The sequence below is a fragment of the Kitasatospora sp. GP30 genome, assembly GCF_029892145.1.
In the GTDB taxonomy this organism is placed as follows: Bacteria; Actinomycetota; Actinomycetes; order Streptomycetales; family Streptomycetaceae; genus Kitasatospora; species Kitasatospora acidiphila.
Map to the genome: position 1 here is coordinate 57,672 of NZ_JARZAH010000021.1, position 57,671 is coordinate 115,342.

The following is a 57,671-nucleotide window of genomic DNA, read 5'->3' on the forward strand; positions in this document are numbered from 1 at the left end:
CCGAGCTGTTCGACATCACGCGCAGCCCGAACCGGCACCTGTCGTTCGGCCACGGTCCGCATGTCTGCCCCGGCTCGCCGCTGGCCCGGCTGGAGGCGCAGGTGGCGCTGCCCGCGCTCTTCGAGCGGTTCCCCGGGCTGGCGCCGGCGGTGCCGGACGGCGAACTGCGGCCGGCTGCCTCGATGGTGGTGAACAGCCTTCGGGAGCTGCCGGTCCGGCTGTTCTGACTGCCGGCTGTTCCGGCCGTCGGCTGTTTTGACCGCCAGCCGTTCTGGCCGTCCTGCTTCGCCGGCGGGTTTCGAGCCGTTCTGCTTCGCCGGTGGCTCCGGCAGGTCTGATGTTTCGTCAGTCTGCTGGTGGGACAGGATGCCCGGCGCGCGAAGTCGATCATTCGTCGACTCCGCGCGCCGGCGTCGTCCTGTCGTTCTGCTGTTCTGTCATTTGACTCGAGCCGGGCCGGCGTCGTTTTGGGCTCCGGCCTGGGCGGGCAAGCAACCATGGTCCGATCCCTTGGTGCGATCCCTTGGCGCCGGATGATCAATACGTTACCGTCGTCGGATCAGTTGCCGAGGACCCAGCGCCAACTACCCGTCACCGTCGACTCGTTCAGCGCCGCGCTCGCACGTGATCCTCGTGCGTCCCGTTCGTCGGCTCGTGCTCTTCGTGCGTGCCGTTCGTCCGCTCGTGCTCTTCGTTCGTCCCGTTCGTCCGCTCGTCGTCCGTTCCAGGCCGCAGGAGAACGCAGTGAACAGCATCGTGAGTGTCCGGCTTCGTAGGAATCTGATCATCGCCCCCGCGGTACTCGGCCTGGCCCTGGTGTCGGCCTGCTCCAACAGCTCGGGCGGCGGAGGCGGCGGCGGTCCCACCACGCTCGCCGGGGACTGTGCCAAGTTCCAGCCCTACGCGGGGCATTCGGGCACCAAGGTGACGATGTTCGCGTCGATCACCAGTCCGGAGTCGGACTCGCTGGAGAAGTCCTGGACGGACTTCAGCAAGTGCACCGGGATCCAGATCTCCTACGAGGGCTCCAACGACTTCGAGTCCCAGTTGCCAGTGCGGGTCGACGGCGGCAACGCGCCCGACCTGGCGGTCATCCCGCAGCCCGGCCTGCTGGCGCAGATGGTCAAGACCGGCAAGGTGGTCAAGCCGTCGGCCCGCACCGAGGCCAATGAGAACCAGTGGAGCCCGATCTGGAAGACCTACGGCTCCGTCAACGGGACCTTCTACGCGGCTCCGATGAGCGCCAACATGAAGTCCCTGGTCTGGTACTCGCCCAAGGCCTTCAAGCAGGCCGGCTATGACGTTCCGAAGACCTGGGCCGATCTGATGGCGCTCAGCGACAAGATGGCCAAGGCCGGCACCAACGGAAGCAAGCCGTGGTGCGGCGGCATCAGTTCGGGCACTGCGACCGGCTGGCCGGCCACCGACTGGCTGGAGGAGGTGGTGCTCGGCGGCCAGGGCGGCGACGTCTACGACCAGTGGGTCAGCCACAAGATCAAGTTCAGCGACCCGCAGATCCAGCAGTCCATGCAGACCGTGGCGAACTGGATGCAGAACCCGGCCTGGGTCAACGGGGGCATCGGCGACGTGAAGTCGATCGCCACCACCACCTTCCAGGACGCCGGCACCCCGGTCCTCACCGGCAAGTGCTGGATGCTGCAGCAGGCTTCGTTCTACGAGGCGCAGTGGCCCAAGACCACCAAGGTCGGGCCGGACGGCGACGTCTTCGCCTTCCAACTGCCCGCGGTGAACCCGGCGACCGCCAACCCGGTCGAGGGCGGCGGCGAGTTCGTGAGCGCCTTCTCCAACCGGCCCGAGGTGCAGGCCGTTCAGGACTACCTGTCGACCGCGGACTGGGCCGACTCCCGGATCAAGGTCGCGCCCGGTTGGGTCTCGGCCAACCAGAGCGTCGACAAGAGCCTCTACACCGACCCGATCGACCAGCTCTCCGCCAACGCGCTGACCAACCCCGCGTCCACCTTCCGCTTCGACGCCTCGGACATGATGCCGGCCGCGATCGGGTCCGGGCAGGAGTGGAAGTCGCTGACCGCCTGGTTCGCCGAGGGGCAGTCCATCCAGAAGGTGGCCGCCGACATCGACGGCGCCTGGCCGCAGTAGAGCGGTAGGAGAGTCGAATGGTGGTCACGGATGCCCGGGCCGCGCACGGCGGCGTGATGCATGTCGCTGTCGGGCACGGCCCCGGAGGGTATGGCGCCGTCGGGCACGGCGGCGTCGGGTATGGCGGCGTGGTGCATGGCGGTGTCGGGTATGGCGGCGTGGTGCATGGCGGCGTCGGGCTGCGGGCGGTCGAGCTCGCCGGCTCGTGGAACGACGCGATGATCAAGTTCGGTAACACCGCGGGCGCGATCGCCGGCTTCCTCGCCGTGCTGCTGCTGGTGTTCTTCGCCGCCGGGCGGGCCACCGGCCGGTTCGCCCGGCCGCTGGCGGTGCTGATCTTCCTCGGGCCGGCGTTGCTGCTGGTCCTGGTGGGGCTGGTGGTGCCACTGGTCCGGACGATCGTCCTGAGCTTCCACAACGACGACAGCAACCGGTTCGTCGGAGCCGCCAACTACAACTGGGCGCTCGGCAACGACTCGATCCACCAGGTGCTGCTCACCACCCTGCTGTGGTTGCTGATCGTCCCGGTGGCGGCCACCGGACTCGGCCTGGCACTGGCGCTGCTGGTGGACCGGATGCGCGGGCAGTCCATCTACAAGTCGCTGATCTTCATGCCGATGGCGATCTCGCTGGTCGGGGCCAGCATCATCTGGAAGTTCGTCTATGACTGGCGCGACACCTCACAGTCGCAGATCGGCCTGCTCAGCCAACTGGCCATCTGGCTCGGCTGGCGGCACCCGCCGAACTGGATCCTCTCCCAACCGCTCAACACCTTCCTGCTGATGGTGGTGATGGTCTGGGTGCAGACCGGGTTCGCCATGGTGGTGCTCTCCGCCGCGATCAAGGCGATACCGGACGAGATCACCGAGGCGGCCCGGCTCGACGGGGCCAAGGGCCTGCGGCTCTTCTGGTACGTCACCGTGCCGATGATCCGCACCACGCTGGTGGTGGTGCTCACCACCGTGCTGCTCATCACGCTCAAGGCCTTCGACATCGTCCGCACCATGACCGGCGGCAACTTCGGCACCCAGGTGCTGGCCAACGAGATGTACTCGCAGTCCTTCACCCAGTTCAACGTCGGGCGGGGGAGCGCGCTCGCGGTCCTGCTCTTCATGGCGGTGCTGCCGCTGGTCGCGTACAACATCGTCCAGTTGCGGAAGGAGCGGGCCACCCGATGAGCGGACAGCACGGTAAGTCCGGCAAGGTCGGTGAGTCCGGCAGGTCTGGCAGGTCTGGCAGGTCCGGTGGGTCCGGTGGGTCCGGTGGGTCCGGTGAGTCCGGCACGTCCGGCAAGTTCGCTGAACCGGTTCGGGAGCGCCCGCTGCCCGCCGCCAAGGCGGTGCGCAGATCCTTCAGCAGCCCGCTCGCCTCGCTCTTCGTGGTGGTGATGACGGCGCTGTGGACCATCCCCACCCTGGGGCTGCTGGCCACCTCGCTGCGGCCCAAGCAGGATGTGGCGGACACCGGGTGGTGGACCGTCTTCACCAACCCGCATCTGGGGCTGTCCAACTACCACGCGGTGCTCTTCGAGGGCGGGTTCGGGGTCAGCGGCGGGATGATGCCGTACCTGGTCAACTCGCTGGCGATCAGCATCCCGGCCACCGTCTTTCCGCTGGTGCTGGCCTCGATGGCCGCCTACGCGCTGGCCTGGGTGCGGTTCCGGGGCAGCGACACGCTCTTCTTCGTGATCTTCGCGCTGCAGGTGGTGCCGCTGCAGATGGCGCTGATCCCGCTGCTCCAACTCTTCTCCCACGGCTTCCACCTGGGCGCGGTGACGGTGATCCCGCCGCTCGGCACCGGGAACAGCTACGCCCCGGTCTGGCTCGCGCACACCATGTTCGCGATGCCGCTGGCCACCTTCCTACTGCACAACTTCATCTCCCAGCTGCCGCAGGACCTGATGGAGGCGGCGGTGGTGGACGGCGCCTCGCACTTCAGGATCTTCCGGTCCATCGTGCTGCCGCTCTGCGCGCCGGCGCTGGCCTCGTTCGCGATCTTCCAGTTCCTCTGGGTCTGGAACGACCTGCTGGTGGCCCTGACCTTCGCGGGCGGCACACCCGACGTGGCGCCGATGACGGTGCGCCTGGCCCAGCTCTCCGGTTCCTTCGGCGGGCACTGGGAGCTGCTCACCGCCGGGGCGTTCCTGACGATGATCGTGCCGCTGATCGTCTTCTTCGCGCTGCAGCGCTACTTCGTGCGGGGCCTGCTGGCGGGCTCGGTCAAGGGGTGAGGCCGGCTGCCAACGGCTGAGGTCTGCTTCGGCGGACCGACGGGTCCTGCGGTGGTCGTAAGGTGGAGGGCGCGGGGTTGGGTGCCGGCTCTGCGCCCGCCGACCACCCGCGATACCTGAAAAGGACCCGCCGCCATGCCCTTTGAGCCGCCGACCCACAGCGTGGAGCGCTCGCTGCGCCGGACCGGCGCACGCGTGGTGGTGGGGCTGGACGAGGTCGGGCGCGGGGCCTGGGCCGGGCCGGTGACGGTGGGCGCGGCGGTGACCGGGATGCGTAAGCCGCCGGAGGGCCTGACCGACTCCAAGCTGCTCACCCCGCGCCGGCGGGAGCAACTCGCCCCCGTACTGGCGACATGGGTCACCGCCTCCGCGATCGGGCAGGCTTCGGCGCTGGAGTGCGACGAACTCGGCATGACGGCGGCGCTGCGGCTCGCCGCGGTCCGGGCACTGGAGGCACTGCCGATCGAGCCGGACGCGGTGATCCTCGACGGCAAGCACAACTACCTCGGCGGTCCTTGGCGGGTGCGTACCGTGATCAAGGGCGACCAGAGCTGCGTCTGCGTCGCCGCCGCCTCGGTGCTGGCCAAGGTGCACCGGGACGCGCTGATGGCCGAATTGGCACCGCAGTACCCGGCTTACGGCTTTGAGGACAATGCCGGATATCCCTCACCGGTGCATCGCGCGGCGCTGGAGGAATTCGGGCCGACCGATCTGCACCGGCTCTCCTGGGCCTATCTGGACGCGCTCCCGAAGTGGAGCCATCTGAAGCGGACTCGGGAAGCGGACGGCGACGAACAGCTCACGCTCAGTTTCTGACTGATCATCAAGAGTGGCCGCGACAGCACGTTCCGCTGATCGAGTCGGTGGTTTGATGCCCAATGGGTGGGGCGCCCGTGCGCATCCGACCGGCATTTGATAGATATCCGGGTATGCCTGTCTTCCCCGAGGAGCCGGAGATTCACGAGAGTATCCCGGGCCCCGGCGTTCCCTTCCCCCGCGAGTCGGACGCAGAAGCCCTCAATTTGCCTGCCACCGGTCAGGTGTCCCCTGCCACATCGGCCGCCGATGCCGGACCGACGGCGCAAGCGGCTCATTCCGCCGCCGCCCCGGTTCCCGGACCTCGGCCCGGTCCGCGTCCGGGGCCGCGCCCAGGTCCGCGTTCGGCCCCGCCGCGTCATGCGGTGCCCACGCCCGGTCCGGCGAAGGCCGCGCCGGCGGAGGGTGCGGCCGCAAAGGGCGCGTCAGCGACGGGCGCGGCGGCTGCTCCGATGGCGGCGGCCCGAGTGCGGATCCCCAAGCCGGGCACGCGGCCGGATGCCGCACCCGCCGCCAAGCCCGTGGTCCAGCTGGTTCCCGCAGCGCCGGGAGCGGCGTTGGAGCGCGCCGATGAGACGGTCGACCTGCTGCTGGAGTCGGGCCGCAACCCCGGCGACATCCTGGTGCTGACCGCCGACGAGCCCCACCCGTGGCAGCAGCACGAGCTCTCCTTCGGCGCGGACCGCTACTGGGCCCAGCTGGCCGAGGGCACCGATGTCTTCTACGCCGACCTGGAGTTGACCCGTCCGGCCAGCCGCGACGTGGTGGTTCTGGTGCTGAACGCAGCGGCCGACCCTGGGCGTGCCGTGCTCGCTGTGGAGAAGGCGCGCAACTCGGCGGGCTCGTTGCTCGTGGTCTGCGGTGCGACCGCGCAGCTGAGCGAGACCCCGGAGCTCGCGGGGCAACCGGTTCCGGCCTGACGGGACACCGGATGCCGGGTGTCGGGCGCCGACGAGACGAACTGTCGGAGCCCGACGCCTTGTTCCGCGTTCCGCTGCGAGGCCGTGCGTACTGCACGGCCTCGCCTGCCGAGCGGCCTGTTGCCAGCGCACCGGGCGTCGGGCTTCGCTCGGCGCAGGACTCCGAGCGGGGCCAGCCGCTGGCAGGGGAGAGTCCCCGTCAGGCGCTTGAGAGCTCCTGCCCGGGGTGAGCTGGGTGCCCGGGGTGGGCTGCGTGCTTGGGGTGGCTTTGGCGTCCAGGGTGATCGGCCACGGGGACGCGACGGGGCAGTTCGGAGACGGTGTGCAGCGGACGCTCTGTCCAGGACCCCGCGTGCGGGGTACGCCCAGATCGGCCCTCACCGAAGACGTGCCAGCCAGCCGGCGTCAGCGTGACGTAGGCGCCGCACCGCAGACCATGCAGGGTGGCGGCGTCCCGCAGAGCCCACATCCAGGCGCCGTCCTGCTCGGACCAACCGGCTTGCCCGTCACGGCAGCGAAGCAGTATGGCGGTCCGTCGCGGAGCGGGAAGTCTGAGGTCGTGGTGCGTGATCTGGCGCAGCTGGGTGAGCAGCACGTTCCGGTGCTGCCAGCCGTCCGTCACGTGTGGGCGAGCGCTGGCCGAGGCCGATGCGACCACTCGGTGGTCGCGATCCAGCACGGCTATCACGGTGGTCCCGGGCTGCGGCAGATGGCGCTGATGCAACTCGGTGACCAGGTCACGCGGGGCGCGCAGTAGCGGCACCCCCGCAATGGCCCAGCTCTCCAGACCGATGCTCCGACTCGTGGCGGAGGAAAGCTGACCGCGGTCAAGGCCGTGGATCATGGTCCTCCTTCCCGACCCGCGTACCGCGCGGGCCCGTGGGTACGCCGAACTCAGGTCCCGGGGACCGACTTCTGGGTACGCTGCAATTCTCGCGGCAGATGCAGCAGGCGGCAACGATGAACTGATAAAAGCCGCCCGAAAACCGGTGATTCGCCGGATTTATTCACCAAATGGCACAGACTTCCTCCAGGTACGTCGTCACCACCTGACCCCAGCCGCCTGCGAAATGACTCGAGCCGGCCGAGCTCCGACTGACCCCGAGTCCACCGACCGTTTGGTCCCTGAGCTCCCCGGACCATTGGCCTCCGGGGCCCGCCAGCGCATCTGCCCCCCAGGCACGGCGGACCATCGGACTCGGGGCCACCCACCAGGTCACCCGCCCTTGGGCTTGCCCGACCTCCCCGCACTGGCCACTGCGGGCCGTGTGGCCCGGGGCCCGCCGGGTCACCACACCCCGGGCGCACCCGACTTTCCGCCCCTGGGCGCTGCGGGCCGTGTGGCCCAGAACTCACCAGGTCACCCTGCCTTGGGCTTGCCTCACCTGTAACGGGGCCGTGTGGCCCATGCTCACCGGGGCAGCCCGCCTCGGGTTCGCCCGGATTTCCGCCCCTGGGCGGGTGCGGGCCGTGCGGCCCGGGGGTCACCGGGTACCGCGTCCCGGGCTTGCCCGACTCACCGCCCCTGGGCGCTGCGGGCCCTGCGGCCTGGGCCGTTCACCGCATCACCGGGCCCTGAGTTCACCTGGCCGTTCAGCTCGGGGCGCGGCTGACCCTGCGGCTCTGAGGCACCGGACCGCCGCGTCCCGGGCTTGGCCGGCAGTCGGGCTCTGGGCGCTGCGGGCCGCGCGGCCTGGTGCGCACCGGGTCACCTCGCCCCGGGCTCGCCGGGTACTGACCTCAGGCGCAGCGGACCAACGACCCCTGCCGCGGCTCGCGGAGGCCGTCGGCCCCCGCGAGCCGCTCAACCAGGGACGGCTCAGGCCTGCACCGCCAGGACCAGCGGTAGCACGGCCTGGGCACCGGCTTGGCGGAGCAGTCGGGCAGCGACCGTGACCGTCCAACCGCTGTCGACCAGATCGTCCACGAGCAGTACCGGACCCTGGACTTCGCTCAGCGCGGCGGCCAGTTCCGCCGGGACCACCAGTGCCCCGGAGAGCGATTTCAGTCGCTGAGCACTGTTGCTGCGCGCACCCGTTGGCGGCTCGCCATGCCGGTATTCGACCCGCCCGAGCAGTGGCAGCCGCCCGATCTCCGCGATCCGACCGGCGAGTGACGAGACCAGCTCTGGGTGGGAGGCGGAGGCCATCGCCACCACCCCGACCGGCCGGGCGGTATCCGGGTCGCCACTTGCCCAACCGCCCGGGCTGCGGGCCCAGTCGGCCAACACCGTGACCAGGGCGTCCAGGACGTCGGTGGGGACCGGTACGTCCGGTGCGTGCTCCGCGAGGATGGTTCGAAGCCGACCGCCCCAGCCGATGTCCGATAGACGGCCCAGGGCGCGGCCGGTCTGGGCCTGCTCATCGGCCGGGATCTTCCCCTTGAGCGCGACCCCGAGGGCGTCCATCCCGGTCGGCCAGAGCCGGCGCGGTTCGAAGCTGACTCCCGGGCGTCCCAGCGCCGCCCGGGCTGCCTCCAGCGCTTCGGCGGAGACGGCTGCACTGTGCCGTGGTCCGGCGCAGACATCGCACCGCCCGCACGGCGCGGCGAGTTCGTCGTCCAGTTGCCGACGCAGGAACTCCATCCGGCACAGCTGCCCGGCCGCGTACTCGCGCATCGCCTGTTGCTCGTCGGCCCGGGCTTGGGCGACCTTGGCATACCGGGGGCCGTCGTAGAGCCACGGTTCTCCGGTCGCCAGCCAGCCGCCGCGCACCCGGCGTACCGCACCGTCCACATCCAGGACCTTGAGCATGGTCTCCAGGCGGGCCCGGCGAAGGTCCACCCGGGTCTCCAGCGCGGCCGTCGACAACGGCCGGTCGGCCTGGGCCAGTGCGTCGAGCGTGCGGCGGACCTGCTCCTCAGGGGGGAAGCCGAGAGAGGCGAAGTAGCGCCAGATCGCTTCGTCCTCTCGACCGGGCAGCAGCAGTACCTCTGCTCGGTCGACGCCGCGGCCGGCTCGGCCCACCTGCTGGTAGTAGGCGATCGGGGAGCCGGGGGAGCCGAGGTGGACCACGAAGCCGAGATCGGGTTTGTCGAAACCCATGCCGAGAGCGGAGGTTGCCACTAGGGCCTTGACCCTGTTGGCCAGCAGATCGGCCTCCGCGGTGCGCCGCTCGGCGTCCTCCGTGCGACCCGAGTAGGACGCGACCGGGTAACCGCGGCCCCGCAGGAATTCGGTCACCTCCTCGGCAGCGGCCACCGTGAGGGTGTAGATGATCCCTGAACCCGGCAGCTCGTCGAGGTGGTCGGCGAGCCAGGCCAGTCGGTGTGCTGGGTCGGGTAGCGGGAGAACCGCCAGGCTGAGGCTCTCCCGGTCCAGCGGGCCGCGCAGCACCAGTGCCCGGCCGTCGGTGCCTGTGGTACCGAGTTGCTCGGCGACGTCCTCGGTGACCCGTGCGTTGGCGGTGGCGGTGGTCGCCAGCACGGGGACACCGGGGGAGAGGTCGGCGAGCATGGTGCGCAGTCGACGATAGTCGGGGCGGAAGTCGTGGCCCCAGTCGGAGATGCAGTGCGCTTCATCGACCACCAGCAGGCCGGTGGATGCGGCCAGCTTGGGCAGTACGTGGTCGCGGAAGTCGGGGTTGTTCAGCCGCTCCGGGCTGACCAGCAGAATGTCCACCGCGCCGGCGGACACCTCGGCCTGGATCGTCTCCCACTCTTCGGGGTTGGCCGAGTTGATGGTGCGCGCGTGGATCCCCGCCCGAGCGGCCGACTCGACCTGATTGCGCATCAGGGCGAGCAGCGGGGAGACGATCACCGTCGGGCCGGCGCCGCGGGCACGCAGCAGAGCGGTGGCGATGAAGTAGACAGCGGACTTGCCCCAACCGGTCCGCTGCACCACCAGCGCCCGCCGGTGGTCGACTACCAGCGCCTCAATGGCCAGCCACTGGTCGTCCCGCAGCCGCGCTTTCGGGCCGGCGAGCTCGCGCAGCACCGCCTCGGCGCGCTCCCGGACGGCCGGGCGGTCGACCGTGCCGACAGCGGCGGCGCCTGCGGCCTCGGCAGTGACACCCGGGGTGGTCGCCAGGTCGCCGGAGTGCGGGACTGGGGTGGGGATCGGCTGGTTCATGGCATCTATGTAACCCCGCCCGGCCGACAACCGACGAATGAGGTTTCGATGCTGTGGATAACTCCCGATTAGGGAGGTGCAGTTCACTCGTTCGGCGCAGCCGTGCTGCATTTCGCTGACAGAGTTATCCACAGGTCGGGGGTTATCCACAGGTTTCATGGGTTCTCGCCACCTTGGGTCGGCATGGTCGCACTCTGCCCTCATGACGCACGATGACTCCATCACCCCCGCCGGCCGGCTCGCCGGGTTCCAACTGCTGCAGATGCGCGGCCCGGCCGACATGGCCGCGATGCTCCCCTACCTGCTCGGCTTCTATCCGGATGACAGCCTGGTCGCCGTGGGCCTGCATGGCCCGCAGCTGCAGCAGGGCGGTGCCATCCGGCTCGACATCCCCGAGGACCCGCAGCTCTGGTCCGCCGTCGCGACCGACTTTGCCCGGCTGCTGGTCGAACTTTCGGAGCAGCGCGACCGCCGCCCGGAGGCGGTCCTGCTCTACCTCTGCCGTGATCCCGAGCCGGACAACCCCGCGGTCGTGACCTCGCTGCGTCCGCTGGCCGACCACCTGCTGCGCGCCTTTCGCGAGCTCGACATCCCGGTCAAGGAGTCGCTGTGCATCTCCGGCGGCCGCTGGTGGTCCTTCCTCTGCGCCGATCCGGCCTGCTGCCCGCCCGGCGGCACTCCGGTCTACAGCAGCCAGGAACCCCGGGCCGTGGTCGCCGCCGCCACCTATGCCGGCCTTGCCCCACGCGGCAGTCGCCGGGCCATCGCGGCCGCGCTCGCGCCGATCGGCCTGTCGGAGGCCGAGGTGCAGCGCGCTGCCCTGGCCCACCAGACCGCCCTGGCGTGTGAGCGGTTGACGGTGGAGCCGTTCGGGGCCGCGCGGACGGTCGCTGCCACCGCGGAGCTGCTGGAGCAGGCCATGGCCGAGTGCCGATCCGGCAGTCCCCGGCTCGATCCGGAGCGCAGCGCTCGGCTGATCGTCGGCTTGTTGGACAAGGTCACCCGGGATCGCGCCGCCGAATACGCCGAGCCGGAGGAACTGGCCGCCGCCCAGCGGCTCTGGCGATACTTGGCCCGGCGCTGTGTCGCCCCGTATGCCGAGTACGCCAAGGTCCCGCTGACCCTGTTGGCCTGGACATCCTGGTTGGCCCGGGACACCGCAACGGCCCGCGTGGCCCTCGGTATGGCGCTGGCGCTGGACCCGGACTACACGCTCGCGGTTCTGCTCTACGAATCCCTCAACACCGGCCTGGCCCCGGAGGGCCTGCTCGGTATCGTCCGCGGCGAGCGCGCCCGCCGAGCCGGCGAGGCGGGGGTCGATGGATCCCTATCTGATGATGAATCAGACTCTCCTCCTGGCGGCCCGGTTGATTCGTCGGGTGGGCTCCCGGGTGGTCGGCGAGCAGGTGGGGCTGAAGGGCCTCCCGATTTGCGGGACGCGCAGTCTGTCGACCGAGAGGTCTCGACGGCTGGAGGTGAGCGGGGGCATAAGTCGGCTCCTGGTGCCGGAGGGGCCGCGACCCCGGACATGGCGCCGGCACCTGAATCAAGTAACCAACCGTCCGATGGATCGCGGCAGTTCGGTGCTCGAGGTGCTGCCGCCGCTGGTCGCTCCTTGTCGCACCCCGTCGCCGGTGCCGTGCCGGGTGGGCCAGGCGCAGGCAAGGGTGATCCGAGGAAGCCGCTCATGCCTCCGGGGGCGCTGCCCGAGCAGCGGCGCGGTGGTGACTTGCCGCCGCAATCGGCGGCGACCTCGCGTCGGGGCGACGGACCGCCCCTGGCGGCTCGCCAGGTCGGACCGTCCTGCGCTGCTGGTCACCTTCGCCGCCTTGCGCGCCGCACCGCTCGCCGCACGCCCGGGTGCTCCGGTGGCGGCCGAAAGTGGAAGAAGATGAATGGACATGGCTGAGCGTCAGGTCAGAGCAATCCACTCACAGCCCTCACTCGCGGACGTCCTTCTCGCCCCCGGCCCGCCCTCCACGGCCGACACCGAGGGCGCGCCCGGCGCGGAGCCCACTGCCACAGAGCCCGTGGCTGTCGGGGCCGCTACCGCCACGGCCGCTACGGCAGTCGTGCCCCCTGGGCCGGGCGGTGCCCTCGCCGCCGGCGTGTCCGCCGATGAGACGACCACGCATAAGGCTCACCCCAGGATGGGCTTCCGGGCTCGCGCCAAGCTGACCGCGAGCCCCAGCCGCCCGCCCGAGCCGCCGACAGTCCGCACGTTGCCCGGCCGTTCGCCTGCCTTGCCCCACCCCGCCCGTGCGTTGCCTCACCCTGCCGGTGGGCCGCACCCCGCTGGTTCGTCCCACCCCGCCGGTAGGCCCAGCCGGCCGGCGTCGACAGCCCGACCCCGTCACGGGCGCGTGGTCGTCAGACGCCGGCCGGGGCTCGGAGTGGTCGGCCGAGCCCGACCGCAGCGGCGCCTTCCGCAGCTCGGCCGTGCTCACCGAGTGCCGTGGCGGTATTCGAGCCGACCGCTAGGCGTCCCCGCGCGCCATGCGGATCAAACGGTCCAGCACCTGCCCGCCGCTGGCCCGCAGACCGTCGTGCTCCCACTCGTTGGTCACCCAGGCCCGCAAACCACGCACCGCGTCGGCAGTCGCCAGCGAGTCGGCCGTGTCCACGTACATGTCGTCGTGGTAGACCGCCGCCACCACCGGCACCTGATTGGCCGCCAGCGCCTCAGGCGAGTAGAGATCGGGCCAGTCCGTGCGATCGGCCAGCAGCTGCGCCGCCTCGCGCAGTGGACGAAGCGCCGGATCGGTCTCGAACATCCACGGGTAGATCATCTCGCCGGTGAACCGCACCGGGGTGCCGTCGGCCAGTGCCTGGAGTGCGTCGAACTCGGGGAACTCCGCGCGCACTTGGTGGGCTGCCCAGGCCGTCGGTCCGCCATCGACCGAGCGCTGCCCGTAGATCGACTCGTGGAGCACGGCGTAGAGCGGGCCGCCGGCGAAGGACAGCTGCGACTGGACCCCGGCCAGGAAGGTGTCCGAGAGCTCCAGCCCGGCGCTGCCGCGGACCCAGGCGTCCTCCAGGAGGTAGTGCAGCGTGTCGGAACCGCTGCCGGAGCCGAGCAGCAGGCCGAGCGCCTGGAAGGCCGGCACAGTCAGGTCACCGCCGTCGGGCAGCCGTGCCGGTGCGTCGGCCAGGTGCTCGACGACCCGCCGCACCGTCTCGACGTCCTGCGGGTAACGGGCGTAGTGCGCTGTGTTCTTCCGCGCCACCCGCGGGTAGGCGGCCCGGTACACGTCGGCCGCGCTGCTGCGCAGCCCGGCCAGGCCGCCGGTCACCATTGCCTCGCGAACGCCCTCGGGCGCCAGGGACAGGTAGGTCAGCGTGCAGAAGCCGCCGTAGCTCTGGCCGAGCAGAGTCCACTGGCCGTGCTCGCCGAGGAGCTGGCGCCGGATCAGCTCAGCATCCCGGACGATCGAGTCGGCGCGGAAGAACGACAGGTACTCGGCCTGCTCGGCGGCACCGCCGCGCAGCGGGAGGGTCTGCCGGGTCGCCGGGGTCGAACGCCCGGTGCCGCGCTGGTCCAGGAGCAGCACGCGGTAGTCGTCCAGGGCCCGGTCCAGCCAGCTGTCACGCCCGAGCGGTCGAGCAGCCCGGCCACCCGGCCCGCCCTGCAGGAAGAGCAGCCAGGGCAGCTCTGCCCGCTCCTTGCCCGCCGCGACGACTTCACGGGCGTAGACCTCGATCTGCTCTCCGTGAGGTGCCGCATGGTCCAGCGGCACCTGGAAGAGGTGGTCGGTCAGGACGACGCCTGGCTGTCGGATCACGACGGACATGAGACTCCTTCGTCTGCGCTCGGCGCGGCTGGGGTGCGCGCTGTTCCACCTGCGCCGGAGCCGGGCGACCCGCTCCTGGCAGCGGGCGTCGGCCGGCACGGGCCCGGGCACTTCCCGATGCGGTCGGTACCCCCTCGGCACCGTATCCTGGCGCCCGCCGGGCAGCAGCGGCGCCGTCCGTCCGAATCGGTCCGCGACTGCGGGGGAGCGCGGTGCGGATCCGGCGGCGGCCGGCAGTCGAACCGCCAACCGGCGGGGCGTGACCTGCGGCCCGTGCGCCGCGTTCACACTGAGGGGCGCCATCGGGTCCGAGACTCATGGTGGTCCCGCCTCTGCGGGAAAGCCGTGCCCGGGGTGCCGGAGCCGGACTACCGTGCTCCCGGCTCGCCGCTGGGAGGCGCGCGGCCCGCTCCGCGTACGACCGAAACCAGCCAGGACAGGCGGGGCCCGTGGGCCCGCGCTGCCCACCGACAGGAGGAGTGCCCGGTGACGGCCCCCAGGCCAGCACAGACCGCGAACCCGGCCGAGACGGTTGCCGGTGCGCCCCCGGTCACGCCGCCGCGGTTCGAGGCGGCACCGCTCGGGACCGGCCGCCACGGGTCCCAGGCCCGTCGGCAGCCCACCTCGGCCCACGCCGATGTGCTGTGTGTCAGTGCGCCGGCGATGGCCACCTCCGGTCCTGACGGGCAGCTGCGCGGGGACGGGCTGCACGGCTTCTACCGCTCTGGGATCCGCCAGCTGAACCGGATGGAGGTCCGGCTCGGCGGGCTCGAGCCGCTCCCCCTGCAGGGGGAGCTCACCACGGCATCCCAGGCCCGCTTTCTCGGTGCGATTCGAGTGCCCGGTGAGCTCGATCCGGACCCGGCACTGACCGTGGAGCGCCTGCGGCATGCGGATGGTCTCGAAAGCATCACCGTGCGCAACGCCGGCAGTCGCCCGGCGCGGCTCCCCCTGGAAATCGCTCTCGGTACCGATCTCGGCAACCTCGCGGAGATCGGCGCGGGCGCCCGGCTGCCGGACATCTCGGCGCAGGTCCAGTCCGCAGGTCTGCGGTGGATCGGCCGGGGGCACAGTGCCACGGTGATAGCCCGGCCGTCGCCGCATGCCGTACTCGCGGGCGCCGGCGTGCTGCGCTGGGACTTGGAGGTCCAGCCCGGGGCCCGATGGTCGGTCGAGCTGCGAGTGGAGTTGGAGCCGCAGGCACCCTCTCAGGTGCGTCCGCCGATCGGTCGTGGCGCGGGAGTCCCCGCCCCCTGGACCGATCTGCAGGTCCGCTGTGACGACCCGCGGGCCGAGTTGCAGGTGAGTCGCTCGCTGGACGCGCTGAGTAGCCTGCTGCTGGCCGACGCCGACCGGCCGAGTGACCTCTACGCGGCCTCGGGCGCCCCGTGGCGGTTCGGCCTGGCCGCAGCCGACGCGCTCTGGGCGGCCCGGCTCACCCTGCCGCTCGGCATCAGGCTCGCCGGCGGGACACTGCGCGCCCTGGCACGCCGTCAGCAACCGGCCGGCAGCCGGGGTGAGGGGGTCATCCCGGGGCCGCTGCGACATGCGGGGCCCGAGCTGCCACCTTCCTGTACGGCTACCGAGGCGACCCTGCTCTTCGTCACCGTGCTTGCCGAGGCCTGGCGCTGGGGGCTGCCCGGCTCGGAGGTGACGGAGCTGCTGCCGGCGGCCGAGCGGGCGTTGGCGGCGCTGCGGGCCACCGCCGAGGCCGGGCTGGTGGACGGTTTCGTGGCGGACCTGAGCCGACTGGGCGATGACCGGGCCGCCGGGCCGCCCGCTGCCCGCTGCGAGGTACAGGCCCAGGCCCACCGCGCCGCACTGCACGGTGCGGAGCTGCTGGACGCCTTCGGGCGGCCCAGTGCCGGTTATTGGCGCGAGTGGGCGGAGGAGCTGCGAGAGCGCTTCCACCAGCAGTTCTGGGTGGACGACCTCTCCGGTGGTCGGCCCGCAGCGGCGCTGATGGCCGACGGGCGCTTGGTGAACGCCGTCACCAGTTCCTCGGTGCACCTGCTCGACCTCGGACTCGGCGCAACGGGCGACGCCCTGCCGGGCTTGCTCGACCGCGAGCAGACCCGGCTGCTGGCCCACCGGTTGGTCACGCCTGATCTCGACTGTGGCTGGGGTTTGCGGACCTTGGGGGCGAAGTCGCCCCGGTTCAACCCGCTCGGCCACCGCAGCGGCGCGGTGCGGGTGCTGGAGACGGCACTCGCGATCTCCGGGCTGGCCGAGGCGGGGTTCGAGCGCGAGGCCGGGATGTTGCTGGAAGGCCTGCTCGGGGCCGGAGCCCACTTCGACGGCCGGCTGCCGGAGATGTACGCGGGGGAGCAGCGGCTGCCCAACTGCCCGCCGGCACCGCACCCGGCAGCCTGCCGACCGGCTGCGGGCGCCGCCGCCGGAGCCGCGCACGCGATCTTCGCGCTGGCCGGCGTCCGCCCGGACGTGCCCGCCGGGCGCGTGCTGGTCCGGCCGGCCAGTACGGCTCCGCTGGGGGAGTTGGAGCTAGCGGGCCTGCGGGTGGCGGGAGAGCCGTTCTCGGTACGGGTCAGCCGGATCGGCGTCGCTGTGGTAGAGGAGGCCTCCCCGGAGCTGCAACTGGGCAAGGGCTGACGGGCAGTCGGCTGATGTGAGCGGGCCCGGTGCCGGCACATGTCAGCTGGCCTGCCAGCTCCATGGGCGCCAGATGCACTGCGCAGCGCGCCAGTCACGTAGTGATACTTCTTTTGGTTGACCTCGTGTTTATCGTCAAAGAGACGACTATGATCGGCCTCATGTCTCGCTATGACCCGTCGGCCTTTCCCCCGTTCGCAGTCACGGTCGATCTTGTGGTGCTGACGGTCCGCGAGCATGAACTCTGCGCGCTGCTGGTGCGGCGGGGCGAGCCCCCGTTTCAGGGGTACTGGGCGCTGCCGGGTGGCTTCGTGCGCCCCGACGAGGGCCTGGGAGAGGCAGCCTCCCGCGAGCTGGCCGAGGAGACCGGCCTGCGTGCACACGCCTCGGGCGGCCAGATTGCAGTCGGCGCACACCTTGAGCAACTCGCCACCTACGGACACCCCCAGCGTGACCCGCGGATGCGGGTGGTGAGTGTGGCTCATCTGGCGCTGGCCCCCAACCTGCCCACCCCCAAGCCCGGTGGTGATGCCCGAGGTGCGCGATGGGCACCCGTCGGCGAGCTGCTCGGGTCGGCCGAGGCAGACCGTGAACCGCTCGCCTTCGACCATGCGCTGATCCTCGCGGACGGGGTCGAGCGGGCCCGCTCGAAGATCGAGTACTCCGCGCTCGCCACCGCCTTCTGCCCGGAGGAGTTCACGGTCGGCGAGCTGCGTCGGGTCTATGAGGCGGTCTGGGGCGTGGCGCTCGATCCGCGCAACTTCCACCGCAAGGTCACCGGGACGCCGGGCTTCCTGGTCCCGTCCGGCGGTACCACGACCCGTCAGGGCGGTCGTCCGGCCCAGCTGTTCGCGGCCGGTGGCGCCACCCTGCTCAACCCGCCGATGCTTCGCCCCGACTCCTGACGCCGCATCACCAGAGGTCCGCCGCAGCCGTCCCCTGATCGGGTGAGACAGGCCGCGAACTGGCCTGCCTCGCCTGCACAATGCCCGAAAAGCCCTGGTGCGCAGCCTAGGGTGCTGAATTCGGAGCGGCTGAGCCGCCAGGGCAGCAGAGCACGTGGGAGCAGCCAGTGATGATCCAGGCCAGTGGACTCACGAAGGTCTACCGTCGTGGCCGCCGTCCGGCCGTCTTCGATCTCGGCTTCGATGTCAGACCCGGTTCCGTGACCGCCCTGCTCGGCCCCGAGGATGCCGGCAAGACCACTGCCCTGCGGCTGATGCTCCAGTTGGAGAACGGCCTTGGTGTGACGCTCTTCGACGGTCGTGTCTACCGCCGGCTGCGGCACCCCGAGCGAGAGGTCGGGGTACTGCTGCCGACCGCCCACCCGGGGCTGGGCAGCCCCGGCCGGACGGCCCGCGGTCATCTGCGGATGCTGGCCGCCGCGATCGGCGCGCCGCCGCGCCGGGCCGACGAGCTGCTGGAGCAGGCCGGGTTGGCAGGTGCGGCAGACCAGCGGTTGCGCACCTTCTCCGTCGAGATGGCCCGGCGCCTCGGCTTCGCGGCTGCGCTGCTCGGTGAGCCGAAATCGCTCCTGCTGGACAACCCGACCGCGGGGTTGTCCGCACACGGGCCGGAGCGGCTGCATTCGTTCATCCGGACCGTCCCGGCAGGCGGCGGATCGGTGCTGTTCACCACGCGCAGCCCGGAGGAGGCCGCGCAGCTGGCTGATCGCGTGGTGACCCTGGCAGACGGCCAGCAGGTGGCCGACCAGCCGGTCTCCGAGTTCCGCCGGACCCGACTGCACCCAGAGGTCGCGGTCCGCGGACCCCAGATGGCCAGGCTCGCCGACCTGCTGACCGAGCAGGGCGCAGACGTTCGGTCGGAGGGCGGTGCGGGCCTCGCAGTCAGCGGCCTGGCGCGCACCGAGATCGGCGAGCTCGCCTATCGCAACGGCATCATGCTGCATGAGCTCGCCGACCGGGTGGCCGAGCAGCCGGCCCCGCGTCCGGCCCGTCCGATGCCGGAGCGGCTGGCACCCGCCCCGACGGTCCAGCTGCGCCGGATGGCCGCGATCGTCGTGGGAGGACGTTCGGCCCTGCCCCCGCTGCCCCCGCTGCCCCCTCCGACATCCGACCGTGCAGCGGAGGCGTTGCCCACGATCGAGCTACCGCCGGTCCTTGACCCGCTGTCGTCGGCGGCCATGGATACGGCTGCGGATTCACCTGAGTTCTCGTCAGGAGCGCGGACGGCCGAGGCGGCGAGCATCGAGTCGCTGCCCTTGGGTGGCGCGCTGGCAGCCGTCATCCCCCAGCCGCCCGCCCCCGATGGCGCCCCCGATATCGCCTGCGGGGCGCTTGACACCGCGGCGTCGTCGGCAGCGGCTTTCCGGCAGCCCGCCCTCGTGATCGACGGTGCCGCCTCTTTGCCCGCCCCGCCTCACGAGGCACCTCTCGCCGCCCCTGAGGCACCGCCCGGCGGCTATGAGGCACCTCTGGCCGCCCCCGAGGCATTGCCCGGCGCCTATGAGGCGCCTCTCGCCACCCACGAGGCACTGCACCAGACCCTGCCCGCCTCGCTCTCCGAGACGTCGGCACTCGCCTATCCGGCCTGGATTAGCGCGGCCCCCGGCGCCGACCTCGCCGCCCCCGTCGCCGAGCCGCCCACCGCCACCAGCACCCTCGCCGACGGCACTCCGATCGCCGGCGCCAGCGCCCTCAGCGCCGCAAGCCCCCTCACCAGCCGCGGCCCCTTCAGCAGCCCCGGCCCCCTCGCCAGCCCGGGCGCCCGCACCGCCGCGGTGCCCGCCGACGACGGCGAGCCGGCCGCTACGCCCCGCCCGTCGCCGATGCCGGCTGTGCACGACCTCGAACCCCTGGCCATCGGCCACGATCCGCAGCCCCTGACCGGGCCCGACCACTGGAACGGGTGATCGCATGCGAGCGCTCGCTTACGAAGGCCGCCGACTGCTCGGGATCCGGAGCACCTGGCTGATCCTGGCGGCAGCCCTGCTGGCCCAGGCAGCGGCCACGGCGCTGCTCGCCCACCGCGCGGGCCCGGCGGACCTCCGGATGCCGCAGCTGGTCCGGACCGTCACCGCCACGCTTCCGCTGCTGCCGGTCCCACTCGCCGGACTGGCCGCCGGCCTGCTCGGCGCCCTCGCCGCCGACCATGAGGTGCGCCAGCCCGGTCTCGCCGCCTCCCAGGTCCGCTTCCTGGTCCGGATGCGCCTGCTGCTGGCCAAGCTGGGTCTGGTCGGTGCGGTGGCAGCGGTCCTGGCCGCCGTCTCGCTGCTGGTCGACGCCGTCGCCGTGCGGCTGATCCGGCCGTCAACGGCTCACCTCCTGAACTTCGGAGAGGTCACAAGCCTCGGACACCTGCGGGCCGACCGCTGGCCGTTGAGCATGCTGCTCGCCTTCACCGCGGTGGTGGTCGCGGCCGGCTGGCTTGGGGTCCTGGCCGCAGCGGTGTCCCGCAGTGCGGTGGTCGGCTTCCTGCTGTTCTGCGCGCTGCCCATGCTGGTCGAGGTCGTGGCCGACATGCCGCTGCTCCACCGGCTGCGCGAGGCCGGGCTGCCTTTGGTGGCCCAGGTGGCTCACGCCACCCGGACGGCTCGGGTGCCATGGGCCGAATCGGCATCGGTGCCGCTGAACATCCTGGACCCGGTCGCCCAGCCGGTCCCCGTGCTCGGGGCGCTGCTGGTTCCGGCCAGCCTGCTGCTGATCCTCTGCGTGCTGACCCAGGTCCGCCGCCGCTCCTTCTGACCCGGGCCCCCACCGCCGCAGCGTCCCGGGGGGCGGGCTCGGTCGCTTCCGCGGCCCGGCCCGCTCCCACCCCACCCCATCTCACCCCCCACCGCAGTACTCACACTCCGTCAGAAGGCAGTGCGAAGCAGGCAGCTTCGAGATCGCTACGGCCATTTCCGCTTGCTAAGAAGTCAATGGTTCAGCCCCGGGCGATCACCCTTTCGTGTGCTTTTCACGAGAATCCTCAAGCCGCGCGCGCCGATCGCCGACAAAGGACGTGTGAGTACCCTTGCGCACACCGCCATCACCGTCGCCCGCACCGCCGAGGCCCCCGCGTCCGGCGCTGCCGAGCTCGACCGTTTCTCCTACGCCGATCGGCCGACTCCGCCCGTCCCCCGTTGGGACGGGGCGGAGAGTGACCTCGCCAGGGTCGGCCGCAAGACCACCAGCAGCCGCGGCCGCGGGCTGCACGGGCAGCTCGTCCAGCAGCTCGGTCAGATGATCGTCTCCGGTGACCTGGGTGCCGACCGCCCACTGGTCCCGGAGGAGATCGGGCAGCGGTTCGAGGTCTCCCGCACCGTGGTCCGCGAGTCACTGCGCGTCCTGGAGGCCAAGGGCCTGGTCAGCGCCCGGCCGAACGTCGGCACCCGGGTCCGTCCGGTGGGCGACTGGAACCTGCTGGACCCGGACATCATCGAGTGGCGCGCCTTCGGTCCGCAGCGCGAGGAGCAGCGCCGGGAGCTCTTCGAGATGCGCTGGGCGATCGACCCGCTGGCCGCCCGGCTGGCCGCCGGCCACGGGCGCGAGGACATCCAGCAGCGACTGGCCGAGCTGAGCGAGATCATGAGCGCGGCGTCCGCCCAGGGTGACCTGGTCACCTTCTCGCGGGCCGACGCGGAGCTGCACGCCCTGATCCTGCAGATGGCCGGCAACCGGATGCTGGAGCACCTGTCCGGCATCGTGGCCGCGGCGCTGCAGGTCAGCGGCGGTCCGGCGACCGCCTGCGAGCGGCTCTCGGAGAGTTCGGTGGCGGTGCACGGCCGCCTCGTGGATGCCATCGGCGGCGGCGACGGCGCGGCGGCCGAGACCGCGATGCGCACCCTGTTGACCGTCCACCCGGACGTGGAACACGCGGTGCCCGCGCCCCGCGAGCACTGAGCGGGTCGGCCACGGACCTGCTGGACGTGAGCAGAGCCCTCCGGAGACCCGCGCAGCCGCGTCCGGGACCATCCGGGGGGCCGCCGTCGGGTCCGTCCGGTCTCTCGCCGGGCAGTGTGTGACCTGTGCCACGGGCGGCATGCGTAACACTTGGGGAGCGGCAGCGATGTGTACGGAGCGGAAGCAGCTCCGGAATACCCGCGCCATGTCAGAATGCTGTGTTGGTCTGCGGCGCTGCTGCCGTCCTACAAACCAGCGTCCTGCAAACCCAGTCCTCAAGTCCGAGCCGGTCGGAAATCCCCGCCTGTCCCCCGCGGCAGGTGCTCCTTCCACGCCCTCTCGGGCGGTCCGGTACGGGTTCGAGTCCACTCTTCGTCCGAGAGGTTGTTCGTGTCGGCCAGCACATCCCGTTCGCTCCCCCCCGAGATCGCAGAGTCCGCGGCCCTGCTGGCGCTCATCGAGCGGGGCAAGGCCCAGGGGCAGATCGCCGGTGACGACGTGCGTCAGGCATTCGAGGCGGACCAGATCCCGGTCACCAAGTGGAAGAACGTCATGCGCAGCCTCAACCAGGTGTTGATTGAGGAGGGGGTGGACCTGATGGTCAGCGCGGCCGAACCGTCCGCCGCCAAGCGCAAGAGCGTCGCGGCCAAGAGCACCACCAAGCGCACCGCCACCAAGGCGGTCACGACCCGTACTCCGAGCGCGCCGACCAAGCCCCCGGTGCGGATCGCGCCCGCCGCGACCGTGGCCCCGGCCGCGGTGAGCTCGGTCACCTCCGTCACGGTGGTCGCCTCGCTGAACGACCCGGTGGGCACCGAGTCGATCGCCGCGCCCGCCGTCGCGGCGCCGGCCAAGAAGGCCGCCGCTCCGGCGAAGAAGGCCGCTGCCAAGAAGACCGCGGCCCCGGCGAAGAAGACCGCTGCCAAGAAGACCGCCGCGAAGTCCGAGAAGGCCGAGGGCGACGAGGAGCTGCTGGGCGACGAGGAGCTCCTGGAGGACGTGGCGCTGCCCGCCGGCAAGGCCGAGACCGAAGGCGAGCCGGAGGAGGAGTCGGAGGGCTTCGTCCTCTCCGACGACGACGAGGACGACGCCCCGGCCCAGCAGGTGGCCGTCGCCGGTGCCACCGCCGACCCGGTCAAGGACTACCTGAAGCAGATCGGCAAGGTGCCGCTGCTCAACGCCGAGCAGGAGGTCGAGCTCGCCAAGCGGATCGAGGCCGGCCTGTTCGCCGAGGACAAGCTGAGCCAGGCCGACAAGCTGGCCCCCAAGCTCAAGCGCGAGCTGGAGATCATCGCCGAGGACGGCCGCCGGGCCAAGAACCACCTGCTGGAGGCCAACCTCCGCCTGGTGGTCTCACTGGCGAAGCGTTACACCGGTCGCGGCATGCTCTTCCTGGACCTGATCCAGGAGGGGAACCTCGGTCTGATCCGTGCGGTCGAGAAGTTCGACTACACCAAGGGCTACAAGTTCTCGACCTACGCGACCTGGTGGATCCGCCAGGCGATCACCCGCGCGATGGCCGACCAGGCCCGCACCATCCGCATCCCGGTGCACATGGTCGAGGTCATCAACAAGCTGGCCCGCGTCCAGCGCCAGATGCTCCAGGACCTGGGCCGCGAGCCCACCCCGGAGGAGCTGGCCAAGGAGCTCGACATGACCCCGGAGAAGGTCATCGAGGTCCAGAAGTACGGTCGTGAGCCGATCTCGCTGCACACCCCGCTGGGCGAGGACGGCGACAGCGAGTTCGGTGACCTGATCGAGGACTCCGAGGCGGTCGTCCCGGCCGACGCGGTCTCCTTCACCCTGCTCCAGGAGCAGCTGCACTCGGTGCTCGACACGCTGAGCGAGCGCGAGGCCGGCGTGGTCTCGATGCGCTTCGGCCTCACCGACGGTCAGCCGAAGACGCTGGACGAGATCGGCAAGGTCTACGGGGTCACCCGTGAGCGCATCCGCCAGATCGAGTCGAAGACCATGTCCAAGCTGCGCCACCCGTCGCGTTCCCAGGTGCTCCGCGACTACCTGGACTGATCGCAGCTCGCGAGGCCGGCCGAGGGCCCGGAACGGTTCGCCGTTCCGGGCCCTCGGCCGTTTCCGGTGGCCCGGGGCCGTCAGCCGGGTGGGTGCTCCAGGTCACTCGTCCGGGTGTCTGGCGGTGCCTCGACGGGCACGCAGCGTGAGAATCTGACTACGCTATGGCGGTTGCCCGCTGTCGAACCGCTCGGAGTGTCGTGTGATGTCCGTCTCGTCGATTTCGTCCCGTGCTGGCCTTCGTCGCACCGCCCGGCCGCTGTCCGGCCGCCGGCGGGCTGCCGCGCTGACCCTGCTCGCGGTGCTGCCGACCGCGCTGGTCTCCCTGGGCGCCTCGCCCGCCCATGCCGATCGGCGGATCGTCGGCGGCTCGATGGACAGCACCGATCAGCACCCCTGGATGGTGGCGGTGGCCAGCCGGGCCCAGTACGGGAACGCCCGCTCCGGTCAGTTCTGCGGCGGAACCCTGGTGGCGCCCACCAAGGTGGTCACCGCCGCGCACTGCTTCTACGACGACCAGACCGGCAAGCCGATCGAGCGCCCGGGGCTGAAGGTCGTGGTGGGCCGGAGCGACCTGGCCGGGCGGCAGGGGGCGGAGGTGCCGGTCGCCAACGTCTGGATCCACCCGCAGTACTCGTTCGAGGAGAATATGCAGGACGTGGCGGTGCTCACGCTGCAGACCCCGCAGTCGGACCGGGCCGTGCTGCCGCTGGTCGGCCAGGGCGAGACGACGCCCTACGCCCCGGGCACCGCGGCCACGGTCTACGGCTGGGGTGACACCACGGGGCGCGGCAGCTACGCCGACACGCTGCACAGCGTCGACGTCCCGATGGTGTCCGACGACGAGTGCGCGCGCGACTACCCGGGCGGCCCGGACGGCAGCTTCGATGCCCGCGGCATGGTCTGCGCCGGTGAGGCACGCGGGGGCAAGGACGCCTGCCAGGGCGACAGCGGCGGCCCGCTGGTGGTCGGGGGCCGACTGGTCGGGCTGGTCAGCTGGGGCACCGGCTGCGCCGAGGCCGGGCATCCGGGCGTCTACACCCGGCTGGCGGCGGTGGCGGACGCGGTCCGTGGCCAGCTCTGATCGCCAAGCCGCCGACCGGGGCCGGATACGACGCCGGGCGGCAGGCTTGTCAGCCTGCCGCCCGGTGGCCGGCCCGCAAGGGCCGACCTCAGCACGTCAAGGGAGCGTCGAACGCTCAGCGCTCATCGTTGGCGGCCGAGGCCGTCGTGGTGGCGAGACGACCGCTCTCGTCCTGTATTTCCACGGCGATCTTCTTGAGCTCCGGCTCGAACTTCCGCCCGTGGTGGGCGCAGAAGAGCAGCTCTCCGCCGCTGGCCAGCACGACGCGCAGGTAGGCCTGGGCGCCGCAGCGGTCGCAGCGGTCGGCCGCGGTGAGCGGGCTCGCAGGTGTCAGAACAGTAGTCACGTCGCCTCTTCTCTAGCTCGACGAGCTGTCGTACCAGGGTCAACATCCAACCAGGCCGAAAACGTTCCCGCTCGTGGCTTTTCTTCTTTGAGGATTCTGCTGTGTTGATGAGGACGTGCCCCGGGCACCGGTGGTTCATGCGTGCCGGAATCCGCGACCTGTCTATCACTCGAACGCATCTTCGAACTGTTGTCCGAAGGTGGGCGTAGCATAATCCCCTACTGGGTTGGAGCATAAGCCCCGTCCCGAGCACCCGGTAGCCTGCATCGTGGCAGCTCCAGCGCTCGCGACCGGTTCGACGATCCGCCAGGATCCGTCGGGCGCGGGCGAGATGGCGCTCTCCCGCACCGTGCCAGGTGCCGTTCGTGTTCGCGCAGCGCGTACAAGCCGCGGAGCCCGGTGCGGGCCACGCGACGGTCGGTCGGGGCGTGGTAACGAGGCGCCTGCGGGAACCTGCCACAGCAGCAGCCGGCCGGATCGAGTCAGAGTCTCTTGGAGGAGTGCACCGCCGTGAGTGCCGAAACGACCGTGTCGTCCGCCCTGCGGGCCGCGGAGGACGGATCCAACTACACCGCTCGGCACCTGCTCGTCCTTGAGGGGCTCGAGGCGGTTCGCAAGCGGCCCGGTATGTACATCGGATCGACCGACAGTCGCGGCCTGATGCACTGCCTCTGGGAGATCATCGACAACGCGGTGGACGAGGCGCTGGGCGGCTTCTGCGACCACATCGAGGTGCTGCTCCACGAGGACGGCTCGGTCGAGGTCCGGGACAACGGCCGAGGCATCCCGGTGGACGTGGAGCCCAAGACCGGTCTGTCGGGCGTCGAGGTCGTGATGACCAAGCTGCACGCCGGCGGCAAGTTCGGCGGCGGCTCCTACGCGGCCTCCGGCGGTCTGCACGGCGTCGGCGCCTCGGTGGTCAACGCGCTCAGCGCCCGGCTCGACGTCGAGGTGGACCGCGGCGGCCACACCCACGCGATCAGCTTCCGCCGCGGTACGCCCGGCATCTTCACCGAGCTGAGCCCGGACGCCCCGTTCGAGGCGGGCAGCGGTCTGACCCGGAGCCGCAAGGTGCCCAAGGCCCGCACCGGGACCAGGGTCCGCTACTGGGCCGACCGGCAGATCTTCCTCAAGGAGGCCCGGCTCTCCCTGGAGACCCTGCACAACCGGGCCCGCCAGACCGCCTTCCTGGTGCCCGGCCTGACCATCGTGGTCCGTGACGAGCGGCTGACCGAGAGCGACAAGGTCGACGAGGCGGTCTTCCGCTTCGACGGCGGGATCGGCGAGTTCTGCGAGTTCCTGGCCCCCGACAAGCCGGTCTGCGACGTGCTGCGGCTGCGTGGCGAGGGGACCTTCAAGGAGACCGTCCCGGTCCTGGACGAGCTGGGCCACATGACGCCCACCGAGGTCACCCGGGAGCTCGGCGTGGACATCGCGCTGCGCTGGGGCACCGGCTACGAGACCACGCTGCGCTCGTTCGTCAACATCATCGCCACCCCCAAGGGCGGCACCCACGTCACCGGGTTCGAGCGCTCGCTCGCGAAGACCGTCAACGAGGCGCTGCGTGCCACCAAGCTGCTGCGGGTGGCCGAGGACGACATCACCAAGGACGACGCCACCGAGGGCCTGACCGCGGTGGTCACGGTGCGCCTGGCCGAGCCGCAGTTCGAGGGGCAGACCAAGGAGGTGCTCGGCACCTCGGCCGCCAACCGGATCGTCGCCGCGGTGGTCGCCAAGGAGCTGAAGGCCTTCCTCGGCTCGACCAAGAAGGACGAGAAGGCGCAGGCCAGGACGATCCTGGAGAAGGTCGTGGCGGCCGCCAGGACCCGGGTGGCGGCCCGCCAGCACAAGGAGGCGCAGCGCCGCAAGACTGCGCTGGAGACCTCCTCGCTGCCCGCCAAGCTGGCCGACTGCCGCAGCGACGACGTGGAGCGCAGTGAGCTCTTCATCGTCGAGGGGGACTCCGCGCTGGGCACCGCCAAGTTGGCCCGCAACTCGGAGTTCCAGGCGCTGCTGCCGATCCGCGGCAAGATCCTCAACGTCCAGAAGGCCTCCATCTCGGACATGTTGAAGAACACCGAGTGCGCCGCGATCATCCAGGTCATAGGGGCCGGTTCGGGGCGGACCTTCGACATCGACCAGGCCCGCTACGGCCGCGTGATCTTCATGGCCGACGCCGATGTCGACGGATCGCACATCCGCTGCCTGCTGCTCACGCTCTTCCAGCGGTACATGCGGCCGATGGTCGAGCAGGGCCGGGTGTTCGCCGCCGTGCCGCCGCTGCACCGGATCGAGCTCAGCAATCCCAAGCGCGGCCAGGAGAAGTACCACTACACCTACTCCGACGCCGAACTGCGCCGCACCCTCCTGGAGTTCCAGGCCAAGGGGCTGCGCTGGAAGGAGCCGGTGCAGCGCTACAAGGGCCTCGGCGAGATGGACGCCGACCAGCTGGCCGAGACCACCATGGACCCGCGCCACCGGATCCTGCGCCGGATCAACCTGGGCGACCTGGAGGCCGCGGAGCAGGTCTTCGACCTGCTGATGGGCAACGAGGTGGCACCGCGCAAGGAGTTCATCGTGGACTCGGCGGCGACGCTGGACCGTTCGCGGATCGACGCCTGAGCCGAGGCGTCCACCCGCCGCGAGGGGCTCTCCACCCACGGGTGGAGAGCCCCTCGCGCGTGGAATCAACCCTGGCTCCGATCAGTTCGCGGCCCCGGATCCGTAACTTCGTAACCGTCAGTGAGAATCCCATTGAGGGACGGAGCGGTCCGATGCCGGGCTTCGCAAACATCATCATCATTATCGCCGTCATGGCCCTGATCGTGAGCCGCCAGTTCCGGGCTCAGAAGCTGGACGACGGCCGACGGTTCTGGTTGCTGCCGCTGATCCTCGGAGCCATTGCGCTGAGTGACCACAAGCTGATCGATTCGGCGCACCGCACGGAGTCGGTGGCCCTGCTGGCCGGCAGCATCGTCGTCATGCTGGCGATGGGCTCGGTCTGGGGCTGGACGGTGCGCCTGTGGCGGGAGAGCGACGGCAGCATCTGGATGAAGGGCACCGGGGCGACGCTGGCGGCCTGGATCGGGCTGATCGCGGTGCGGCTCGGCGTCTACGCGCTCGGCTCGGCGCTCCACGTCCACCAGGCCTCCAGCGGGCTGCTGCTGACCCTCGGCGTGCTGCTGCTCACCCGTGGTGCGGTGCTGAAGTGGCGGGCCCGGCTGGTGGACGACCCGCGCACGCTGCACCCGGTAGCGTGAACCACGGCACCGTCGTGGAAGGACCGCCCGTGCAGGTGGAGAGCCTTACCCGCTGGCCCTCGCGGGAGCTGCGCCGGGGGGACCGCTCCCGCCCCGGGCTGATGCTCTCCTGGGCCGGTCGCCTGGCGATGCTCGTGGCGGTCACCGCCGGCACCGTGGCCAGCGACCGGTTCACCGGTCTGCGGGCGGTGGTCTCCGGGGTGGGCCTGCTGGCGACCGTCCTGCTGTTCTGGCTGTTCGTCCGGCTCACCAGGAGGCGCCGGCTCAGCTGGGCGCTGGTGGTGGCGGCCCAGCTGCTGGTGGTGGCGGGGAGCGTCCACCAGGCGGGAGCCACCACGCTGGCGGACTTCACCTGGTGCGCCCTGGCGGTCATCAGCCTGGTGCGGATGCCACTGGTCGCGGCCGTGCCGATCAGCGCGGGGGCGCTGATCGGCTTCTCGGTCACCAGCCGGAACGGCTACCTGGCGCTGCTCGCCACGGTGGCCGGCCTGATCCTGGTGGGCTGGCTGATCCGGCTGGACAGCGAGGCCCAGGCCACCGCCAAGCGGTTGCAGCAGCAGGAGCACGCGGCCCGGGCGGCCGAGGCGGAGAGCGCCGCGCTGGACGAGCGGGCCCGGATCGCCCGGGAGATCCACGACGTGCTCGCCCACAGCCTCTCCGCCCAGCTGGTCCACCTGGAGGCAGCCCGGCTGATGCTGGACGGCGGGGCCGACCGCGAGCAGATCAGGGAGCGGGTGGTCGCCGCCCGTCGGATGGCGCAGGAGGGGCTCAAGGAGACCAAGCAGGCCCTCTCGGCGCTGCGCGGCGAGTTCACCGCGGTCGGGGAGTTCCTGGTCGAGCTGGCCGACCAGGAGCGGGCCGAGCTGACCGTCACCGGGACCCCTCGCCCGCTGGCCGCGGAGACCGGTCTGGCGGTGCGGCGGACGGCCCAGGAAGCCCTGACCAACATCCGCAAGCACGCTCCGGCCGCCCAGCGCACCATCCGGCTGAGCTACCTTCCCGAGGAGGTGGAGCTGGAGATCCGCAACACGGCGAGCCCGGCATCCGAGGTCTCGACCGAGTTGGCTGGCAGCGGCAGCGGGTACGGTCTGCTGGGGATGCGTGAACGTGCCGAACTGCTGGGCGGCAGCCTGCGGGCCGGCCCCGGGGCGGACGGCTGGTCGGTACTGCTGAGACTGCCCGCATGAGCGGTTGATCGGTTGAAGGGAACGGGGCGGAGCGATGACCGAGCAGGGCGGGGGCGGGACCCCGGGCACGGCGGGGCCGGCGACCAGGGTGGTGGTCGCGGACGACCAGACCGTGGTGCGCGAGGGCATCGTGATGCTGCTCGGACTGCTGCCGGGGATCGAGGTGGTCGGCGCCGCCGCGGACGGTGAGGAGGCGGTGCGCCTGGTCGCCGAACTCGCTCCGGACGTCGTGCTGATGGACCTTCGGATGCCGCGCTGCGACGGTGTGGCCGCGACCCGCCGGATCCGTGCCGAGCACCCGGGCACCGACGTGGTGGTGCTGACCACCTATGCCGACGACGACTCGCTCTTCCCCGCGCTCCAGGCGGGCGCCCGCGGCTACCTGACCAAGGACGCCGGAGCCGAGGAGATCGCCCGGGCGATCGCGGACGTCCGGGCGGGCGCGGCCGGCCTCTCCCCGCAGGTCCAACTGCGGCTGCTGGAGCGGTTCTCCGCACCGCCCGGCACCGCTGCGCCGAGCGGGTCGGCCGCACCCGCGCCGGACCCGGCACACCCGGCCACCACGCGGGGGACGCCGCACCCCGCCGCCGGGCCGTCGACGCCTCCGAGCAGTGGGCCGGCCACGCCCGCCGGTGCCGCGGCTGCGGCAGGTCCGGCGTTCCAACCGGGCGCGCTCCCGGACGGGCTGACGGTCCGTGAGGCAGAGGTCCTGGCCTTGATCGCCGACGGTCTGTCGAATGCGGAGATCGCCGCCGCGCTATTCGTCAGTCCGGCCACGGTAAAAACGCATATCAACAACCTATTTGCCAAGACTGCCGTGCGAGATCGGGCACAGGCGGTCAGTTATGCATTCCGCCACGGCATTTCTCGGAGTTCGCGGGCAGACTAGCCTCACTACATCGAGTGAATAGCCTGCCTGAATGCCGGTTTCTGCTTTCTGACACGACATCATGGTTCCGTCAGGGCGCCGTCGGTACGCCGAATGGATCTTCGGGGCGGGTCGTCCGGAGTGCCCGGTGCCGATACCTACGCCCACCGCTCGGTGGCGCATCCCGGGCCAGGAGCAGCATTGGCACAGCACGAAGTCACCGGATCGGCCGGTCGTCCGCCCCGGCAGGGGCAAGAGTTCGACTGGTGGTCGGGCTCCGGCGCGATCGGTTCCGAAGAAACCGATCAACGGTCCTCCGGCTTCCCCGGGGAGCCCGTTAACGAGCCCATTCATGAGCCCATTGATGAGCTCATGCACGAGTTCATGCGCGAGCCCATTCGAGAGCTCATGCACGACTCCCTTCACGACTCCCTTCATGAGCCCGCTCATGAGCTCAGGCATGAGTCCCTTCATGAGTCCGGTTCGCCGGCTACCCGTCCGGACTCGCCGCTGACCGCCCAGACCACCGGTCGCCCGACCGGAGGTAGATCGCAGCGGACCGGTTCGACGGCCTTCGCCGAGCCGGACGAATCCGCCCGGTCGGTGCTGTCCACCGAGTCCGCCGAGCCCGCCGAGTCCACCGGGACCACCTCGGCGATCCCGGCCCAGCGCCCGAGCGGGGTGCCGGGTTCGCCGGGCAGCCTCTCGGAGGATCGGGAGCAGGACCCGGTGGCCGCCGAGGTCTACCGGGAGGTCCAGCAGAGCCAGGCGTTCCAGGAGATCCGGCGCAGCCACCGCCGCTTCGTCTTCCCCGCCACCGCGGCCTTCGTCTGCTGGTACCTGTTCTACGTCACCGTCCTGGCGGCGGCCCCCGGTCTGATGCGCACTCAGTTGGCCGGCCCGTTCAGCGTGGCCTGGCTGCTGGGACTCCTGCAGTTCGCCTCCACCTTCGTGATCACCTGGCTCTACGCCCGCAATGCCCGCACCAAGCGTGACCGAGCCGCTCTCGGTCTGCGCTGGGACACTCAGGACCAGCTTCGATGAACCAACTTCCTCAGTTCAGCGGCTCCGGTACCCCGCTTGCCACCGTGCTGCCGCCCTTCCCGCACACCCAGCCCCCGGTCGACGGGTCGCACCACAACCTGGCCGTCGTGCTCTTCGCGCTGGTGGTCGTGATGACCCTGGCGATCACCCTCTGGGTGGGCCGGCGCGGCCAGGCGGCGGAGGACTTCTACACCGGCGGTCGCGACTTCGGCCCGTTCCAGAACGGCATCGCGCTCTCCGGGGACTACCTCTCCGCCGCCTCCTTCCTCGGCGTCACCGGTCTGATCGCCCTCTACGGCTATGACGGCATGCTCTACAGCATCGGCTTCCTGGTCGCCTGGCTGGTGGTGCTGATGTGGGTGGCCGAGCTGGTGCGCAACACCGGCCGCTACACCCTGGCCGATGTGCTGGCCACCCGGATGCGCCAGCGCCCGGTGCGGGCCGCCGCCGGCACCGCCAGCGTGGTGGTCACCCTGCTCTACCTGATCGCCCAGATGGTCGGGGCCGGCAGCCTGGTCGCCCTGCTGCTCGGCACCACCGGCGCGGCCGCCAAGACCTGGACCATCGTCGCAGTCGGCGGTCTGATGATCATCTACGTCACGATCGGCGGCATGCGGGCCACCACCTGGATCCAGATCGTCAAGGCGCTGATGCTGATGACCGGCGCGGTGCTGCTCACCGCCTGGGTGCTGGTCCGGTTCCACTTCAACCTGGCCGACCTGATGCAGACCGCCGCCCACGGCAGCCCGGCCGGGGACCGCTATCTGGAGCCGGGCCTGCTGTACGGCGAGTCGACCACCAGCCGGCTGGACTTCGTCAGCCTCGGCATGGCCCTGGTGCTGGGCACCGCCGGCCTGCCGCACATCCTGTCCCGCTTCTACACCGTGCCCACCGCCCGGGCCGCCCGGCGCTCCGTGATCTGGGCGATCGGCATGGTGGGCTGCTTCTACCTGATGACCGTCGTGCTGGGTCTGGGGGCCACCGCGCTGGTCGGCGCGAGGGCCGTCAAGACCGCCAATCCGGCGGGCAACACGGCCGTTCCGCTGCTCGCGCTCAATCTGGGCGGCGGTGAGGGCAGCACCGGCGGCACGCTGTTCTTCGCCGTCACCTCGGCCATCGCCTTCGCCACCATCCTCGCGGTGGTGGCCGGCCTGACCCTGGCCTCCTCGGTCTCGTTCGCCCATGACCTCTACGCCCAGGCCTTCCGCAGTCGGAACAAGCCGCCGGTGACGGAGCGTCAGGAGGTGGTGATGGCGCGCATCTCGGCGGTGCTGATCGGCGGTCTGGCGATCGTGCTGAGCCTCTACGCGCAGCGGCTCAACGTGGCCTTCCTGGTCTCGCTGGCCTTCGCGGTGGCCGCCTCGGCGAACCTGCCGACCCTGGTCTACAACCTGTTCTGGCGCCGGTTCACCACCCGCGGTGCCTGCTGGGCGACCTATGGCGGCCTGGTGCCGGCGCTGGTGCTGGTGTTCTTCTCGCCGGTGGTCTCCGGCGCCAGGACCGCGATGTTCCCCGGCGTGGACTTCCACTGGTTCCCGCTGGAGAACCCGGGCCTGGTCTCGATCCCGCTGGGTTTCCTGCTCGGCTGGATCGGCACCGTCAGCGGCGAGGAGAAGGCGGACCCGGACAAGTTCGCGGAGCTGGAGGTCCGTTCGCTCACCGGAGCCGGCGCGGTCTGACCGCGGGCCGACCGGTGTGACCGTGGACCCCGGGCGCGGTGGGGCGCGTCCGGGGTCCACGGCGTTCAGTGCGACTCCGTGCGGGCGGTCAGCCGTTGGAGTCGGCCGGGGTCGTGGTGGTGGTGAACCCCTCGGTCTTGTTGGCCGCGATCGCGAACTCATTGGTGAAGGTGGTGCCCAGGTTGACCTGGTCGGTCTTCACCCCGACCAGCTTCTCGGTCGCCAGCACCGTCTTCGGACCGCCGGCCGGCATCAGCCCGTCCGGCAAGAACTGGCCCTTGTCCTGGGTCAGCGCGCTGATGTAATCGTCCTTGGTGACGGTCCCGTTGGAGACGAAGCTCGACGGCAGGGCGCCCGCGATGTCGGCGGCCGAGTGGGTGTCGATCCAGTGCATGGTGGCGACCAGGGCGTTGACCACCCGCTGCGCGGCGTCCTTGTGCGAGTTGACCCAGTCGGTCTTGGCCAGCACGCCGGCCGACGGCCAGGTGCCGCCCATCGCCTGCTTGGCGCCGTCGGTGGTGGCCAGGTCGATCGCCGAGTAGCCGAGGTTCTTCTTCTGGATGGCCGTCACGGTGGGCTGGGTCGTCATCACGCAGGCGGCCTTGCCGTTCTGCAGCGCCGCGACCGCGGTGGACCCGGCGCCGACCCCGATCCGGCTGTACTGGTCGGTCTTCAGATTGCTCTGCCCGGCGAGGAACTGGGTGAGGGTGTCGGTGCCCGAGCCGAGGTCGGTGACGCCCACCGTCTTGCCCGCGAAGTCGGCCGCCGAGTGGACCCCGCTCTTGGTGGTGCACATCTCACGTTCGCCGGGCGCACCCGAGAGGTTGACGATGTCCTCCACCGCCTTCCCCTTCACCTGGAAGTCGATGGTGTGCACGTACCAGGCACCGGCCATGTCGACCTGGCCCGAGGCCATCGCGTCCTCCGCGCCGACCCCGCCGTCGGTTTCGGTGCTGAGCACCACCTTCACGCCGTACTTCTGGTAGAAGCCGAGCTGCTGGGCGAGTTGGTACGGCAGGTAGATCTGCTTGTCGATGCCGCCGACCATCAGCTTGACGGTCGGCTCGCCGCCGGCCGAACCACCGGAGCTGGAGCAGGCGGTGAGGCCGAGGCCGGCGGCGAGTGCCAGGGCGCCGGCCAGGGAGCGGGTGAGGGTCCGCGTGAGCATGGCTGCCACGTTCCTTTCGAAGCACTGCGGGGGGTGGGGGAGGGGAGGAGCGCCGCGGGGGCGGGCGGCAGCGGTCAGATGGCCGGGCTCTCCGAGGAAGCCGGCGGACGCCAGGAGAGCAGCCGCCGCTCCAGCCGGGTGATCAGCCACTCGGCGGTCAGCGCGATCACCGCGATCACCGCCATGGTGGCGAACACTCCGTTGGGGTCGAAGTTGTTCTGCGCCGTCTTGATCACCAGGCCGAGCCCGCTCTGGGCCCCGAGCACCTCGCCGACCAGCGCGCCGACGATGGCGAACCCGAAGGCGGTGTGCAGGCTGGCGATGATCCAGGTGAGCGCCGACGGCACCACCACATGGCGGACGATCTGCAGCGGAGAGGCGCCCAGCACCCGGGCGTTGGCCAGGATGTTCCGGTCCACCTCGCGCACGCCCTGGAAGGCGTTGAAGAAGACCACGAAGAACACCAGCACCGCCGCCAGCAGCACCTTGGGCGTCTCGCCGATCCCGAAGGCGACCACGAAGATCGAGCCGAGCACGATGCGCGGAATCGCGTTCACGATCTTGATGTACGGGCCGAACACCTCGGCCAGGAACCGGTTCTGCCCCAGCGCCACGCCGAACACCACCCCGGCCACCGCGCCCAGCGCGAAGCCGAACACCGCCTCCCGCAAGGTGGTCGCGATCTGGGCCCAGAACGAGCCGAACTCGGTGGCCTGGTCGCCCTGGCTGAAGAAGTCGCCGAGCCGACTGGCGATCCCACTCGGCTGCCCGAAGAAGAACGGGTCCAACCAGCCGATCGTGGTGACCAGTTGCCAACCGCCGATGGCCAGCACGGCCACCCCGAGCCGGGCCGCCAGCACCAGCAGCTTGCGCCGCCGCACCAACCGCACCCCGGGGGCGGTGGCGCGCTTGCCGCTCGGCTGCTCGGTGACCGGCGCCGCGTCGGACACGCTGCTCATGCGCCCACCTCGCAGAGCTCGGCGGAGGCATTCGCCCACGCGCACTTTTTGATGATGAGCTCGCTGCGCTCGCTCATGAAGTCTCTCCCGTCGTGCGTGCATAGGCGCGCTCGACCTCTTCGCGCAGCGACGCCCAGATCTGGTGGTGGAGTTCGAGGAACCGCGGCTGGAACCGGATGTCCTGCACCGAGCCGCGCGGCCGGGGCAGGTCGATGTCGTAGACCGCCTTCACCGAACCCGGACCCGAGGTCATCACCACCACCCGGTCGGCCAGCGCGACGGCCTCCTCCAGGTCGTGGGTGATGAAGACGACCGACGGACGCAACTGCTCCCACAAGCCGATCAGTTCGTTCGACATGATCGCCTTGGTCTGCACGTCCAGCGCCCCGAAGGGCTCGTCCATCAGCAGGATCTTCGGCTCGTTGATCAGTGCCGCGGCCATCGCCACCCGCTTGCGCATGCCGCCGGAGAGCTGGTGCGGGTGGTGGTCCTCGAACCCGGCCAGGCCCACCCGGCGCAGCCAGTCCCGGGCCGAGGCCAGCGCCTGCTTCTTCGCCACGCCCCGGAACATCGGGCCCATCGCGACATTGCCGAGCACCGTCTTCCAGGGCAGCAGCGCGTCCGCCTGGAACATGAAGCTGATGCCCTCGGTGATGCCGTCGACCTCCCGGCCACCGACCCGCACCGAGCCCTCGCTGGGCCGGTCCAGCCCGGAGACCAGGCTCAGCGTGGTGGACTTTCCGCAGCCGGTGGGTCCGACCACCGCGCAGAACTGGCCGGGTTCGACCTCGAAGGTCACGTCCCGGATCGCCGTGAACGCCTCGCCGCTCGGGGTCAGAAAGCGCTTGGTGACGCCCGAGAGCTCGATCCGGGCGTCCGCGCGGTCGGTCCGGCCGGTGGCCGGGCTCGCCGCGGTGCCGCTTCGCACAGCCATCGACACCGTCTCCTCTCCCATCGTGTTTCGGGGGTGTTTCGTGGGGTGAGCAGACGGTAGGACCGGCCCCCGCATGGCCGGGAGTCTTGCGAGCGTTCTGCGACTTCCCCGCGTTCCGCCGAGTTCTGCTCGTTCTGCGCACGGCCCAGGGGGTGGGCAAAGCCGGGCGGAGCAGGCACACTTCCGGGACGCGGCAGCGATGGGGGGAGCAGCGGGTACCGAGGAAAACGGAGGTGGGCCGGATGGTCCGACGCGGGCAGGGCCGGAAGCTGTCGGCCCGGATCCTGGTCAGCCAGCTGATCATCCTCGCCATCACCAGCGCCATCGGCTTCGTGCTGCTCGCCTACGCCCAGCGCGGCGAGCTCGACCGCGAGTACGAGCGGCGGGCACTGGCCATCGCCCAGGTCACCGCGCAGGACCCGGCGATCCGCGCGGCCATGGCGAACGGCGACCCCGACGGCACGGTGCAGGCCGCGGCCGACCGGATCAAGGACTCCGCCAAGGCCAGCTACGTGGTGGTGATCGACCTCGACGGGATCCGGCACTCCCACCCGCACCCGGAGCTGATCGGCCGGAAGGTCTCCGAGCCCCTCGCGGTGCTGGACGGACAGCCCACCACCGGCCTGGACAACGGCGACACCGGCCGGTCCGCCAACGCCAAGGCCCCGCTGCGCGGTCCGACCGGAGCGGTGATCGGCGAGGTCTCGGTCGGCATCCCGGAGAAGGACGTACTCGGCCAGCTGCGCCATGAGCTGTCCACCTTCGCGCTGTTCGCCGCGACCGCCCTCGCGGTCGGCGCCATCGCCTCCTACGTGCTGGCCCGCCGACTCAAGCGCTCCACCTTCGGCCTGGAACTGGAGGAGATCGCCGGCCTGCTGCAGGACCGCGAGGCGATGCTGCACGGCATCAAGGAGGGCGTGCTCGCCTTCGACCCGGCCGGCAGGGTCACCGTGGTCAACGGCGAGGCCCGCCGGCTGCTCGGCCTGGGCACCGCGCTCGGCTCCCGGCTGGACCGATTGCTCCCGGACGGCCGGCTGCGCCGGGCCCTGGACGGCACGCTGACCGGCACCGACCTGACGGTGCTGACCGACAGCCACTGCCTGGCCGTCAACCGGATGCCGGTGATCCTGCACGGCCGTGAACTGGGCGCGGTGGTGACCGTCCGGGATCGCACCGAACTCGTGGGCCTGCTCCGCGAGTTGGACTCGGTGCGCGGGCTGACCGATGCGCTCCGGGCGCAGCAGCACGAGTTCGCCAACCGCCTGCACACCCTGGCCGGCCTGCTGGAGCTCGGCGAGCACGAGGCCGCACTGGAGTACGCGACGGAACTGGGCCGGGCCGGCGAGCCGATGGCCGAGGAGGTCCGCGACCGGATCGCCAACCCGCTGCTGGTGGGGCTGATCGTGGCCAAGACCACGGTCGCCGCCGAGCGCGGGGTGCGGATCGTGCTGGACCAGGCCTCCCGGCTCGGCGAGCAGCCCGGCCATCTGCGCCGGCTGCTCACCGTGGTCGGCAACCTGCTGGACAACGCCGTGGAGGCGACGCAGGGGCAGGGCGGCGGCGAGGTCCGGCTGAGCCTGCTGGAGAGCGAGCGGGAGATCCTGCTGCGGGTCGCCGACACCGGGCCGGGCATCCCGCCGGGCGCCGCCGAGAAGATCTTCGAGGACGGCTGGTCGACCAGCCCGGATCGCGGCACCGCCCGGCGCGGCCTGGGGCTGGCCCTGGTGCATCGGCTGGTGCAGCGGCACGGCGGCTCGATCACCGTGAGCGAGGGGCCGGGGGCCGTCTTCACCGTGCGGTTCCCGCTGCCCGACCTCGACCCGGCGCCGCTGGGCGCGGTCTTCACGGTGGCGCCGGTGCTCCCGCGGACCGGCGACCTGGCGGAACCCCGTGACCTGGGGGAACCCCGTGACCTGTCCGAACCCCGTGACCTGGGGGAACCCCGTGACCCGTCCGCATCGCGTGAACTGGAGGCCGTCCGGTGATCAGAACCCTCGTGGTGGACGACGACTTCCGGGTCAGCGCCATCCATGCCGCCTATGTCGCCCGGGTGCCCGGCTTCGAGGTGGTCGGCCAGCGCGCCGGCGTCGCCGCGGCCGTCGATGCGGTCGCAGAGCTGGCCCCCGACCTGCTGCTGCTCGACGTCTACCTGCCCGACGGCAGCGGCCTGGAGGTGCTGCGCACACTGACCGCGGCCGGCACCGGCGGACGCCCGGACGCCCTGGTGATCACCGCCGCCCGGGACACCGCCTCGGTGCGGGCGGCCATGCAACTGGGCGCCACCGGCTACCTCGTCAAGCCGTTCGGGTTCGCCGCGCTGGCCGAACGGCTGGACGGCTACCGGGAGTTGCGCGAGCGGATGGCGGCGCTGGAAGACGAGGGAGGCGAGCACGGCCAGGCCGAGGTGGACGCGCTGTTCAGCGCGGTGCGGCCGGCCACGCTGCCGGCCGTGCCCGCCAAGGGCCACTCGGCGCCGACGCTCTCCGTGGTGCTGGCCGCGGTGCGCGGCGAGCCGGGCGACCTGTCGGCCAGCCAGGTGGCCGAGCGCACCGGCGTCTCCCGGGCCACCGCCCAGCGCTACCTCTCGTACCTGGTGCGCGAGGGCCTGGTCCGGCTGGAGCTGCGGTACGGCAGCACGGGCCGGCCGGAGCACCGGTACCGGGTGGCGGCCCGGCGCTGAGCCGGCCCGCGGCGGGGCCCGGCGGGCGCGTTCGGCGCCGGGCCCCGCGCTGCGCGATACGGCTCAAGGAGGGTTCCGCTCAAGGAGCGTCCCGATCATGGACGGTCCCGCCGATGACGGTCAGGCACGGCCCATCTGGGAGGGCCAGTAGCCGCGGGTGAGCTTGTGGATCCGCACGTTGGCGCCGGCCCTGGGGGCCTCCACATAGGTGCCGTCGCCCAGGTAGATGGCGCCGTGGTGGATCCCGCGGGCGTTGCCGTCGTACGACCAGAAGAGCAGATCGCCGCGGCGCAGCTGGCTCGCGCCGATCGGGGTGGTCGCCGCGTACTGGTCGTTGGCCACCCGCGGCAGCGAGATGCCGGCCTGGCGGAAGGACCGCTGGATCAGACCGGAGCAGTCGTAGGCGTTGGGGCCGGTGGCGCCCAGCACGAACGGCTTGCCGATCTGGGCGAGGGCGAACTTCACGGCCGCCTCGACCGAGCCGTGGGAGGCGGTGGCGGAGTGCGCACCGGCGGAGCCCTTGTTCGGCGACATGGAGCGGCGGTGGTCCGGGGTCGAACCGGTCCGGTTCAGGTAGATGTCGCGGTGGCTGGTGTAGCGCCACTCGCCGGCGGCGTTGTGGAACCAGTAGACCGAGCCGTCCCAGCCCTGGTGGATCTCCCCGCCGCCGTTGTCGTCGCCGCTCGCGGTGGAGTCGGTGGCGCTGCCGTCGTCGGCGCTCTGCACGTCGCTGCCCTGCACGTCGGCGTTCTGGTCATCGGTGGCCTGGTCGTCGGCGTTCTGCACGTCGCTGCCCTGCACGTCGGCGTTCTGGTCGTCAGCGGCCTGGTCGTCGGCGTTCTGCACGTCGCTGCCCTGCACGTCCGCGTTCTGGTCATCGGTGGCCTGGTCGTCGGCGCCCTGGTTGTCGCCGCCCTGCTCGTCGTCACTCCGGTCGTCGGCAACCGGGACGGAGTCCGAGTCGTCGCCCGCCGTCACGTCGCCCGCCGTCGTGTCGTCCGCTGTCGCCGTGACGTCGGTCGACGACGAGTCATCGGTCGCCGCCTGGGCACCGGCCGGCGTCGCGTCGTCGGCGCTGACCAGGCCCGGCCGGGCGGCCGAGGCGACGGCGACGGGCGCGGCCTGCGCCAGGTCGGCACCCAGCACGATCGAGCCGGCGCCGGCCACCAGCGCGGCGGTCAGGCCTAATCGACGGCACAGCCGACCGCCACGGCCGGCATGTGCGGCGTCCTGGACCGCCGGGTCGACGGGGACCGCGGGGCACTTCTGTTTCGGCTTCATCTCCGGTCGCATCCTTCCGTGCGCCCGGCCGGTCGGCCGGGACGGCGGCCGGCCCCGTGACCGGGGCCGCTGCCGCGCAGCACCGCGGCTTCCGGTCGGGTACGGAGGCCGCGCGAGTGGGGTGGTCCCACGGCCGCCACGCTAGGCAGCCGTGCGCCACCGCGCTCCGGTGAAGTGCGCCGTTGGAGCGATGACGCTCAGTGAGGAGACGGTGAGTCAGAGGACGGTCAGCGACCGCACGTCCATCCGCGCCGGGGTGCCCGGGGCCTTGCCGCAGCTCTCCGGACGGGGCGGTTCGCTGCGCCCCTGGACCACCTCGACCGACCAGGCCCGGCCGTCCCGATGCGTCACGACGACCCGCCAACCCCCGCCGTCCAGCACGTCCTGACGGACCGTCAGGGCGTCGGCCGCGTGCTCGCCGGTCAGCTCGCGCACCGCGTGCTCGGCGGCCTGGCCCGGCCGGTCCCAGCAGGAGCGCCCACGGGAGAACTGCGGCAGGGTCTGCCCGGCGGCGGTGGCGGCCAGCACCTCCTTGGCGCTGGTGTCGGTCAGCCGGCCGTAGGCGTAGCCGTAGGGCAGCACCAGCATGGTGGGGGAGAAGCGGTGCCCGCCCAGATGGGTGACCTCCCACACCTCGGTGTGCCCGGCGGCGGCCAGCTCGGCGGCCAGCGGTCGGCCGAGCAGCGCGCAGCAGCGGTCCCGTCGGCCGTTGGTGCACACCAGGGCCAGCGGACCGCCGTGGTGCGCGTCGCCGAACCCGCCGTGCTCACCGGCCCCGAGCGCGCCGAAGTCCAGCTCCAGCAGCTCCGCCGGCGAGGCCACCTCGGCCCGCCGGACCCACCCCCGGCCGGGCACCGTGTGCGCCACGATCACCTGGTGGCCGGCCGCCGGCCGATCGTCGGCATGCCGCCCCGGGCGGCGGATCAGCGCGATCCGCACCCCGCTGCCGGCCGCGGCGGCGTCCAGCGCCCGTCCCAGCTCGGAATCGAGGTGGCTCTCGGTCAGCGCCTTGGCCCCCCAGGGGCCGGACTGCTCGATCAGCAGCCAGGTGGGCGCGGTGGCCGCGGTGGCCGCCAGTGGCTCGGCCAGCTCGTTCGACAGATTCGTACAAGTGATCATCGGGGTCACCCTACCGCTGGGCGGCAGGGTGACCCATGGGTTTTCAGGCCGGTCCGGCGACGGCGGCGATCGCCTTGGCCACCGGGGTGCCCGACCCGTCCCGGCGCGGATCGCGCTCCGGCAGGGCGACCGGCGCCCCGTTGGCCGCCGCCGCCCGGGCCGGCGCCGCGCCCGCCCAGGCGAACGCCAACGAGTCCTCGCCGCGCAGGAAGCGCTGGCAGCGCACCCCGCCGGTGGCCCGGCCCTTGCGCGGGTAGAGATCGAAGGGGGTCAGCTTCCAGCTGGACTGCGCCTCGCCGGTCAGCGTCCCGGAGGCGCCGGCCACCGAGATGACCACCGCGTCGGCCGCCGGGTCCACCGCGGTGAACGAGAGCACCCGGGCCCCCTCCGCCAGCTTGATCCCGGCCATCCCGCCGGCCGGCCGGCCCTGCGGCCGCACCTGCGAGGAGGGGTAGCGCAGCAATTGGGCGTCCGTGGTGATGAAGACCAAGTCCTCCTCGCCGGTGCGCAGTTCCACCGCGCCGACCAGCTCGTCGCCGTCCTTGAGCGCGATCACCTCGAACTCGTCCTTGTTGGCGGGCCACTCCGGCACCACCCGCTTGACCACGCCCTGCACCGTGCCCAGCGCCAGACCCGGCGAGGACTCGTCCAGCGTGGTCAGCGCGATCAGCCGCTCGTCCGCGCCCAACTTGAGGAACTCGCTGAGCTGCGCTCCGCCGGCCAGCGACAGCTGGGCCTGCGGCGGCAGCGCCGGCAGGTCGATCACCGGCAGCCGCAGCACCCGCCCGGCCGAGGTCACCGCGCCGACGTCGCCCCGGGCGGTGGCCGCCACCGCGGAGACGATCACATCGTGCTTGGACCTGGTCTCGCCCTGGGTGGTCGGCTCGCCGTCCGCGGTGCGGGCCAGCAGGCCGGTGGAGGAGAGCAGCACCCGGCAGGGGTCGTCCGCCACCTCCAGCGGCACCGCCAGCGAGGCCGACGGCAGTGCCCCGGCCTCCAGCAGCACGGTGCGCCGCTCGGTGCCGAACTGCTTGGCCACCGAGGCCAGTTCACTGGAGACCACACTGCGCAGCTTGGTGTCCGAGTCCAGGATCTCGGTCAGCTCGGCGATCTCGGAGATCAGCTTGGCCTGCTCGGCCTCCAGCTCCACCCGGTCGAACCGGGTCAGCCGGCGCAGCGGGGTGTCCAGGATGTAGGCGGTCTGGATCTCCGACAGCGAGAAGCGCTCCATCAGGCGCTCCTTGGCCTGCTGCGCGTTGTCGCTGCTGCGGATCAGCGCGATGACCTCGTCGATGTCCAGCAGCGCGACCAGCAGGCCCTCGACCAGGTGCAGCCGCTCCTGCCGCTTGCGGCGGCGGAAGTCGCTGCGCCGCCGGACCACCTCGAAGCGGTGGTCGACGTAGACCTCGAGCAGTTCCTTGAGGCCCATGGTCAGCGGCTGGCCGTCGACCAGCGCCACGTTGTTGATGCCGAAGGTCTCCTCCAGCGGGGTCAGCTTGTACAACTGTTCCAGCAGCGCCTCCGGCACGAAGCCGTTCTTGACCTCGATCACCAGCCGCAGGCCGTGCTCGCGGTCCGTCAGGTCCTTGACGTCCGCGACGCCCTGCAACTTCTTGGCGTTGACCAGGTCCTTGATCTTGCCGATCACCTTCTCCGGGCCGACCGTGAACGGCAGCTCGGTGACCACGATGCCCTTGCGGCGCGCCGTCACGCTCTCGATCGAGGTGGTGGCGCGGATCTTGAAGGTGCCGCGGCCGGTCTCGTAGGCGTCGCGGATCCCGGACAGGCCCACGATCCGGCCGCCGGTGGGCAGGTCGGGACCGGGGACGAACCGCATCAGGGTTTCCAGGTCGGCGTTCGGATGCTTGATCAGGTGCCGGGCGGCGGCCACCACCTCGGAGAGGTTGTGCGGCGGCATGTTGGTCGCCATGCCGACCGCGATGCCGGTGGTGCCGTTCACCAGCAGGTTGGGGAAGGCGGCCGGCAGCACCACCGGCTCCTGCTCGGCGCCGTCGTAGTTGGGCGCGAAGTCGACCGTATCCTCGTGGATCGACTCCACCAGGGCCATCGACGCCGCGGTCAGCCGCGACTCGGTGTACCGCATCGCGGCCGGCGGGTCGTCGTTGCCCAGCGAGCCGAAGTTCCCGTGACCGTCGATCAGCGGCACCCGCATCGAGAACGGCTGCGCCATCCGCACGATCGAGTCGTAGATGGAGGCGTCCCCGTGCGGGTGAAGCCGGCCCATCACCTCGCCGACCACGCGGGCGCACTTGACGTGCGCCCGCTCCGGGCGCAGGCCCATCTCATTGGCCTGGTAGAGGATCCGGCGGTGCACCGGCTTGAGGCCGTCCCGCGCGTCCGGAAGGGCCCGCGAGTAGATCACCGAGTAGGCGTACTCCAGGTAGGAAGCTTGCATCTCGTCCACGACGTCGACGTCGAGGATCCGCTCCTCGAAGTCTCCGGCGGGCGGGGTCGGCGAACTGCGGCGGGCCATCGCGGCGGGGCTCCCTTGCGTCTGTCAGCGGCTTCTGCTTCACATGTCGTCACCGGGGTACGGCGCCCCCCATTGTGGACCCTCGCGCGGACAGTCCCCGCCAGCACGTTGCGCCCCTGGCGAACGCCCGGCGCGCGCGGACACATCCCGGCACCGTACGCGTTGCACCACAATGGGGGACTGCAGACCCCGACGTTCCCCCCGACCCCCGAACCGATGGGAAGGACCCGAGCGCATGGCCAACCCGGCCCCCGCCTCCACCGGAGGCATCGCCATCACGGAACACCGCCTGGCCAACGGCCTGCGCGTGGTGCTCTCCGAGGACCACCTGACGCCGGTAGCCGCGGTCTGCCTGTGGTACGACGTGGGCTCCCGCCACGAGGTGAAGGGTCGCACCGGGCTGGCGCACCTCTTCGAGCACCTGATGTTCCAGGGCTCCGCCAACGTCTCCAACAACGGCCACTTCGAGCTGGTCCAGGGCGCCGGCGGGTCGCTCAACGGCACCACCAGCTTCGAGCGCACCAACTACTTCGAGACCATGCCGACCCATCAGCTGGAGCTGGCGCTCTGGCTGGAGGCCGACCGGATGGGCTCGCTGCTGGCCGCGCTTGACGAGGCGTCGATGGAGAACCAGCGCGACGTCGTCAAGAACGAGCGCCGCCAGCGGTACGACAACGTGCCCTACGGCACCGCCTTCGAGAAGCTGACCGCGCTCTCGTACCCCGAGGACCACCCGTACCACCACACCCCGATCGGCTCGATGGCGGATCTGGACGCGGCCACGCTGGAGGACGCCCGCGCCTTCTTCAGCACCTACTACGCGCCGAACAACGCGGTGCTCTCGGTGGTCGGCGACATCGACCTGGAGCAGACCATCGCCTGGGTGGAGAAGTACTTCGGCAGCATTCCGGCGCACGACGGCAAGCAGCCGCCGCGCGACGGCAGCCTGCCCGAGGTGGTCGGCCGCGAGGTCCGCGAGCTGGTCGAGGAGGAGGTGCCCTCCCGCGCCCTGATGAGCGCCTACCGGCTGCCGCACGACGGCACCCGCGAGGCCGACGCCGCCGACCTGGCGCTGACCGTGCTCGGTTCCGGTGAGTCCAGCCGGATCTACAACCGCCTGGTCCGCCGCGACCGCACCGCGATCTCGGCCGGCTTCGGGCTGCTCCGGCTGGCCGGCGCCCCGTCGCTCGGCTGGCTGGACGTCAAGGCCGCCGGGGACGCCACCATCGCCCAGATCGAGCTCGCCGTGGACGAGGAGCTGGCCCGGTTCGCCGCCGAAGGCCCCAGTGCGGAGGAGCTGGAGCGGGCCCAGGCGCAGGTCGAGCGCGAGTGGCTGGACCGGCTCACCACGGTCGCCGGCCGGGCCGACGAACTCTGCCGGTTCGCCGTGCTGTTCGGCGACCCCAAGCTGGTCAACGGCGCCGTCGCCCGGGTGCTCGACGTCACCGCCGAGGAGGTCCGCGCGGTCGCCGCGGCCCGCCTGCGTCCCGACAACCGCGCGGTCCTGGTCTACGAGCCGGTCGCCGCCTCCACCGACGATGAGGAGGAGGCAGCATGAGCGCCGCCCCCACCATGACGTTCCACCCGCAGCCCAAGCCCGGCACCCCGACCCCCTGGGCGTTCCCGGCCCCGCAGCGGCTCACCCTGGCCAACGGCCTGACCGTGCTGCACTGCCACCGCCCCGGCCAGCAGCTGGTCGCCATCGAGGTGCTGATCGACGCCCCGCTGGCCGCCGAGCCCGCCGGGCGCGACGGGGTGGCCACCATCCTGGCCCGCGCCTTCAACGAGGGCACCGACACGCTCACCGCCGAGCAGTTCGCCGGCGAGCTGGAGCGGGCCGGCGCCACCATGGAGGCGCACGCCGACCACCCGTGCATCCGGGCGGTGCTGGAGGTGTCGGCCTCCCGCCTGGAGCGCGGCCTCACCCTGTTCGCCGACGCGCTGCGCTCGCCCGCGCTGCCCGCCGACGAGATCGAGCGCCTGGTGGCCAACCGGCTCGACGAGATCGTCCATGAGCAGGCCAACCCGGCCCGGCGCGCCGCCAAGGCGCTCTACGCCGAGCTGTTCCCGGCCGACGACCGGCTCTCCCGGCCGCGCTCCGGCACCGCCGAGACGGTGCAGCTGATCGACCGGGCCGCGGTCAGGGCCTTCTACGACGCCCACGTCCGCCCGTCCACGGCGACCATGGTGATCGTCGGCGACCTCGCCGGCATCGAGCTGCCCGAGCTGCTGGAGTCCACCCTGGGCCGCTGGAGCGGCGACCAGGCCGCGCCCAGCACCGTCGCCTCGGTGACCGCCGACGACCGCGGCCGGGTGATCATCGTCGACCGGCCCGGCTCGGTGCAGACCCAGCTGCTGATCGGCCGGGTCGGGCCGGACCGCCACCACCCCGCCTGGTCCGCGCAGATCCTCGGCACCTACTGCCTGGGCGGCACCCTCACGTCCCGCCTGGACCGGGTGCTGCGCGAGGAGAAGGGCTACACCTACGGCGTGCGGGCCTTCGCGCAGCCGCTGCGCTCCAACGCCGAGGGCACCGGCCAGGCCATGATGGCGATCAGCGGCTCGGTGGACACCACCTCCACCGCCCCCGCGCTCGCCGACACCTGGGCCATCCTGCGCACCCTGGCCGCCGAGGGCCTGACCGACGCCGAGCGGGAGGAGGCCGTGCAGTTCCTGGTCGGCGTCGCGCCGCTGAAGTACGAGACGGCCGGCTCGGTCGCCGCCACCCTGGCCGACCAGGTCGAGCAGCAGCTGGCGGACGACTTCCAGGCGGAGGTCTACCGGCAGCTGGCCGAGCTGGACACCGCCGCCGCCACGGCCGCCGTGGTCGCCGCCTTCCCGCCGGACCGGCTGGTCACCGTGCTGGTCGGCGACGCTTCGGTGATCGCCGAGGACGTCAAGGCGCTGGGGATCGGCGAGGTCACGGTCGTCAGCTGACACGGCGTCAAGCGGCGTCAAGCAGCGCCAAGAGGCCCGGCGAGCACGGCTCGCCGGGCCTCTTCGCATATTTCGCTTGCGCCTGCGATCGGCCTCGTCGTTTGATATCCCCGTCGCGGTGCGCGGCTGTTGTCGAGTTCAGGAGAGGAGGCGGTCACCATGCGGGTCGAGCCAGTGCGAAAGCGCTCCCCGAGGTCGTCGCGTCCCTCCCGAACCACCGCCTGAGCGCACCGCTTTCCCGATCTTCCCCGAGCCACGCCGGAAGCTTCGCGTGGCAGTCCTACGCTTGAACCATCGACCTTTGGGGGTCAGTTTCACCATGTCGTACACCGAGGTACCCGGCGCGCGGGGCCCCATCCGGATGTGGGCCGACCCGGCCACCGTCGAGGGCGCGGCGATGCAGCAGCTGCGCAACATCTCCACCCTGCCCTGGCTGCACGGCCTGGCCGTGATGCCCGACGTCCACCTGGGCAAGGGTGCCACCGTCGGCTCCGTGATCGCCATGAAGGGCGCGGTCTGCCCGGCCGCGGTCGGGGTGGACATCGGCTGCGGCATGAGCGCGGTGAAGACCTCGCTCACCGCCCGCGACCTGCCGGACGACCTGAGCCGGCTGCGCTCCCGGATCGAGCGGCTGATCCCGGTCGGCCGTGGCCTGCACGACTCGCCGCTGGACCCGGCCAAGCTGCAGGGCTTTCCGGTGGCCCAGTGGCAGCGGATGTGGTCCGGTTTCGACTCGATCACCCCGGCGGTCAAGGACCGTCAGGAGCGGGCGGCAAAGCAGCTGGGAACGCTCGGAAGTGGCAACCACTTCATCGAGTTCTGCCTCGATGACGCCGGTTCGGTCTGGCTGATGCTGCACTCCGGCTCCCGCAACATCGGCAAGGAGCTGGCGGAGCACCACATGACGGTGGCGCGCGGCCTGTCGCACAACCAGGGCATCGTCGACCGCGACCTGGCGGTGTTCCTCGCGGACACCCCGGAGATGCAGGCCTACCGCAACGACCTGTTCTGGGCGCAGAACTACGCGAAGTACAACCGGGCCATGATGATGGCGCTCTTCCAGGACGCCGTCCGCGACGAGTTCCCGCGCGCCGACGTCGCCTTCGAGCAGGTCATCAGCTGCCACCACAACTACGTCGCCGAGGAGCGGTACGACGGCGTCGACGTGCTGGTCACCCGCAAGGGCGCGATCCGGGCCGGCTCCGGCGACCTGGGCATCATTCCGGGCTCGATGGGCACCGGTTCGTACATCGTCCGCGGCCTGGGCAACCCGGCCTCCTTCAACTCCGCGTCGCACGGCGCGGGTCGGAAGATGAGCCGGACCGCGGCGAAGAAGAAGTTCACCGTCCGCGATCTGCAGGAGCAGACCCGGGGCGTGGAGTGCCGCAAGGACTCCGGCGTGGTCGACGAGATTCCGGGCGCGTACAAGTCCATCGAGAAGGTGATGGACCAGCAGCGCGACCTGGTCGAGGTGGTGGCGCACCTCAAGCAGGTGGTCTGCGTGAAGGGCTGACTGCGAACCAGCCGGAGCAGTCCTCACCCCGGAGCTTCAATGCGTGCTCGTCGGTGGCTTTCCTCGGTGCGTTCGGGGAGTAGCAGCACGGCGCCGACGAGGAAGCACGCTGCGCCGATCAGGGTTTGCGTGTTGGCTCGGTCGATGTTGTGCACCTGGCCGGTGATCGGGTTGATGTAGCCGGCCACGGCGGAGATGCCGAACGCGATGGACCCGATCAGGTTGGCCAGTGTGATCCACCAAGCCCAGGTCCGTGGGTGCCAGGCGAGCCAGCCGTGGCAGGCTTCGTACCAGGCCAGCGTGCTGGCCACCAGGAAACAGACGGAGCCGATTGCGTCAGGTCGCCACACGTGCTGGTGTGCGGCTTGGGCGGACAGGTTGTCGGCCATGGCGAGCCCGGTGCTGATGTTGAAGTAGACGGTTCCGACGAGTTGCACTGCGGTGGACCACCAGTCGATCCGGCCGGGCTGGTAGGTGAAGAAGCGCCGGCGGTGGGGGTTCAGTGCCGGCGAGGCGGCGTCGATCGTCTCGCGGTAGCAGAAGAACGAGGCCGAGGTGAAGAACAGGGAGCCGATGAAGTAGGTGATGGCGTCTCCGCGGGCTCCCACGGCGTCGGCATAGCCCGGTATCGACCCGAGTGCGAACAGCAGTGATCCGATGGCGAACAGGACTGCGATCCACCAACCACGGGAGGTGGGAGCCCACCAGGTTGATCCGGCGGGCGGCTCCTGGTGCTTGCGGTGGTGGCGCGATTCCAGGCGGACGACCGCCCCTTCGGGGCCCACGCGGTCGACGAACGTCGCCAGGGCCCTCCGACGTGGGCGGTGGCCGCTGCGGCTCCGTCCGGCCGCCCTGCCGGCTCGGCTCATCGTCCCTCCTGGTGCTGGTGCGGAGCCTTCCGCTGCCGGCCGTGTCGGACGGCACTCACGACGACCCTGATCGCGACGCCGAGGATGACGAGGTCGGTGATCATCTGCGCGGTGACCACCAGCCGTGCGGTCTCGGACTTCGCGGTGATGTCGCCGAAGCCGACGGTGGAGAACACGGTGACGGTGAAGTACAGGCCGTCGGTGTGCGACAGGTGCCCGCCGAAGTTCCCGGGGGACAGCCCGGCCAGGGCCACGTAGGTGCCGGCGAACAGCAGCAGGAAGAACGGAACGCTGATGGCCAGTGCCTCGACCGCGGACACGACCGGGAACGGTGACCGGGTGATCTGGCGCACCTGGAAGACGATCAGCACGATGAAGGCCGCAAGCCCCGTGACCAGCGTCGTGACGGTAGCCGCAAGGGAGGAGCGGTCCAGCGGCAGCGCGTAGTACAGAGCCGTCAGCGCGGCGACCGACCCCACCACCCGCAGCACGATCCGGGTGACCTGACGGGGCGAGAGCCGGTTCCTGGGCCGGATGCCGTGTTCTGCGCGGGTGCTGCCGCTCATGAGGCCGGCCCCTCGAAGCCCCGCTGGTTCAGCTGCTGGAGTTGGAGCGCCCGATGCTTCGTTGGGCGTCTTCATGCTCCCTCCCTCCCGGCAACGTCCACCTGGAGCTCGGAGACCTGCGCGAGCAGCGGCTGGAGTCACGGTGCCCGGCGATCATGCGGCGGGGGCACCGCCGACCGTTCCCATCGTCCCCCGTGCCGGCCCTGCTCGCGAGTGCCGGAAGGCCCTCCACCGGACGTGCTCCACCGCCTGGCCGGTGGACGCGGCCAGGATGCGTGAGGCGCTTCGTGGTGATAGGCGTGGAATCGGATCTGATGAACCGAAGCAGCACCCGTCAGCCGTGTGGGAGCGGCTATGCCCAGGACGGCAGTGAAGGGCAGCAGTCCGTTCACAGGGGAAAGGCCGTGAGTGGGCTGCAGAAGGTGTTCGAGCTTCACCCCGAGGGGCTCAACTGGCCGCGAGCGGTGGTTTTCCTGGACATCGCGCTGGTTCCACCGCCACGCTCGCGACCATCCTGAACGCTAGATGCTCCCCAAGGGGTGCGGTGCGGTCGGCGGATGCGGCGTGATCTGGTGCCGTGTCCGCCGCCGCGCGTCCGGCGGGCCCGGGAGCGGATCGTCGGGTCAGGCCTCGGGATCTGATCAGTCCTGGCGGCGCAGCAGCATGGTGACGAAGCCGAAGGTGCCGCGGTAGCCGTGCAGCCAGCCGTGGCGGTGCTCGTCGGCGAGGCGGGCGGCGTCGGCGGCGAGCGGGTCGGACGGGTTGTCGAGGGCCCACTCGGCGAGGGAGCCGGTCCAAGCCCACTCGTAGTCGTCGAGTTCGGCCTGGGTGCTCTGGTGGCCGGCGACCGGGACCCAGCCGTCGGCCATGACCTTGTCGACCAGGGTGGGGAGGTCGTCGAAGTCCTCGCGGGTGGCCTCGAATCCGTCCAGGGCGGCCTGGTCGGGCTCGCGCTGCCAGTAGCCCTCGCCGATCAGCACCCGCCCGCCCGGGGCGAGGTGGCGGCGGGCGGCGGTGAGGGTGGGGAGCAGGCCGTCGAAGGCATGCGTGGAGCCGACGCAGAACACCAGGTCGTAGGGGTGCGCGGCGGTGAAATCGGCGGCCGGCTGGTGGTGCAGGCCGAGGCGGCGGTCCACGCCGAGCCGTTCGGCGCTGTGGCGGGCGGTGGTGAGGCCGCCGGCGTTGATGTCCACCCCGTCGGCGGTGACGTCGGGGTGCGCGGCCAGTGCGCGGAGCAGCCAGGCGCCCTCGCCGCAGCCGAGATCCAGGATGCGCTCCTGGCCGGTCGCCACCGCGCGCCCCAGCAGGGCGGCGACCGAGTCGTCGCTCAGCGGTGCGCAGATCGGGTGGTGGGCGTGGGTGAATCCGGAGAGACGTGCGCGATCATTGGAATCCATCGCTCCACCATGGCACTTGAGGCCTGACCGGAGAACCGAATTTGCTGGTGGTGGCGTCCCTGGGGTGGAACGGGCTGGCACCATGAGGGTTCGTCAGGCTATCGCACGGGGGATGAAAGGAGGCCGGGTTGTCGATCGAACTGCCCGACGACTTGGTCTGGGTGATGAACCTGATCGGCCTCAACTGGCCGGAGATCGACGAGGACGAGTTGCGCGAGTGGGGCAACCACGTCCGCGACTACGCCAAGGGCGTCCAGGAGGCCCACGACGACACCCACTCGGTGGTCCAGAACCTCGGGGCGGTCTACCAAGGCGACTCGTACGAGGCGATGGTGGCGCGCTGGGCGCTGGCCTCGAACGGCCACATGAAGGTGCTGATCGACCACTGCGGGCTGCTGGCCGACGCGTTGGACGTCGCGGCCGACGCGGTGGTGGTCGCCAAGGGGTCGGTGATCGCCGAACTCATCTCGATGACCGTGGAGTTCGCGGCCGAGCAGGCCGCGGCGATCGCCACCGCGGGCCTCGCGGAGGCGGCCAACGCGGCGATCATCGAGGGCGGCAAGCTGCTGGTCAACGGGATCCTGCAGCAGATCGAGCAGGAGATCATCGGCAACCTGGTCTCGACCGCGATCGAGCCCTTCCAGGCGGCGATCGCGCAGGCGGTCTCCGGGCTGGTCTTCCACGGCGTGCAGGCGGCGCTGGGTCCGGCGGCCACCGACGGGGCGATTCTCGGTGAGGGGAACGCGGCATGAGCAAGGGATTCCAGGCCCACCCGGAGCACCTGGGGAACGCCGCGGAGCAGGTGCACGGGCATGCCGACCGGGTGGCCGGCCACGCCAGCAACCTCGACGAGGCCACCCGGGGGCGACTGCTGGGCAAGGGCAAGTACGGCCAGCTGGTGCAGAAGGCGGTCCGGCCGATCATGGACTCGATGGTCGGTGACATGTCGAAGGCGATGGAGGGCGGCCACCGGTCGATCGCGCAGGGCCTGGAGGTCACCAAGAAGAACCTGGACGACGCGGAGGAGCGGATCCGCCGCAGCCTGCGCCGCCCGCCCGCGGGCGAGAAGGACCCGATCAGGATCAAGTCCGGGCAGACGGTGCTGGGCGATGACGGGATGCGCGACCAGTACCAGAAGCGGGTCGCCACCAGGATCGACGGCCTCGACAAGCAGGGGCACGGTGTCGGCCGCCATCTGAAGGCGAACGACGACCAGTTGAAGGACCGGCTCGGCACCCCGGTGATGGGCGGCCCCGCCAACAACCAGACGCCGATGTTCGATCCCAACGGCTATGTGATCTCCAAGGACAAGATCGATCCGCTGCACGGCCCGGACGCCAGGAAGAAGCTCTCCCCGCCGGACCTCTACATGGACGCCGACCAGAAGCCCGGCCAGCCGCCGCGCAGGCACAAGTGCGACAAGTACTCGACGGCCTTCAACGACCAGGAGGGCTTCATGTACGCCGACGAGTACGCCCGCGGCCGGATCCCGCAGACCCCGCCGCACGTCGTGGAGTTCTCACCGCAGGACGCCTGGGGGCCGGGCGACCACACGGGCCGGTTCCGCGGCTACTACATCGATCCCAAGCAGCCGCTGGACGCGGCCGGCAATGTGCAGTACCGACCGGTCGACTTCACGGACGCTACGATCAAGGCCATCTACCACCCGGACGGGAACGGCGGGTTCAAACTGCATACGATGTTCCCGGAACCGGTCGACCTGCACAATCCGTCCCGTTGAGTCGAGGAGTACATCGTGGCAGTGGCCGACTGGGACGGCAGTGACATCCCCGGCTGGGCGTCGAGCGAGCAGTTGCGGCGGTTCTACCGGAACTGCTTCCACCCGGAGATCATCGACGACCTCTACCAGGCCCGCGACTGGGCCCGGGAGGACCAGGACTTCGCCGAGCGACTGCGGCGCAGCCTGGACTACCTGATCGAGCGGCGGCCGGCCGACTCGGCGGCCTGGCTCAGGCTGACCGGCTACTACTTCCTCACCGAGGACGAGCTGTACGGGTTCCTGGACGATCTGCGGGACTACGTGTTCGGCGACCGCCCCGACCACCCGATCGCGCCCAGCCCCTGACCAGGACGGAGTTATCCAGACCGATGCCCCTTCGTGACGAGCTGCCGCCCCGCTGCGGCCCCTGGGCCACCCGCTTCGACTCGGAAGAGGCGCTGGTGGTGGCCGACGACGTGCTGCGGGCGGCGGCGCTCAAGGACCACGACCTGGCGCCGATCGTGCCGTTCCGGCAGCTGTACGGCCCCGCGTCGGCCGGGACCAGCTGGGCCACCGGGTTCGGCATCGACCCGCAGGCGCCGTACGGGCCCGGCGGTGAGGTCGGCTATGTGCACGCCGACTTCTCCGACGGGTTCGTCTACAGCGTCTACCGTCCGACCGCGGAGCTGCGGCCCGGCGGGCCGGGGCCGGAGCGCGGCGGCGACCTGCTGCTGACCGACGCCTACCCCTACCCCGGCGGCGCGATCGACCCGGTCACCGTGCCGCTGGCCGAACTGGGCCTGGACGCACCGGGCGTGGACCACCGCTTCGTGCGGTTCTGCGCGGGGTGGCTCGGGGTGGAGGCGGCCGACGACCTGGGCGAGCTGCGGGAGACCTTCGCCGCGGCCTGGCCGGACTACCGGGAGACCATCCGGGCCGGCCTGATCCACGTCGTCCGCAGCCGCCCCCTGACGGTCGCTCAGTGGTACGGGCTCACCTACATCGCGTTCCCGGACGTCGAGGAGCTGACGGCGTACCTGGCCCAGGTCTACGCCTACCTCTACGACGGCTTCGACGCGATGCCGGTGGCGCCGAACTGAGCTCAACCGACGTGCTGAGCCGCCCTCAGCTCGCGCGACGCCATGCCGAGCCGCCGGTAGAGGCGGATGGCGGCCGGGTTGTCCGCGTGCACCATCAGGGCGGCGCGGCCGTTGGCGCGGAGCAGCGCGTCGAGGACCAGGCGGCAGGCGGCTTCCGCGTGTCCGCGCCCGCGCCCGTACTCCGGGTGGGCGGCGACGCCGGCCATGAAGCCGGTGGTCGGGGAGCTCCAGGCCTCGCAGGCCACGGCGGTCAGCCGGCCCGCCTCGTCACGCACGCCCGCCCAGCGGGTGGCGCCGGGGCGCAGCGGGTGGGCGAAGGAGTCGGGCATCGCCAGGTCCAGCAGCTCGGCGGCCTCGGAGTACTCGCCCGGGGTCAGCCAGTGCGCGGCGGGCCGGGTGGCGAGTGAGTCGCCGGTCACGTCCATCCACAGGAACGGGGGGATCGGGCGCAGTTCGGGGAGCAGGTCGATCAGTTGCTCGATCAGCGCGCGGTCGCCCATCGGCCGGTAGCTGGTGCCCAGTTCGGCGAAGACGTGGCGGATCAGGACGGCCAGCGGTTCGCCGGGGCCGTGCACCGCCAGCCGGTCGCGGCCGGAGAGGTCGGGGGAGGCGACGGCGTTCGCGCCGTCCAGGGTCCAGACCCGCACGCCGGGGGCGAAGCCCTGGGTCGCCCAGTCCAGAATGGCGTCGTCGGTGGTCAAGTCGCGTGCTTCGGATATCAGTTCGGGCATCCGAGCATGATCGCAAAACGGCGCGGCGGTCCGGTAGTGGATTTCGCGCGGCGGCGGCCCGGGCAGTGGGCCGCCGCCGCGGTCACGGGCTCAGGCCGCGGGCAGCTCGTCCAGGCCCTGCTCGACCATCTTCGCCAGCCGGTCCAGCGCCGCGTCGGCCTCGGGGGCGTCGGAGGCCAGCACGACCTCCTCGCCGCCCTCGGCGCCGAGCGCCAGCAGGCCCAGCATCGAGGCCGCGTTGACCGGGGTGCCGCCGGCCTTGGCGATGGTGACGGGCACGCCCACGGCGGCGGCCGCCCGGACGAAGACGGAGGCGGGACGGGCGTGCAGGCCCTCGGGCCAACCGATGGTGACGCGGCGCTCAGCCATGATGACGTGCCTTTCCGATGGTGCAGGTTGCGACAGCGTTGTCTAGACCATTCTGGCATGGCGTCCCGGAAGCGCGTCCCACCCCGTCGGGCCGGCACCACGGGAGCAGGTCGCCGCCCCGCCGGATAGCCTGGCGGTTGTGGAGCACTCCGCCGCTGACCAGGCCCTCGGCTACCCCCCGTACTGGGAGGCCGACATCCTGCTGCGCGACGGCGGTACGGCACGGATCAGGCCGATCGTGCCCGCGGACGCCCAGCGGCTGGTCGACTTCTACGCCCAGGTCTCCGACGAGTCGAAGTACTTCCGGTTCTTCGCCCCCTACCCGCGGCTCTCCGAGAAGGACGTGCGGCGCTTCACCCAGCACGACTTCGTCAACCGGGTCGCCCTGGCCGTGGTGGTCCGCGACAGGTTCATCGCCACCGTGCGCTATGACCGGATCGACGAGACCGGGCGCCCCTGCGACACCGGCACCGACGCCGAGGTGGCCTTCCTGGTCCAGGACGCCCACCAGGGCCGGGGCGTCGCGTCGGTCCTGCTGGAGCACATCGCCGCGGTCGCCCAGGAGCGCGGGATCCGCCGGTTCGTCGCCGAGGTGCTGCCCGAGAACCGCAGGATGACCAAGGTCTTCACCGACGCCGGCTACGTCCAGAAGCGCAGCTTCGCGGACGGCGTGGTGCACCTGGAGTTCGACCTGGAACCCACCGCCGCCTCGCTCGCCGTGATGCGGGCCCGCGAGCACCGGGCCGAGGCGCGATCGGTGCAGCGGCTGCTGACGCCCCGTTCGGTCGCAGTGATCGGGGTCTCCAGGGACGAGCACTCGGTGGGCCGGACGCTGCTGCGATCGGTACTGGCCAGCGGGTACGCCGGGCCGGTGTACGCCGTCAACAGCCGGGCGCCGGGCGGCACCGAGCTGGAGGGCGTGCCGCTGCACCGCTCGGTGGCCGAGCTCACCGGGCCGGTGGACCTCGCCCTGGTCGCGGTGCCGGACGAGGTGGTCCCCGGGGTGGTCGCCGAGTGCGGCGCGCACGGCGTGCAGGGCCTGGTGGTGGTCACCGCGGGCTACGCCGAGACCGGGGCGGCCGGGCGCGACCGGCAGCGGGCCCTGGTGCGCCAGGCCCGGGCCGCCGGGATGCGAGTGATCGGCCCGAACGCCTTCGGGCTGCTCACCACCTCGCCGGAGCATCCGCTCAACGCCTCGCTGGCACCCCGGCTGCCGCAGACCGGCCCGTTCGGGATCTTCTGCCAGTCCGGGGCGATCGGCGTGGCGCTGCTGGAGGCGGCGCACCAGCGCGGGCTCGGCGTCTCGTCCTTCGCCTCGGTCGGGAACCGGGCCGATGTCTCCGGCAACGACCTGTTGCAGTACTGGGAGGAGGACCCGGCCACCGAGGTGGTGCTGCTCTACCTGGAGTCCTTCGGCAACCCGCGCAAGTTCACCCGGATCGCCCGGCGCCTCGCCACCACCAAGCCGGTGGTGGTGGTCAAGGGCGCCCGGCACACCGGCTCGCTGCCGCCCGGCCACGCGGTGCCGCCGGCCACCAGCGGGCTGAGCGACGCCACCGTGGACACGCTGTTCCAGCAGGCCGGGGTGATCCGGGTGGCGACCATCACCGAGCTGCTGGACACCGGCGAACTGCTGGCCGGCCGGCCGCTGCCCGCCGGGCCCCGGGTCGCGGTGGTCGGCAACTCCGACTCGCTCGGCCTGCTCACCTACGACAGCTGCCTCAGCGCCGGACTGCGCCCGCACCCGCCGGTGGACCTGACCACCGCCGCGACCGGCGAGCACTTCCGGGTGGCGCTGGAGACCGCGCTCAGCGACGGCTCGGTGGACGCGGTGATCGCGGTGGCCATCCCGCCGATCGCCGGCCCCAGCCTGGCGCTGCGCGAGGAGCCGATGCTCGCGGCCGACGACCCGGCACTCGGCGAGGGCCTGCTGCACGCCGCCGACAGCGCGCGCCGGGTCGGCAAGCCGCTGCTCCTCATCCACCTGGCGCTCGGCGAGCTCTCCGGGGTGCTGCGGGCCGCCAAGCACCCCGTGCCCGCCTACCCAGCCCCCGAACGCGCCGTGCGCGCCCTCGCGCACGCCGTGCGCTACGGCTCCTGGCGACGCCTCGCGGAGACTGCCGAGCAGACCGCCCGGGTACCCGAGTTCGACCGGATCGACGCCCCCGCCGCCCGCGCCCTGGTCGAGGCCGCGCTGGCCACCAGCACTGCGGCGGCGGCCGCCACCCAGCCCGGCGGCGCCCGGTTCACCCTGTCCGACGAGCAGACCGCCGAGTTGCTCGACAAGTACGGCATCGACGTCCTGCGCGCCCTGCCCGCGGTGACCGAGGAGGAGGCGGTCCGGGCAGCCGACCGGCTCGGCTACCCGGTCGCGCTCAAGGCCACCGCCACCCATCTGCGGCACCGCCCCGACCTCGGCGGCGTCCGGCTGGAGCTGACCGACGAGGACGGCCTGCGCCGCGCCCACCGGGAGCTGGCCGAACTGCTCGGCGGCGCCGCGCGGGCCGAGCTGGTGGTGCAGCGGATGGCCGCCCGCGGGGTGGACACCGTGATCAGCGCCACGGTCGACCCGGCGGTCGGCGCGATCCTGGCCTTCGGCCTGGCCGGCGCCCCGGCCGAACTGCTCGGCGATGTGGCGCACCGGCTGATCCCGGCGACCGACCAGGACGTGGCCGGCCTGGTCCGCGAGGTCCGGGCGGCACCGCTGCTGTTCGGCTGGCGGGGCGCCGCCCCGGTGGACACCGCCGCCCTGGAGGAGGTGCTGCTGCGGGTCTCCCAACTGGTCGACGACCTGCCGGAAGTGGCCTCGGTGGAGCTGGAGCCGGTGGTGGTGGCACCGCACGGACTGGCCGTGCTGGGCGCCGCGGTGCGGGTGGCGCCATTGCCGTCGCGGACCGATCTGGGCCCGCGGAGCATGAGCACGCTGTAACCTTCCTGGGT

Annotated in this window: 45 protein-coding genes (1 of these 45 only partly in view); 30 read left to right on the plus strand and 15 right to left on the minus strand. The window is 71.5% G+C overall.

What is annotated here, in order from left to right; translation table 11 throughout:
* The 6 genes from P3T35_RS25400 to P3T35_RS25425 all read left to right on the plus strand — a co-directional run.
* A protein-coding gene (locus tag P3T35_RS25400; protein ID WP_101382430.1) for a cytochrome P450 crosses the window boundary here: on the plus strand, positions 1-227 show its 3' portion. The gene continues 985 nt to the left of window position 1, outside the view; 227 of the gene's 1,212 nt are visible here — the last part of the coding sequence; its start codon lies beyond the left edge, outside the window; it ends in the stop codon at positions 225-227.
* Positions 228-744: 517 nt separating this feature from the next.
* Entirely contained in the window at positions 745-2,118 is a 1,374-nt protein-coding gene (locus P3T35_RS25405) for an ABC transporter substrate-binding protein (RefSeq protein ID WP_180356591.1), read from the plus strand.
* Between the two features lie 17 nt (positions 2,119-2,135).
* Entirely contained in the window at positions 2,136-3,296 is a 1,161-nt protein-coding gene (locus tag P3T35_RS25410; RefSeq protein WP_280707849.1) for a sugar ABC transporter permease, read from the plus strand.
* Positions 3,297-3,457: 161 nt separating this feature from the next.
* Complete coding sequence (locus tag P3T35_RS25415) at positions 3,458-4,348, plus strand: carbohydrate ABC transporter permease (protein WP_280707850.1); 891 nt, start codon at positions 3,458-3,460, stop codon at positions 4,346-4,348.
* A 135-nt stretch (positions 4,349-4,483) separates the two neighbouring features.
* Positions 4,484-5,164, plus strand: coding sequence for a ribonuclease HII (locus P3T35_RS25420; RefSeq protein WP_101382432.1), 681 nt, complete (start codon positions 4,484-4,486; stop codon positions 5,162-5,164).
* A 452-nt stretch (positions 5,165-5,616) separates the two neighbouring features.
* Positions 5,617-6,084, plus strand: coding sequence for a hypothetical protein (locus P3T35_RS25425; RefSeq protein ID WP_280707851.1), 468 nt, complete (start codon positions 5,617-5,619; stop codon positions 6,082-6,084).
* A 199-nt stretch (positions 6,085-6,283) separates the two neighbouring features.
* On the opposite strand, the gene P3T35_RS25430 is transcribed toward P3T35_RS25425, so the two are convergent.
* Positions 6,284-6,928, minus strand: a complete 645-nt coding sequence (locus P3T35_RS25430) for a hypothetical protein (protein WP_280707852.1) — start codon at positions 6,926-6,928, stop codon at positions 6,284-6,286.
* Positions 6,929-7,903: 975 nt separating this feature from the next.
* On the minus strand, positions 7,904-10,153 hold the full coding sequence (locus P3T35_RS25435) for a DEAD/DEAH box helicase (RefSeq protein WP_101382434.1): 2,250 nt from the start codon (positions 10,151-10,153) through the stop codon (positions 7,904-7,906).
* Between the two features lie 202 nt (positions 10,154-10,355).
* On the opposite strand from P3T35_RS25435, the gene P3T35_RS25440 reads away from it, so the two are divergent.
* Positions 10,356-12,062, plus strand: a complete 1,707-nt coding sequence (locus P3T35_RS25440) for a DUF4192 domain-containing protein (protein ID WP_180356592.1) — start codon at positions 10,356-10,358, stop codon at positions 12,060-12,062.
* A 568-nt stretch (positions 12,063-12,630) separates the two neighbouring features.
* On the opposite strand, the gene P3T35_RS25445 is transcribed toward P3T35_RS25440, so the two are convergent.
* Positions 12,631-13,944, minus strand: coding sequence for an alpha/beta fold hydrolase (locus tag P3T35_RS25445; RefSeq protein WP_101382436.1), 1,314 nt, complete (start codon positions 13,942-13,944; stop codon positions 12,631-12,633).
* Positions 13,945-14,430: 486 nt separating this feature from the next.
* Here P3T35_RS25445 and P3T35_RS25450 point away from each other — a divergent pair, with 486 nt between their 5' ends.
* From P3T35_RS25450 to P3T35_RS25480, 7 genes are all read left to right on the plus strand, one after another.
* Positions 14,431-16,554: a glycogen debranching N-terminal domain-containing protein gene (locus tag P3T35_RS25450; protein WP_280707853.1), complete on the plus strand. Its 2,124-nt coding sequence runs from the start codon at positions 14,431-14,433 to the stop codon at positions 16,552-16,554.
* Between the two features lie 161 nt (positions 16,555-16,715).
* Positions 16,716-17,459 (plus strand): NUDIX domain-containing protein, encoded by a 744-nt coding sequence (locus P3T35_RS25455; protein WP_101382437.1) that lies wholly within the window; start codon positions 16,716-16,718, stop codon positions 17,457-17,459.
* Between the two features lie 170 nt (positions 17,460-17,629).
* Positions 17,630-19,426: an ATP-binding cassette domain-containing protein gene (locus P3T35_RS25460; RefSeq protein ID WP_101382438.1), complete on the plus strand. Its 1,797-nt coding sequence runs from the start codon at positions 17,630-17,632 to the stop codon at positions 19,424-19,426.
* Between the two features lie 4 nt (positions 19,427-19,430).
* Complete coding sequence (locus P3T35_RS25465) at positions 19,431-20,258, plus strand: hypothetical protein (RefSeq protein ID WP_101382439.1); 828 nt, start codon at positions 19,431-19,433, stop codon at positions 20,256-20,258.
* Positions 20,259-20,465: 207 nt separating this feature from the next.
* Complete coding sequence (locus P3T35_RS25470; RefSeq protein WP_101382440.1) at positions 20,466-21,398, plus strand: FCD domain-containing protein; 933 nt, start codon at positions 20,466-20,468, stop codon at positions 21,396-21,398.
* 390 nt (positions 21,399-21,788) lie between these two features.
* Positions 21,789-23,426 carry an RNA polymerase sigma factor gene (locus tag P3T35_RS25475; RefSeq protein WP_101382441.1) on the plus strand — a complete coding sequence of 546 codons (1,638 nt, stop codon included), beginning with the start codon at positions 21,789-21,791 and terminating at the stop codon, positions 23,424-23,426.
* 205 nt (positions 23,427-23,631) lie between these two features.
* Positions 23,632-24,510, plus strand: a complete 879-nt coding sequence (locus tag P3T35_RS25480) for a serine protease (RefSeq protein ID WP_101382442.1) — start codon at positions 23,632-23,634, stop codon at positions 24,508-24,510.
* Between the two features lie 115 nt (positions 24,511-24,625).
* Here P3T35_RS25480 and P3T35_RS25485 read toward each other — a convergent pair whose 3' ends face one another.
* Positions 24,626-24,856, minus strand: a complete 231-nt coding sequence (locus P3T35_RS25485; protein WP_101382443.1) for a hypothetical protein — start codon at positions 24,854-24,856, stop codon at positions 24,626-24,628.
* A gap of 510 nt (positions 24,857-25,366) precedes the next feature.
* On the opposite strand from P3T35_RS25485, the gene P3T35_RS25490 reads away from it, so the two are divergent.
* From P3T35_RS25490 to P3T35_RS25515, 6 genes are all read left to right on the plus strand, one after another.
* Positions 25,367-27,478: a DNA topoisomerase IV subunit B gene (locus P3T35_RS25490; RefSeq protein WP_101382444.1), complete on the plus strand. Its 2,112-nt coding sequence runs from the start codon at positions 25,367-25,369 to the stop codon at positions 27,476-27,478.
* 152 nt (positions 27,479-27,630) lie between these two features.
* Complete coding sequence (locus P3T35_RS25495) at positions 27,631-28,116, plus strand: CcdC protein domain-containing protein (RefSeq protein WP_101382445.1); 486 nt, start codon at positions 27,631-27,633, stop codon at positions 28,114-28,116.
* Between the two features lie 29 nt (positions 28,117-28,145).
* Positions 28,146-29,303 (plus strand): histidine kinase, encoded by a 1,158-nt coding sequence (locus P3T35_RS25500; RefSeq protein ID WP_280707854.1) that lies wholly within the window; start codon positions 28,146-28,148, stop codon positions 29,301-29,303.
* Between the two features lie 34 nt (positions 29,304-29,337).
* Positions 29,338-30,192, plus strand: coding sequence for a response regulator transcription factor (locus tag P3T35_RS25505; protein WP_101382446.1), 855 nt, complete (start codon positions 29,338-29,340; stop codon positions 30,190-30,192).
* 582 nt (positions 30,193-30,774) lie between these two features.
* Entirely contained in the window at positions 30,775-31,215 is a 441-nt protein-coding gene (locus P3T35_RS25510) for a DUF485 domain-containing protein (protein WP_280707857.1), read from the plus strand.
* Positions 31,216-31,346: 131 nt separating this feature from the next.
* A complete protein-coding gene (locus tag P3T35_RS25515) occupies positions 31,347-32,894 on the plus strand; it encodes a cation acetate symporter (protein ID WP_280707885.1) in 1,548 nt (515 codons plus the stop codon).
* 88 nt (positions 32,895-32,982) lie between these two features.
* Here the strand turns inward: P3T35_RS25515 and P3T35_RS25520 are convergent, their stop codons facing one another.
* The 3 genes from P3T35_RS25520 to P3T35_RS25530 form a co-directional block, all read right to left on the minus strand.
* The gene (locus tag P3T35_RS25520; RefSeq protein ID WP_101382448.1) at positions 32,983-34,062 is read right to left on the minus strand and encodes an ABC transporter substrate-binding protein; all 1,080 of its coding nucleotides are present in this window, start codon (positions 34,060-34,062) and stop codon (positions 32,983-32,985) included.
* A 74-nt stretch (positions 34,063-34,136) separates the two neighbouring features.
* Positions 34,137-35,021, minus strand: coding sequence for an ABC transporter permease (locus tag P3T35_RS25525; protein WP_101382449.1), 885 nt, complete (start codon positions 35,019-35,021; stop codon positions 34,137-34,139).
* 73 nt (positions 35,022-35,094) lie between these two features.
* Entirely contained in the window at positions 35,095-35,955 is an 861-nt protein-coding gene (locus tag P3T35_RS25530; RefSeq protein ID WP_101382450.1) for an ABC transporter ATP-binding protein, read from the minus strand.
* A gap of 242 nt (positions 35,956-36,197) precedes the next feature.
* On the opposite strand from P3T35_RS25530, the gene P3T35_RS25535 reads away from it, so the two are divergent.
* Together P3T35_RS25535 and P3T35_RS25540 are read left to right on the plus strand one after the other, a co-directional pair.
* Positions 36,198-37,940, plus strand: a complete 1,743-nt coding sequence (locus tag P3T35_RS25535) for a sensor histidine kinase (RefSeq protein WP_101385306.1) — start codon at positions 36,198-36,200, stop codon at positions 37,938-37,940.
* Complete coding sequence (locus P3T35_RS25540) at positions 37,937-38,635, plus strand: response regulator (protein WP_101382451.1); 699 nt, start codon at positions 37,937-37,939, stop codon at positions 38,633-38,635. The genes P3T35_RS25535 and P3T35_RS25540 overlap by 4 nt, the downstream gene beginning before the upstream one ends.
* 120 nt (positions 38,636-38,755) lie before the next feature.
* On the opposite strand, the gene P3T35_RS25545 is transcribed toward P3T35_RS25540, so the two are convergent.
* From P3T35_RS25545 to P3T35_RS25555, 3 genes are all read right to left on the minus strand, one after another.
* Positions 38,756-39,916 (minus strand): NlpC/P60 family protein, encoded by a 1,161-nt coding sequence (locus P3T35_RS25545; protein WP_280707861.1) that lies wholly within the window; start codon positions 39,914-39,916, stop codon positions 38,756-38,758.
* 216 nt (positions 39,917-40,132) lie between these two features.
* Complete coding sequence (locus P3T35_RS25550; protein ID WP_101385307.1) at positions 40,133-41,035, minus strand: sucrase ferredoxin; 903 nt, start codon at positions 41,033-41,035, stop codon at positions 40,133-40,135.
* A 43-nt stretch (positions 41,036-41,078) separates the two neighbouring features.
* The gene (locus P3T35_RS25555; protein WP_101382453.1) at positions 41,079-43,529 is read right to left on the minus strand and encodes a DNA topoisomerase IV subunit A; all 2,451 of its coding nucleotides are present in this window, start codon (positions 43,527-43,529) and stop codon (positions 41,079-41,081) included.
* A gap of 235 nt (positions 43,530-43,764) precedes the next feature.
* Between P3T35_RS25555 and P3T35_RS25560 the strand changes: the two genes are divergently transcribed.
* The 3 genes from P3T35_RS25560 (at position 43,765) to P3T35_RS25570 (ending at position 47,979) form a co-directional block, all read left to right on the plus strand.
* Positions 43,765-45,087 (plus strand): pitrilysin family protein, encoded by a 1,323-nt coding sequence (locus tag P3T35_RS25560; protein ID WP_101382454.1) that lies wholly within the window; start codon positions 43,765-43,767, stop codon positions 45,085-45,087.
* Entirely contained in the window at positions 45,084-46,466 is a 1,383-nt protein-coding gene (locus P3T35_RS25565; protein ID WP_101382455.1) for a pitrilysin family protein, read from the plus strand. The genes P3T35_RS25560 and P3T35_RS25565 overlap by 4 nt, the downstream gene beginning before the upstream one ends.
* Positions 46,467-46,785: 319 nt before the next feature.
* Entirely contained in the window at positions 46,786-47,979 is a 1,194-nt protein-coding gene (locus P3T35_RS25570) for an RtcB family protein (RefSeq protein ID WP_101382456.1), read from the plus strand.
* Positions 47,980-48,002: 23 nt separating this feature from the next.
* Here P3T35_RS25570 and P3T35_RS25575 read toward each other — a convergent pair whose 3' ends face one another.
* The 3 genes from P3T35_RS25575 to P3T35_RS25585 form a co-directional block, all read right to left on the minus strand.
* Entirely contained in the window at positions 48,003-48,587 is a 585-nt protein-coding gene (locus P3T35_RS25575; protein WP_218976708.1) for a hypothetical protein, read from the minus strand.
* A gap of 257 nt (positions 48,588-48,844) precedes the next feature.
* On the minus strand, positions 48,845-49,414 hold the full coding sequence (locus P3T35_RS25580; protein ID WP_180356595.1) for a potassium channel family protein: 570 nt from the start codon (positions 49,412-49,414) through the stop codon (positions 48,845-48,847).
* Positions 49,415-50,055: 641 nt separating this feature from the next.
* Complete coding sequence (locus tag P3T35_RS25585; RefSeq protein ID WP_101382459.1) at positions 50,056-50,811, minus strand: class I SAM-dependent methyltransferase; 756 nt, start codon at positions 50,809-50,811, stop codon at positions 50,056-50,058.
* Positions 50,812-50,939: 128 nt separating this feature from the next.
* On the opposite strand from P3T35_RS25585, the gene P3T35_RS25590 reads away from it, so the two are divergent.
* The 4 genes from P3T35_RS25590 to P3T35_RS25605 are packed head-to-tail and all read left to right on the plus strand — an operon-like array spanning position 50,940 to position 53,631.
* Positions 50,940-51,563: a hypothetical protein gene (locus P3T35_RS25590; protein ID WP_101382460.1), complete on the plus strand. Its 624-nt coding sequence runs from the start codon at positions 50,940-50,942 to the stop codon at positions 51,561-51,563.
* Positions 51,560-52,552 carry a hypothetical protein gene (locus tag P3T35_RS25595; RefSeq protein WP_101382461.1) on the plus strand — a complete coding sequence of 331 codons (993 nt, stop codon included), beginning with the start codon at positions 51,560-51,562 and terminating at the stop codon, positions 52,550-52,552. The genes P3T35_RS25590 and P3T35_RS25595 overlap by 4 nt, the downstream gene beginning before the upstream one ends.
* A gap of 15 nt (positions 52,553-52,567) precedes the next feature.
* Complete coding sequence (locus tag P3T35_RS25600) at positions 52,568-52,897, plus strand: hypothetical protein (RefSeq protein ID WP_143676907.1); 330 nt, start codon at positions 52,568-52,570, stop codon at positions 52,895-52,897.
* Positions 52,898-52,920: 23 nt separating this feature from the next.
* Positions 52,921-53,631, plus strand: coding sequence for a hypothetical protein (locus P3T35_RS25605; protein ID WP_101382463.1), 711 nt, complete (start codon positions 52,921-52,923; stop codon positions 53,629-53,631).
* A 2-nt stretch (positions 53,632-53,633) separates the two neighbouring features.
* Here the strand turns inward: P3T35_RS25605 and P3T35_RS25610 are convergent, their stop codons facing one another.
* Together P3T35_RS25610 and P3T35_RS25615 are read right to left on the minus strand one after the other, a co-directional pair.
* Positions 53,634-54,362 carry a GNAT family N-acetyltransferase gene (locus P3T35_RS25610; RefSeq protein WP_101382464.1) on the minus strand — a complete coding sequence of 243 codons (729 nt, stop codon included), beginning with the start codon at positions 54,360-54,362 and terminating at the stop codon, positions 53,634-53,636.
* 90 nt (positions 54,363-54,452) lie between these two features.
* On the minus strand, positions 54,453-54,731 hold the full coding sequence (locus P3T35_RS25615; protein ID WP_101382465.1) for an HPr family phosphocarrier protein: 279 nt from the start codon (positions 54,729-54,731) through the stop codon (positions 54,453-54,455).
* 139 nt (positions 54,732-54,870) lie between these two features.
* Here P3T35_RS25615 and P3T35_RS25620 point away from each other — a divergent pair, with 139 nt between their 5' ends.
* Complete coding sequence (locus P3T35_RS25620; protein ID WP_101382466.1) at positions 54,871-57,660, plus strand: GNAT family N-acetyltransferase; 2,790 nt, start codon at positions 54,871-54,873, stop codon at positions 57,658-57,660.
* Positions 57,661-57,671: the final 11 nt, after the last annotated feature.

What these genes read in the sequence shown, in the direction of transcription:
- P3T35_RS25410 (WP_280707849.1), top strand. Translation starts at nt 2,136, where the DNA reads ATGGTGGTCACGGATGCCCGGGCCGCGCACGGCGGCGTGATGCATGTC.
- P3T35_RS25420 (WP_101382432.1), top strand. Translation starts at nt 4,484, where the DNA reads ATGCCCTTTGAGCCGCCGACCCACAGCGTGGAGCGCTCGCTGCGCCGG.
- P3T35_RS25425 (WP_280707851.1), top strand. Translation starts at nt 5,617, where the DNA reads ATGGCGGCGGCCCGAGTGCGGATCCCCAAGCCGGGCACGCGGCCGGAT.
- P3T35_RS25430 (WP_280707852.1), bottom strand. Translation starts at nt 6,928, where the DNA reads ATGATCCACGGCCTTGACCGCGGTCAGCTTTCCTCCGCCACGAGTCGG.
- P3T35_RS25435 (WP_101382434.1), bottom strand. Translation starts at nt 10,153, where the DNA reads ATGAACCAGCCGATCCCCACCCCAGTCCCGCACTCCGGCGACCTGGCG.
- P3T35_RS25440 (WP_180356592.1), top strand. Translation starts at nt 10,356, where the DNA reads ATGACGCACGATGACTCCATCACCCCCGCCGGCCGGCTCGCCGGGTTC.
- P3T35_RS25445 (WP_101382436.1), bottom strand. Translation starts at nt 13,944, where the DNA reads ATGTCCGTCGTGATCCGACAGCCAGGCGTCGTCCTGACCGACCACCTC.
- P3T35_RS25455 (WP_101382437.1), top strand. Translation starts at nt 16,716, where the DNA reads ATGTCTCGCTATGACCCGTCGGCCTTTCCCCCGTTCGCAGTCACGGTC.
- P3T35_RS25460 (WP_101382438.1), top strand. Translation starts at nt 17,630, where the DNA reads ATGATCCAGGCCAGTGGACTCACGAAGGTCTACCGTCGTGGCCGCCGT.
- P3T35_RS25465 (WP_101382439.1), top strand. Translation starts at nt 19,431, where the DNA reads ATGCGAGCGCTCGCTTACGAAGGCCGCCGACTGCTCGGGATCCGGAGC.
- P3T35_RS25480 (WP_101382442.1), top strand. Translation starts at nt 23,632, where the DNA reads ATGTCCGTCTCGTCGATTTCGTCCCGTGCTGGCCTTCGTCGCACCGCC.
- P3T35_RS25495 (WP_101382445.1), top strand. Translation starts at nt 27,631, where the DNA reads ATGCCGGGCTTCGCAAACATCATCATCATTATCGCCGTCATGGCCCTG.
- P3T35_RS25505 (WP_101382446.1), top strand. Translation starts at nt 29,338, where the DNA reads ATGACCGAGCAGGGCGGGGGCGGGACCCCGGGCACGGCGGGGCCGGCG.
- P3T35_RS25515 (WP_280707885.1), top strand. Translation starts at nt 31,347, where the DNA reads ATGACCCTGGCGATCACCCTCTGGGTGGGCCGGCGCGGCCAGGCGGCG.
- P3T35_RS25520 (WP_101382448.1), bottom strand. Translation starts at nt 34,062, where the DNA reads ATGCTCACGCGGACCCTCACCCGCTCCCTGGCCGGCGCCCTGGCACTC.
- P3T35_RS25525 (WP_101382449.1), bottom strand. Translation starts at nt 35,021, where the DNA reads ATGAGCAGCGTGTCCGACGCGGCGCCGGTCACCGAGCAGCCGAGCGGC.
- P3T35_RS25530 (WP_101382450.1), bottom strand. Translation starts at nt 35,955, where the DNA reads ATGGCTGTGCGAAGCGGCACCGCGGCGAGCCCGGCCACCGGCCGGACC.
- P3T35_RS25535 (WP_101385306.1), top strand. Translation starts at nt 36,198, where the DNA reads ATGGTCCGACGCGGGCAGGGCCGGAAGCTGTCGGCCCGGATCCTGGTC.
- P3T35_RS25545 (WP_280707861.1), bottom strand. Translation starts at nt 39,916, where the DNA reads ATGAAGCCGAAACAGAAGTGCCCCGCGGTCCCCGTCGACCCGGCGGTC.
- P3T35_RS25550 (WP_101385307.1), bottom strand. Translation starts at nt 41,035, where the DNA reads ATGATCACTTGTACGAATCTGTCGAACGAGCTGGCCGAGCCACTGGCG.
- P3T35_RS25555 (WP_101382453.1), bottom strand. Translation starts at nt 43,529, where the DNA reads ATGGCCCGCCGCAGTTCGCCGACCCCGCCCGCCGGAGACTTCGAGGAG.
- P3T35_RS25560 (WP_101382454.1), top strand. Translation starts at nt 43,765, where the DNA reads ATGGCCAACCCGGCCCCCGCCTCCACCGGAGGCATCGCCATCACGGAA.
- P3T35_RS25565 (WP_101382455.1), top strand. Translation starts at nt 45,084, where the DNA reads ATGAGCGCCGCCCCCACCATGACGTTCCACCCGCAGCCCAAGCCCGGC.
- P3T35_RS25570 (WP_101382456.1), top strand. Translation starts at nt 46,786, where the DNA reads ATGTCGTACACCGAGGTACCCGGCGCGCGGGGCCCCATCCGGATGTGG.
- P3T35_RS25580 (WP_180356595.1), bottom strand. Translation starts at nt 49,414, where the DNA reads ATGAGCGGCAGCACCCGCGCAGAACACGGCATCCGGCCCAGGAACCGG.
- P3T35_RS25585 (WP_101382459.1), bottom strand. Translation starts at nt 50,811, where the DNA reads ATGGATTCCAATGATCGCGCACGTCTCTCCGGATTCACCCACGCCCAC.
- P3T35_RS25595 (WP_101382461.1), top strand. Translation starts at nt 51,560, where the DNA reads ATGAGCAAGGGATTCCAGGCCCACCCGGAGCACCTGGGGAACGCCGCG.
- P3T35_RS25605 (WP_101382463.1), top strand. Translation starts at nt 52,921, where the DNA reads ATGCCCCTTCGTGACGAGCTGCCGCCCCGCTGCGGCCCCTGGGCCACC.
- P3T35_RS25610 (WP_101382464.1), bottom strand. Translation starts at nt 54,362, where the DNA reads ATGCCCGAACTGATATCCGAAGCACGCGACTTGACCACCGACGACGCC.
- P3T35_RS25615 (WP_101382465.1), bottom strand. Translation starts at nt 54,731, where the DNA reads ATGGCTGAGCGCCGCGTCACCATCGGTTGGCCCGAGGGCCTGCACGCC.